The sequence below is a fragment of the Mesorhizobium sp. B2-3-10 genome, assembly GCF_006442275.1.
GTDB lineage: Bacteria > Pseudomonadota > Alphaproteobacteria > Rhizobiales > Rhizobiaceae > Mesorhizobium > Mesorhizobium australicum.
Genome location: NZ_VFVT01000001.1, coordinates 504836 through 559036, shown reverse-complemented (window position 1 = coordinate 559036; position 54201 = coordinate 504836). Strand labels below are relative to the sequence as shown.

At 64.3% G+C, this 54201-nt stretch carries 58 protein-coding genes (2 of these 58 only partly in view); 28 read left to right on the top strand and 30 right to left on the bottom strand.

Annotation, left to right across the window (positions count from 1 at the left end; all coding sequences use genetic code 11):
- Positions 1 to 533, top strand: partial view of a hypothetical protein gene (locus FJ943_RS02835; protein WP_140719685.1) — the 3' portion only. It extends 403 nt beyond the left edge of the window; only the last 533 of its 936 coding nucleotides appear in the window; its start codon lies off the left edge, out of view; it ends in the stop codon at positions 531 to 533.
- A 615-nt stretch (positions 534 to 1148) separates the two neighbouring features.
- Here FJ943_RS02835 and FJ943_RS02825 read toward each other — a convergent pair.
- A complete protein-coding gene (locus tag FJ943_RS02825; RefSeq protein ID WP_246671817.1) occupies positions 1149 to 4502 on the bottom strand; it encodes a tetratricopeptide repeat protein in 3354 nt (1117 codons plus the stop codon).
- Positions 4503 to 4745: 243 nt separating this feature from the next.
- Between FJ943_RS02825 and FJ943_RS02820 the strand changes: the two genes are divergently transcribed.
- The 3 genes from FJ943_RS02820 (at position 4746) to leuB (ending at position 6781) form a co-directional block, all read left to right on the top strand.
- The gene (locus tag FJ943_RS02820; RefSeq protein ID WP_140712221.1) at positions 4746 to 5129 is read left to right on the top strand and encodes a RidA family protein; all 384 of its coding nucleotides are present in this window, start codon (positions 4746 to 4748) and stop codon (positions 5127 to 5129) included.
- A 13-nt stretch (positions 5130 to 5142) separates the two neighbouring features.
- On the top strand, positions 5143 to 5493 hold the full coding sequence (locus tag FJ943_RS02815) for a VOC family protein (RefSeq protein WP_015314972.1): 351 nt from the start codon (positions 5143 to 5145) through the stop codon (positions 5491 to 5493).
- A 184-nt stretch (positions 5494 to 5677) separates the two neighbouring features.
- Positions 5678 to 6781, top strand: coding sequence for a 3-isopropylmalate dehydrogenase (gene leuB, locus FJ943_RS02810; protein WP_015314971.1), 1104 nt, complete (start codon positions 5678 to 5680; stop codon positions 6779 to 6781).
- Here leuB and FJ943_RS02805 read toward each other — a convergent pair whose 3' ends face one another.
- From FJ943_RS02805 to FJ943_RS02790, 4 genes are all read right to left on the bottom strand, one after another.
- Positions 6782 to 7231: a MarR family winged helix-turn-helix transcriptional regulator gene (locus tag FJ943_RS02805; RefSeq protein WP_015314970.1), complete on the bottom strand. Its 450-nt coding sequence runs from the start codon at positions 7229 to 7231 to the stop codon at positions 6782 to 6784. It lies immediately after the preceding gene.
- Positions 7224 to 7652: a polyketide cyclase gene (locus FJ943_RS02800; protein ID WP_140719683.1), complete on the bottom strand. Its 429-nt coding sequence runs from the start codon at positions 7650 to 7652 to the stop codon at positions 7224 to 7226. The genes FJ943_RS02805 and FJ943_RS02800 overlap by 8 nt, the downstream gene beginning before the upstream one ends.
- A gap of 135 nt (positions 7653 to 7787) precedes the next feature.
- The gene (locus FJ943_RS02795) at positions 7788 to 8519 is read right to left on the bottom strand and encodes a DUF805 domain-containing protein (RefSeq protein WP_140712219.1); all 732 of its coding nucleotides are present in this window, start codon (positions 8517 to 8519) and stop codon (positions 7788 to 7790) included.
- A gap of 215 nt (positions 8520 to 8734) precedes the next feature.
- Positions 8735 to 10603, bottom strand: a complete 1869-nt coding sequence (locus tag FJ943_RS02790; protein WP_140660419.1) for a DEAD/DEAH box helicase — start codon at positions 10601 to 10603, stop codon at positions 8735 to 8737.
- Between the two features lie 457 nt (positions 10604 to 11060).
- Between FJ943_RS02790 and FJ943_RS02785 the strand changes: the two genes are divergently transcribed.
- Both FJ943_RS02785 and FJ943_RS02780 read left to right on the top strand, forming a co-directional pair.
- Positions 11061 to 12095: an aspartate-semialdehyde dehydrogenase gene (locus FJ943_RS02785; protein WP_023774477.1), complete on the top strand. Its 1035-nt coding sequence runs from the start codon at positions 11061 to 11063 to the stop codon at positions 12093 to 12095.
- A 212-nt stretch (positions 12096 to 12307) separates the two neighbouring features.
- On the top strand, positions 12308 to 12760 hold the full coding sequence (locus tag FJ943_RS02780; RefSeq protein WP_140719681.1) for a GNAT family N-acetyltransferase: 453 nt from the start codon (positions 12308 to 12310) through the stop codon (positions 12758 to 12760).
- A 2-nt stretch (positions 12761 to 12762) separates the two neighbouring features.
- Here FJ943_RS02780 and FJ943_RS02775 read toward each other — a convergent pair whose 3' ends face one another.
- Positions 12763 to 13170 carry an ACT domain-containing protein gene (locus tag FJ943_RS02775; RefSeq protein WP_140719679.1) on the bottom strand — a complete coding sequence of 136 codons (408 nt, stop codon included), beginning with the start codon at positions 13168 to 13170 and terminating at the stop codon, positions 12763 to 12765.
- A 172-nt stretch (positions 13171 to 13342) separates the two neighbouring features.
- Between FJ943_RS02775 and FJ943_RS02770 the strand changes: the two genes are divergently transcribed.
- The 3 genes from FJ943_RS02770 to FJ943_RS02760 all read left to right on the top strand — a co-directional run bounded on the left by FJ943_RS02770 (position 13343) and on the right by FJ943_RS02760 (position 15205).
- The gene (locus FJ943_RS02770) at positions 13343 to 14248 is read left to right on the top strand and encodes a bestrophin family ion channel (RefSeq protein ID WP_140719677.1); all 906 of its coding nucleotides are present in this window, start codon (positions 13343 to 13345) and stop codon (positions 14246 to 14248) included.
- 103 nt (positions 14249 to 14351) lie between these two features.
- Positions 14352 to 14762 (top strand): DoxX family protein, encoded by a 411-nt coding sequence (locus tag FJ943_RS02765; RefSeq protein WP_140618262.1) that lies wholly within the window; start codon positions 14352 to 14354, stop codon positions 14760 to 14762.
- Between the two features lie 179 nt (positions 14763 to 14941).
- Positions 14942 to 15205: a YMGG-like glycine zipper-containing protein gene (locus tag FJ943_RS02760; RefSeq protein ID WP_015314961.1), complete on the top strand. Its 264-nt coding sequence runs from the start codon at positions 14942 to 14944 to the stop codon at positions 15203 to 15205.
- Positions 15206 to 15283: 78 nt separating this feature from the next.
- Here the strand turns inward: FJ943_RS02760 and rpsP are convergent, their stop codons facing one another.
- The 6 genes from rpsP to FJ943_RS02730 form a co-directional block, all read right to left on the bottom strand.
- Positions 15284 to 15682 (bottom strand): 30S ribosomal protein S16, encoded by a 399-nt coding sequence (gene rpsP, locus FJ943_RS02755; RefSeq protein WP_015314960.1) that lies wholly within the window; start codon positions 15680 to 15682, stop codon positions 15284 to 15286.
- 48 nt (positions 15683 to 15730) lie between these two features.
- Positions 15731 to 16057 carry a chorismate mutase gene (locus FJ943_RS02750; protein WP_015314959.1) on the bottom strand — a complete coding sequence of 109 codons (327 nt, stop codon included), beginning with the start codon at positions 16055 to 16057 and terminating at the stop codon, positions 15731 to 15733.
- Between the two features lie 7 nt (positions 16058 to 16064).
- Entirely contained in the window at positions 16065 to 17660 is a 1596-nt protein-coding gene (gene ffh, locus FJ943_RS02745) for a signal recognition particle protein (protein ID WP_015314958.1), read from the bottom strand.
- A 295-nt stretch (positions 17661 to 17955) separates the two neighbouring features.
- Positions 17956 to 18912, bottom strand: a complete 957-nt coding sequence (locus tag FJ943_RS02740; RefSeq protein ID WP_140719675.1) for a type II CAAX endopeptidase family protein — start codon at positions 18910 to 18912, stop codon at positions 17956 to 17958.
- 178 nt (positions 18913 to 19090) lie between these two features.
- A complete protein-coding gene (locus tag FJ943_RS02735; protein WP_015314956.1) occupies positions 19091 to 19690 on the bottom strand; it encodes a DUF1236 domain-containing protein in 600 nt (199 codons plus the stop codon).
- A gap of 62 nt (positions 19691 to 19752) precedes the next feature.
- Entirely contained in the window at positions 19753 to 20850 is a 1098-nt protein-coding gene (locus tag FJ943_RS02730; protein WP_140618257.1) for a putative zinc-binding metallopeptidase, read from the bottom strand.
- 331 nt (positions 20851 to 21181) lie between these two features.
- Here FJ943_RS02730 and FJ943_RS02725 point away from each other — a divergent pair, with 331 nt between their 5' ends.
- Positions 21182 to 21979, top strand: coding sequence for a lytic transglycosylase domain-containing protein (locus tag FJ943_RS02725; RefSeq protein WP_015314954.1), 798 nt, complete (start codon positions 21182 to 21184; stop codon positions 21977 to 21979).
- Between the two features lie 50 nt (positions 21980 to 22029).
- Here the strand turns inward: FJ943_RS02725 and FJ943_RS02720 are convergent, their stop codons facing one another.
- Both FJ943_RS02720 and FJ943_RS02715 read right to left on the bottom strand, forming a co-directional pair.
- Positions 22030 to 22551, bottom strand: coding sequence for a hypothetical protein (locus FJ943_RS02720; protein WP_140719673.1), 522 nt, complete (start codon positions 22549 to 22551; stop codon positions 22030 to 22032).
- A 5-nt stretch (positions 22552 to 22556) separates the two neighbouring features.
- Entirely contained in the window at positions 22557 to 23780 is a 1224-nt protein-coding gene (locus tag FJ943_RS02715) for an argininosuccinate synthase (RefSeq protein ID WP_140712203.1), read from the bottom strand.
- A gap of 326 nt (positions 23781 to 24106) precedes the next feature.
- Between FJ943_RS02715 and FJ943_RS02710 the strand changes: the two genes are divergently transcribed.
- Complete coding sequence (locus FJ943_RS02710) at positions 24107 to 24748, top strand: LysE family translocator (RefSeq protein ID WP_140719671.1); 642 nt, start codon at positions 24107 to 24109, stop codon at positions 24746 to 24748.
- Here FJ943_RS02710 and FJ943_RS02705 read toward each other — a convergent pair.
- Genes FJ943_RS02705 through rlmN form a run of 3 tightly spaced genes read right to left on the bottom strand, consistent with a single transcriptional unit; the run spans position 24720 to position 26871 of the window.
- Positions 24720 to 25193 carry a hypothetical protein gene (locus tag FJ943_RS02705; protein ID WP_015314950.1) on the bottom strand — a complete coding sequence of 158 codons (474 nt, stop codon included), beginning with the start codon at positions 25191 to 25193 and terminating at the stop codon, positions 24720 to 24722. The two genes, FJ943_RS02710 and FJ943_RS02705, sit on opposite strands and share 29 nt — an antisense overlap.
- Positions 25190 to 25603: a hypothetical protein gene (locus FJ943_RS02700; protein ID WP_224529748.1), complete on the bottom strand. Its 414-nt coding sequence runs from the start codon at positions 25601 to 25603 to the stop codon at positions 25190 to 25192. The genes FJ943_RS02705 and FJ943_RS02700 overlap by 4 nt, the downstream gene beginning before the upstream one ends.
- A 32-nt stretch (positions 25604 to 25635) precedes the next feature.
- Positions 25636 to 26871, bottom strand: coding sequence for a 23S rRNA (adenine(2503)-C(2))-methyltransferase RlmN (rlmN, locus tag FJ943_RS02695; protein WP_140719668.1), 1236 nt, complete (start codon positions 26869 to 26871; stop codon positions 25636 to 25638).
- Positions 26872 to 27149: 278 nt separating this feature from the next.
- Between rlmN and FJ943_RS02690 the strand changes: the two genes are divergently transcribed.
- Positions 27150 to 27449 carry a hypothetical protein gene (locus FJ943_RS02690; RefSeq protein ID WP_140719667.1) on the top strand — a complete coding sequence of 100 codons (300 nt, stop codon included), beginning with the start codon at positions 27150 to 27152 and terminating at the stop codon, positions 27447 to 27449.
- A gap of 80 nt (positions 27450 to 27529) precedes the next feature.
- Here the strand turns inward: FJ943_RS02690 and FJ943_RS02685 are convergent, their stop codons facing one another.
- Complete coding sequence (locus FJ943_RS02685) at positions 27530 to 28087, bottom strand: DUF305 domain-containing protein (protein ID WP_140719665.1); 558 nt, start codon at positions 28085 to 28087, stop codon at positions 27530 to 27532.
- A gap of 129 nt (positions 28088 to 28216) precedes the next feature.
- Here FJ943_RS02685 and FJ943_RS02680 point away from each other — a divergent pair, with 129 nt between their 5' ends.
- The gene (locus FJ943_RS02680; protein WP_140660410.1) at positions 28217 to 29572 is read left to right on the top strand and encodes a chloride channel protein; all 1356 of its coding nucleotides are present in this window, start codon (positions 28217 to 28219) and stop codon (positions 29570 to 29572) included.
- Positions 29573 to 29626: 54 nt separating this feature from the next.
- On the opposite strand, the gene FJ943_RS02675 is transcribed toward FJ943_RS02680, so the two are convergent.
- The 3 genes from FJ943_RS02675 to FJ943_RS02665 form a co-directional block, all read right to left on the bottom strand.
- Complete coding sequence (locus FJ943_RS02675; protein ID WP_015314944.1) at positions 29627 to 30130, bottom strand: invasion associated locus B family protein; 504 nt, start codon at positions 30128 to 30130, stop codon at positions 29627 to 29629.
- Positions 30131 to 30416: 286 nt separating this feature from the next.
- Positions 30417 to 30779, bottom strand: a complete 363-nt coding sequence (locus tag FJ943_RS02670; protein WP_015314943.1) for a YkvA family protein — start codon at positions 30777 to 30779, stop codon at positions 30417 to 30419.
- Positions 30780 to 30917: 138 nt separating this feature from the next.
- Positions 30918 to 31214 carry a 4a-hydroxytetrahydrobiopterin dehydratase gene (locus FJ943_RS02665; RefSeq protein WP_140719663.1) on the bottom strand — a complete coding sequence of 99 codons (297 nt, stop codon included), beginning with the start codon at positions 31212 to 31214 and terminating at the stop codon, positions 30918 to 30920.
- Between the two features lie 50 nt (positions 31215 to 31264).
- Between FJ943_RS02665 and FJ943_RS02660 the strand changes: the two genes are divergently transcribed.
- Positions 31265 to 31783: a low molecular weight protein-tyrosine-phosphatase gene (locus FJ943_RS02660; protein WP_140719661.1), complete on the top strand. Its 519-nt coding sequence runs from the start codon at positions 31265 to 31267 to the stop codon at positions 31781 to 31783.
- Here FJ943_RS02660 and thpR read toward each other — a convergent pair.
- Together thpR and FJ943_RS02650 are read right to left on the bottom strand one after the other, a co-directional pair.
- Positions 31687 to 32283: an RNA 2',3'-cyclic phosphodiesterase gene (thpR, locus tag FJ943_RS02655; protein WP_140618242.1), complete on the bottom strand. Its 597-nt coding sequence runs from the start codon at positions 32281 to 32283 to the stop codon at positions 31687 to 31689. The two genes, FJ943_RS02660 and thpR, sit on opposite strands and share 97 nt — an antisense overlap.
- Before the next feature lie 139 nt (positions 32284 to 32422).
- Positions 32423 to 33067: an arylesterase gene (locus FJ943_RS02650; protein ID WP_140719659.1), complete on the bottom strand. Its 645-nt coding sequence runs from the start codon at positions 33065 to 33067 to the stop codon at positions 32423 to 32425.
- Between the two features lie 85 nt (positions 33068 to 33152).
- Between FJ943_RS02650 and FJ943_RS02645 the strand changes: the two genes are divergently transcribed.
- The 4 genes from FJ943_RS02645 (at position 33153) to FJ943_RS02630 (ending at position 38082) form a co-directional block, all read left to right on the top strand.
- Positions 33153 to 33848, top strand: a complete 696-nt coding sequence (locus FJ943_RS02645; RefSeq protein WP_140719657.1) for an ABC transporter ATP-binding protein — start codon at positions 33153 to 33155, stop codon at positions 33846 to 33848.
- Complete coding sequence (locus FJ943_RS02640) at positions 33848 to 36397, top strand: ABC transporter permease (protein ID WP_140719655.1); 2550 nt, start codon at positions 33848 to 33850, stop codon at positions 36395 to 36397. The genes FJ943_RS02645 and FJ943_RS02640 overlap by 1 nt, the downstream gene beginning before the upstream one ends.
- 227 nt (positions 36398 to 36624) lie before the next feature.
- Positions 36625 to 37398 carry a Bax inhibitor-1/YccA family protein gene (locus FJ943_RS02635; RefSeq protein ID WP_140703759.1) on the top strand — a complete coding sequence of 258 codons (774 nt, stop codon included), beginning with the start codon at positions 36625 to 36627 and terminating at the stop codon, positions 37396 to 37398.
- A gap of 105 nt (positions 37399 to 37503) precedes the next feature.
- Positions 37504 to 38082, top strand: coding sequence for a GNAT family N-acetyltransferase (locus FJ943_RS02630; RefSeq protein ID WP_140719653.1), 579 nt, complete (start codon positions 37504 to 37506; stop codon positions 38080 to 38082).
- 73 nt (positions 38083 to 38155) lie between these two features.
- Here FJ943_RS02630 and FJ943_RS02625 read toward each other — a convergent pair whose 3' ends face one another.
- On the bottom strand, positions 38156 to 38536 hold the full coding sequence (locus tag FJ943_RS02625; protein WP_015314934.1) for a DUF2794 domain-containing protein: 381 nt from the start codon (positions 38534 to 38536) through the stop codon (positions 38156 to 38158).
- A gap of 527 nt (positions 38537 to 39063) precedes the next feature.
- Between FJ943_RS02625 and FJ943_RS02620 the strand changes: the two genes are divergently transcribed.
- From FJ943_RS02620 to FJ943_RS02595, 6 genes are read left to right on the top strand one after another with little or no spacing between them, the layout of a single operon-like run.
- On the top strand, positions 39064 to 39723 hold the full coding sequence (locus tag FJ943_RS02620) for an XRE family transcriptional regulator (RefSeq protein WP_140719651.1): 660 nt from the start codon (positions 39064 to 39066) through the stop codon (positions 39721 to 39723).
- A gap of 35 nt (positions 39724 to 39758) precedes the next feature.
- Positions 39759 to 40829, top strand: a complete 1071-nt coding sequence (locus FJ943_RS02615; RefSeq protein WP_181171355.1) for an extracellular solute-binding protein — start codon at positions 39759 to 39761, stop codon at positions 40827 to 40829.
- Between the two features lie 23 nt (positions 40830 to 40852).
- Positions 40853 to 41716, top strand: a complete 864-nt coding sequence (locus FJ943_RS02610; RefSeq protein ID WP_140719649.1) for an ABC transporter permease — start codon at positions 40853 to 40855, stop codon at positions 41714 to 41716.
- Positions 41716 to 42513, top strand: a complete 798-nt coding sequence (locus FJ943_RS02605) for an ABC transporter permease (protein ID WP_140719647.1) — start codon at positions 41716 to 41718, stop codon at positions 42511 to 42513. The genes FJ943_RS02610 and FJ943_RS02605 overlap by 1 nt, the downstream gene beginning before the upstream one ends.
- Positions 42510 to 43622: an ABC transporter ATP-binding protein gene (locus tag FJ943_RS02600; RefSeq protein WP_140618235.1), complete on the top strand. Its 1113-nt coding sequence runs from the start codon at positions 42510 to 42512 to the stop codon at positions 43620 to 43622. Before FJ943_RS02605 ends, FJ943_RS02600 begins: the two co-directional genes overlap by 4 nt.
- A gap of 21 nt (positions 43623 to 43643) precedes the next feature.
- Positions 43644 to 45029, top strand: coding sequence for an FAD-binding oxidoreductase (locus tag FJ943_RS02595; RefSeq protein WP_140719645.1), 1386 nt, complete (start codon positions 43644 to 43646; stop codon positions 45027 to 45029).
- Positions 45030 to 45087: 58 nt separating this feature from the next.
- Here FJ943_RS02595 and FJ943_RS02590 read toward each other — a convergent pair whose 3' ends face one another.
- Positions 45088 to 45897: a thioredoxin family protein gene (locus FJ943_RS02590; RefSeq protein WP_140719643.1), complete on the bottom strand. Its 810-nt coding sequence runs from the start codon at positions 45895 to 45897 to the stop codon at positions 45088 to 45090.
- A gap of 383 nt (positions 45898 to 46280) precedes the next feature.
- Positions 46281 to 48971, bottom strand: a complete 2691-nt coding sequence (gene acnA, locus FJ943_RS02585) for an aconitate hydratase AcnA (RefSeq protein WP_140719641.1) — start codon at positions 48969 to 48971, stop codon at positions 46281 to 46283.
- Between the two features lie 285 nt (positions 48972 to 49256).
- Here acnA and ccmA point away from each other — a divergent pair, with 285 nt between their 5' ends.
- The 4 genes from ccmA (at position 49257) to FJ943_RS02565 (ending at position 51450) form a co-directional block, all read left to right on the top strand.
- Positions 49257 to 49865 (top strand): heme ABC exporter ATP-binding protein CcmA, encoded by a 609-nt coding sequence (gene ccmA / locus FJ943_RS02580; RefSeq protein WP_140719639.1) that lies wholly within the window; start codon positions 49257 to 49259, stop codon positions 49863 to 49865.
- Between the two features lie 49 nt (positions 49866 to 49914).
- A complete protein-coding gene (gene ccmB / locus FJ943_RS02575; protein ID WP_023774435.1) occupies positions 49915 to 50580 on the top strand; it encodes a heme exporter protein CcmB in 666 nt (221 codons plus the stop codon).
- 130 nt (positions 50581 to 50710) lie between these two features.
- Positions 50711 to 50878 (top strand): heme exporter protein CcmD, encoded by a 168-nt coding sequence (gene ccmD / locus FJ943_RS02570; protein ID WP_015314923.1) that lies wholly within the window; start codon positions 50711 to 50713, stop codon positions 50876 to 50878.
- Positions 50875 to 51450, top strand: coding sequence for a DsbE family thiol:disulfide interchange protein (locus FJ943_RS02565; RefSeq protein ID WP_015314922.1), 576 nt, complete (start codon positions 50875 to 50877; stop codon positions 51448 to 51450). Before ccmD ends, FJ943_RS02565 begins: the two co-directional genes overlap by 4 nt.
- 78 nt (positions 51451 to 51528) lie before the next feature.
- Here the strand turns inward: FJ943_RS02565 and FJ943_RS02560 are convergent, their stop codons facing one another.
- The 4 genes from FJ943_RS02560 to FJ943_RS02545 all read right to left on the bottom strand — a co-directional run.
- Entirely contained in the window at positions 51529 to 51768 is a 240-nt protein-coding gene (locus FJ943_RS02560; protein ID WP_140618229.1) for a Trm112 family protein, read from the bottom strand.
- A gap of 103 nt (positions 51769 to 51871) precedes the next feature.
- On the bottom strand, positions 51872 to 52543 hold the full coding sequence (locus FJ943_RS02555) for an LON peptidase substrate-binding domain-containing protein (RefSeq protein ID WP_015314920.1): 672 nt from the start codon (positions 52541 to 52543) through the stop codon (positions 51872 to 51874).
- A 106-nt stretch (positions 52544 to 52649) separates the two neighbouring features.
- Positions 52650 to 53663 (bottom strand): thioredoxin, encoded by a 1014-nt coding sequence (gene trxA, locus FJ943_RS02550; protein WP_140719637.1) that lies wholly within the window; start codon positions 53661 to 53663, stop codon positions 52650 to 52652.
- Between the two features lie 84 nt (positions 53664 to 53747).
- A protein-coding gene (locus FJ943_RS02545) for a prolyl-tRNA synthetase associated domain-containing protein (RefSeq protein ID WP_140720352.1) crosses the window boundary here: on the bottom strand, positions 53748 to 54201 show its 3' portion. The gene runs 44 nt beyond the window's last position; only the last 454 of its 498 coding nucleotides appear in the window; the start codon falls outside the window, past its right edge; it ends in the stop codon at positions 53748 to 53750.

The following is a 54201-nucleotide window of genomic DNA, read 5'->3' as shown; positions in this document are numbered from 1 at the left end:
TCCAGAGCACCAAGGTCGAGCAGGACGAGTGCGGAGCGCCGCCCGCGGGAGTGTCCGACAACGCCATCTATTTCGTGCCCTATCTCCTGCCGGGGGACCAGAAGCCGGCCCTGCAGTGGTCGCCGACGGATGGGCTGACGATTTCGGGCAATCTCACCTACATGCCCGAACCCGGCACCGACTGGAAAGACATCGATCCGGAAAAGTACCAGAACATCATCGACGCCTTCCACAATGAGGCTGTCTACAAGGAAGCCGAAAAGCTGCTCGGCAAGGACATGCCCGATATGGCGACCAGCCTGCTGGTCGGCGGCGGCACGGAAAAGACCGCGTCCGGCGCCTTCTTCGCCAGCGGCTGCGTGCCGCATGATTGCGGCGGCAATGACGGCTTCATGGCCGTCGACCCGGCCAAGCACCAGCTCTATTTCGCCCGCCGCGGCGACAATGGCCAACCGAACGCCTGGCCGGCGCTGGGGACATGGCCGGCCGATGTGAAGGAAGCGCTGGACAAGGCGCTGGGGTCGGCGAACTAGCGCTGTCGCCAAGCGCGACGGTCTTCCGTCGCCATTTCCCGACGGAGGCTACGATGCAGAATCAGCGACAAGTGACAGCAGCCGGGCTGCTTCTCGGTGGCGGCTTGCTGACACCGACCCTCGCCCGGGCGGCTGCTCGGCTCAACCACTGGCGGGACGGTTCGCGGCGACATTGAGCGCGGGCGATATCGACGCCTTCTCCGAACTGTTCGCCGACACCTATGTGAATCATCAACAGAGCGCCGCGGCACCGCCGCCGGCCAATGTCAGTCCGAAACAGGCGACGGTCGCTTTCTTCAAGGCGCGGCTGACGGCAATGCCGGATCTCAAAGTCGTCACGGAAGTCGTGGTCGCCGACAAGGACCATGTGGCCGCGAGCTTCGTCTACAGCGGCACACAAGGTGTCTATTTCGGTGTCGCACCGACCGGCCGGACGCTGCACTTCACCTCCTGCGACATTTTTTCGGGTGGAAGACGGTCGCATCATCGGCATTGGGCATGGGTGATATCGCAGGCGTCCTGGCGCAACTGCGAGCCTGATTCATCACCGGCTCACCGTTGTGAGCCCGCCATCGGACCAGTCGGACGACCTCCATGCAACTCCGACGGACAAGCTTATTTCGCTTCGAGGCTGAGCGCTTTCTTGCGGTCGGCCTCGGCGCGTTTGTGGTTTCCCTTGGCTTCCCATGCTTGGCTTCGCGCTTGATAAGCGGCAGCGAAATTCGGCTTCATCCTTATTGCTTGGTTCAGATCGGCAATGGCGCCATCATAGTTCGATTGGCGAACGCCGATCGCTCCTCGGCCGAAGTAACCGAAAACGTTATTGCGATCGAGGCTGAGCACAGTCTCGAAATCGGCAAGTGCTGCTGCGTCTTCTCGCCGGGCCATTCGGAACATGCCTCGACCGGCATAGCTCCTGGCGTTCGTTGGATCAAGACGGACGGCTTTGTCGTAATCCGCCACCGCTCCGTCATAATCCCCTTGATATTTGAGGTTGCGGCCGCGATCGCCATAGGTCTCGCCAATGTCGGGGTTGATCGCGATCGCAAGGCTGAAATCGGCAATGGCCTGAGCATAATCGCCCTTTATCTCCCAAAGGAAGGCGCGGGCCACATATGCGTCCCGGAATGCAGGGAACAGGAGGATTGCCTTGCCATACTGCGCGATGGCGCCGTCATAGTCATTTTCGTTATCCAGCACCCCTCCCTGCTCGAAAGCCACTCTGGCTGCAGGTGGAATAGTGTAGCCACGATCGGTCAAAGCCTTTAGATTCTTCGGCTCAGGCCCAACGGCACCCGATGCAGCAGCGTCTTTTGCCTTCGCGGCCAGAGCCGTAATGCGCTCGGTCACATAGCTGACATTGTAAGGATCGAATTTTATCGCCTGATCGAAATCGGCAATGGCGCCCTCATAGTCATTCATGTCGACTCGTGCCATGCCGCGCCCGAAGTAACTGGCTGCATTTTTCGGGTCGATCTTAATCGCCACTGAGTAGGCCGCGATCGCCCGCTCGGCGTCGCCCCTGGCGCTCCAAGCCGACGCGGAACAGACAAATGCGTCGCTCGCTTCCGGGTCAATCTTGGCGGCCTGGCTACAATCCGCCAAGGCTCCGTCGACATCGCCCGACATGGTCTTGGCGATGCCCCGGAAAATCCACGCCGACTCTAAGTTTGGGAGGAGATCGATCACCCGATCATAGTCGGCGATCGCTCGACTGTAGTTGCGTTTTGCGGCCCAGGCCTTGCCGCGACCGAAATAGGCGAACGGGCTATTGGGGTCGAGGGCGATCGCCTTCTCATATTGCCCGATGGCTTGCTCGTATTTTCCGGCACCCGAGAAAGTGTCGCCGTTCTGCACTGCGCTCAGGACGCCCGGGCGAGCCGCCTGAGCCAGCTCCGTTATCTTTGACGCGGGCAGCTTTTCGGTTGGCTTTGCTTTACCCTGGCTGAGTTGCCGGGCCAGGATTTCAACCCCGGCCGCGACGGAGGGTTTCGGCTGTTCCACCCTCGGTGGAGTCAACTGCATGCTTTCGCCGCTTGCAACCTGCTCGTCGCAAGCTCCTGCCCATTTCGGATCGAGTTCGACCGCGTGACGGCAATCCGCCGATGCTCCGGCCTTGTCCCCGTTCGTCGCCCTCGCTCGCCCTCGCGCCAGATAGGCTTCAGCATTGTCGGGATCGAGGCGGATCGCAGTGGCAAGATCGATGAGCGCGCTGTCGGCGCTATATTCCGCGAGACGCGCCTTGGCGCGCTCGATCAGGACTTTCGCAGCTGCCGGGTTCCTGGTCCCTCCCGCAGCCGACTCGGCTGGTTCGGCCGACGCATGGTCGTTGCAGGAACCCGTTCGCCTGGGGTCGAGATCAACGGCGCGCCGGCAGTCCTTGGCGGCGACGGCGTCGTTCCCTCGCGATGCCTCGGCGATCGAGCGGTTGTAGAAGGCGTCGGCATTGTAGGGGTCGCGTTCGATTGCAAAGTTGAACGAGTCTATCGCGTCATTGAGATTTCCACGCGCCTGTTGCTCCAGGCCCCGCTTGAGCGTCGAGGCCACGATCTCGGAATGATCCACCTTCTTGGGGTATGGCTGAAACGGCTCATACGTTGGAGGCTCGGCAGGCTTCGCCGCTTGCATCGCGGCTGGGTTGGAGGTGTCGGCGGTCTCGGGACCCTGATTGTCCTCCGTGTCTGGTGCCTGCAGTACGGGTTGCCCCTTCGCCCTGCGCTTGTCGAGCTGGACGCGAAGCCTTTCGTTGCGGTAGCCCACGTTGGCCGGATCGAGCGCGATTGCCTTATCCAGATCGGCGAGTGCCTTGTTGGGATCGCTCGTCTCCCAGACAAGCGCCCTCTCAAAATACGGTTTTGGATCGTCGGCACTGATGGAAATCGCTTTGTCGAGGTCGGCAAAAGCCTCCTTTGAATTGCCGATTCGAGCCATAGTCATCCCGCGCACGCGATAAGCCTCGGCGTTGGCCGGGTTGCGGCGGACGGCTTCATTCAGATCGGTGAGCGCGCGGGTATAATTCTTCTTTAAGCCCCAGCTCTTGGCGCGATTGAAGTAGAAAGCGGAACTTGTTGGATTGAGCCGGATAGCCTCGTCGAATGCAGCGATGGCGCGGGTATGGTCGCCCTTTTCCTGCCACCCCACTCCAATCGCATTTTGAGCAGAAGCGGGGTTTGAGCCGGGGCCGCCGTCGCGCGGGTCGCCGAGAGCTTTCACGATCAGGTGGCTGCAAGCGCGTCCTTTGCTCACGTCGACGCCAGCTATGTACTTGCAGTCGGCTTCAGCGCGCTTGCGCTCGCCCTTCGCGATCCACGAGCGGACGCGGTCTTGATAAGGCGCGACCGGGTCGGTACGGACGCTCTCCGCTTTGTCATAGTCGGCTTGGGACCGCGCCGCGTCGCCCTTGTCTTCCCATTGGACACCGCGCACGCCATAGGCGATCTCGTTGGCGGGGTCGATGTCGATCGCCTTGTCGCACTCGGCAATAGCGCGATCATGCTCGCCTCCTTTGCCGAGTGCCCTGGCGCGATAGGCGTAGAGGTTGGCGTCGTTCGGCGTGAGCGCGATCGCGCCCGTATAGTCCGCCACGGCTCGGTCGAAGTCCCCCTTGCTCTCCCAGGCAATGGCGCGGTTGGTAAAAGCGCGCACGTAAGTCGGATCGAGCGCTATCTTCATGTCAGCGATGACATGGTCGATATCATTCTTTTGCGTATAGGCAAGGCCACGCCAGAAATAGGCATTCACGCGCAGATCGGGTATCTCGCTGCTGTCCTCGGCGATGGGCGTGCAGGCGGCGATCTGCTGGTCGGCGCCAACCTTGCCGTCGCTGAAACAGGTGGCGTAATCCATGCCCGCGCCAAGCGCCGTAGAGCCAAGCCCGGCCTGGGCCGCCATCGCTGTCAAGACTACCACCGGCACGCGCGAAAACCGTACCACGAAGGCGCGAGCGAGCGCGACGGTGCGGCTTGACATAATGATTCCTCCCCCCGGAGTGACCGCGTCTGCTCTCGCGGATACATATATAGTTCTCTTTTTGTTCCTGAATGCAAGCAGAAATTGTGGCGGCGGTTGACTTTGCCGATTTCCCTTTGTGGCGTCCGGGCACAAGCTGGCCCGTCGGGGCCATAGATTCTGCACCGCCGATCCATCCGCATTGGCCCATGGCAGGATCGGGTTTTCGCTCCAAAGTAGCTGCAACAATGCGAGGCTCCCCCCATGCGCAAGCTCATCTCAACCGGCTCGCCGTTCGAAAAGACCGCCGGCTATTCACGCGCCGTGGTGCAGGGCGACTGGTGCTTCGTGTCCGGGACGACCGGCTACGATTACGCCACCATGACGATGCCGGACAGTGTCGAGGCGCAGACGCGCAATTGCCTGGCGACGATCGGCAAGGCGTTGCAGGACGGCGGCTTCGAGATATCCGACGTGGTGCGCGCGCACTACTACATCACCGACCAGGCCTTCGTGGATGTCGTCTTCCCGATCCTTGGCGAGACATTCGGCGACATCAGGCCGGCGGCGACGATGATCGTCTGCCAGCTCAACAAGCCGGAAATGAAGATCGAGATCGAGGTGACGGCGCTGCGGCGTACCGTGTGAGGAGACTTCCGCCATGAAGGTCCGGCGTATCGTGGCCAATATCGAAACGCCGGACGTGGCCGCGGCGAACCGTTTCTACCATGACGTGCTTGGCCTCGACATCCTGATGGATCAGGGCTGGATCGTAACCTACGGTTCCGAGGACATGATGGAGCTGCAGGTCAGCTTCATGACGCAAGGCGGGTCCGGTACGCCGGTGCCGGATCTGTCGATCGAGGTGGACGATGTCGATGCGGCATTCGAAGCCATGAAGGGCGCCGGCTTCGCCGTCGAATACGGACCCGCCGATGAACCCTGGGGCGTGCGGCGCTTCTATGTGCGCGATCCGCTGGGCCGACTGGTCAACATTCTCTCGCACCGGTGAGCGCATCTTCCGTGGCCACTAACTTGGACATGCCGGCGGGACAGCGGCGACAGGTCCTTCGTCCTCCCCTTGCGCTGCAACCGCTTGGCGTTTAGCAAGGCCGCGTCGCACAGCGCCGCGAGCCTCTTTGGCGCGCGAAGGACGCCGTGCAAACCGAAACGCATTCTTTCTAGGACGGCTCACCATGGCAACGAAGCATCTTTTCCTGCTCCCCGGCGACGGCATCGGCCCCGAGGCGATGGCCGAGGTCAAGAAGCTGATCTCGGCCATGAACGCAAAGCTCGGCAGTGGCTTCGTCACCGACGAGGGCCTGGTTGGCGGCTGCGCCTTCGATGCGCACGGTGCGGCGATTTCCGATGCCGACATGGAAAAGGCGATGGCTGCGGACGCGGTGCTGTTCGGCGCCGTCGGCGGACCGAAATGGGATGCCGTGCCTTACGAGGTGCGCCCCGAAGCCGGCCTGCTGCGCCTGCGCAAGGACATGGAGCTGTTCGCCAATCTCAGGCCCGCCATCTGCTATCCGGCGCTGGCCGCATCGTCCTCGCTGAAGCAGGAAGTCGTCGAAGGCCTCGACATCCTCATCGTGCGTGAGCTGACCGGCGGCGTCTATTTCGGCGAGCCCAAGCAGATCATCGATCTCGGCAACGGCCAGAAGCGCGGCATCGACACCCAGGTCTACGACACGTTCGAGATCGAGCGCATTTCGGGCGTCGCTTTCGAGCTCGCGCGGACCCGCAAGAACCATGTCACCTCGATGGAAAAGCGCAACGTCATGAAGTCGGGCGTGCTGTGGAACGAGGTCGTCACCCAGACCCACAAGGCACGCTATTCCGACGTCAAGCTCGACCACATGCTGGCCGATGCCGGCGGCATGCAGCTGGTGCGCTGGCCAAAGCAGTTCGACGTCATCGTCACCGACAATCTGTTCGGCGACATGCTGTCCGACATCGCCGCCATGCTGACCGGCTCGATCGGCATGCTGCCGTCGGCCTCGCTCGGCGCGCCTGACGCCAAGACCAAGAAGCGCAAGGCGCTGTACGAGCCGGTGCACGGTTCGGCACCCGACATTGCCGGCAAGGGCATCGCCAACCCGATCGCCATGATCGCCTCCTTCGCCATGTGCCTGCGCTATTCCTTCGGCATGGTCGACGAAGCCGACAAGCTTGAAGGCGCTATCGCCGCCGTGCTCGACCAGGGCCTGCGCACCAAGGATATTTTCTCACCCGGCATGACCGAGGTCGGCACGGTCGAAATGGGCGACGCGATCATCGCCAAGTTCCTGGGATAATCAGCGGATCTCGCCGGCAAGCTGCCGCAGCAGACCGACGAGCCGCGCCTCGTCCACCGGCTCGAAAAACGCTGAGTCGGCGGCCTCGACGGCGACGATCGCTTGCTGGGCGGCCGCCGCCCCGGCGGCGGTGACGCGGATCACCTTGGCCCGGGAGTCCCGGGAATCGGCTTCGCGTGCGATCAAACCCTTGGCCTCCAGCCGGGCGACGACGTCAGAGGTCATCTTCACCTCCGTGCCGGCCTGGGCGGCGAGCTGCACCTGGTTGGGCGGTTCGCCATTGCGGCCAAGCCACATCGCCGAGGCGAGCAGCACGAACTGGACATGCGTCAGGTCGAGCGGCGCCAGCGCCGCCGTCATGACGCGCTGCCAGCGCATGGTGGTTCGCCAGAGCAGTAAGCCGGGGCTCTCCGACGGCCCGCCCTTGAAGCGCGTGTCGAGTTCAGCCATGGTTCGCCAACGCCTCCGCCTGCTCGAACAACTTGGCCATCGACACGTCGAAATCGCCACTGATCTGGGGCCCGAGTTCCGGGCCGACCTCGGCGGCCGAAGGACCTGAGATATCGAGCCGGTGCGTCACCTGCGTGCCGCCTTCGACAGGCACCAGAGTGTGCCGGAACAGCAGCTTGGTGTCGCCGAACGAAGTTTCATCGGCATAGGTCACGTTTTCGACGAGATCGACGATGGTCGATTCGAACGTGTCCTGACCGACCGGCGTCACCGAAACGCGGGTGCCCTTGGCGAATGGCCCATGCAGCACGAAGGTATCGGAGCCTTCATAAGTCAGGCGGCCTTCATGCAAGGCCTTGAGCGCGTTCCAGATGGCTTGCGCAGGAAGGGCGGAAGTCGCGGTGTATTCATTGGTCCACATCGTCTTGCTCCATTCACCTATTTAATCTGCACACAGACTATCTGTGCGCGGATTAAATAGCAAGCGGAATCTTCGTCTGTGACGAAGATCGGCTGAACCGTCGTTTTTGGAGTGACCTTTCTCGGGAACTGACCGCTAAACCCTGACTCCAGCAGGCACTGGTCCCCACTGGTTTTCACGCGCCTGGGTCGGGATCAGCGCGAAGACCAGGATGATCAGGCTGCCGATGCTGGGGATCAGGATCACCAGATAGAGCCAGCCCGACAGGCCGATATCGTGCAGCCGGCGCACGGTCATGCCGAGGCCGGGCAGGAGCGTCGCCAAGAGGAAGGTGCCGCAGAGGCCGACCGTCACCGCCGCCGAGACATCTGTGTCGAAATTGCCCATTTCGATATCGGTGAAGATGCCGATGCCGCCGACGATCAGCAGGCAGACCACCCAAAACAGGCAATAGCCCCAATATTCCTTGCGGCGGGCGCGGCCGGCGAAGTTGAAGTAGTTCTGCGTCAGTCCACGCCAGAAATAGCCCCAGAGATCACTGGGTTCGGCGGTTGCGCTCTCGCTGGATCGGCCGAAATGCTGCGCCTGCGGTGCGCGGGCTGTGGATGCGGTGCCGGCTTGGGCCGGTGCCGCATCTATGCCTGCGCCAACCGTCGAGTTCACGGCCGGGCCTGCGGTGGTTTGGCCAGCGATCGAAAAGACGTCGCGCGCCTGGCCGCCGCCCGGCTGGAACTCGACCGCCGTCCCGTTGGGCATGGCGGTTTGCCGGCGCAGGTTCTCGCGGGTGAAAGTGTAGCTGCTGCCGTCGGCTCCGGTGATGAAGCCGAAGCCCTGGTCCTCGTCATAGTGAAGCACTTCACCGCGCATCCGCCCGCCCCTTGTAGCCCGTTCCCTGCCAAGATGTGGCACAGGCCCAAGCCCATGGGCAAGCCGCCCATAGCTATGACAGCCAAGCGTTCCGATGCCTGCCGCGCGTCCCTGGCCGGGCACATCGCCAGACAGCACCGGCCGACACTGGCGTCGGCAAGCTGGGCGGCGATCATCCGGGCCGGCCTGAAGCAGAGCGCGGCCAGTCTGGATTCCTACGAAGGCCGCTTCTTCGTCTTCTTGTTTTTTGGCGGACCGGCGTTGTCGAATTTCGGCTTGCCCGGCTTCTTCGCCCACGGCTTTGCCTCATGCGTGGTGGCCGGACGATGGTCGACTGAAGCCGGTGCACGCTTCTCGAATTTGCGCTTCGGCGCGTTCGGGTCGAACGGCGCCTTGCCGCGATGCGGCTTCTTGTCCGGGCTCGGCGGCTGATAGCCGGCCCGCGACAGGTCCGGCGTGCCGTCCAGCCGCTTGACCACGATGTTGCCCTGCAATTTGCGGTCGGGACCGATCGCGGCGAGAAAGCGCTCCGCCCAGTCGGCGGCGATCTGCACGAACGTCTCTTCCGGCTGCATCTTGATGGCGCCGATCTCGCGCTTGGAAATGCTGCCGGCACGACACAGCATCGGGATCAGCCAGCGCGGCTCGGCATTCTGCCGGCGCCCCACCGACAGCGAGAACCAGACGCTGGCGCCGAAATCGTCGCGGCGGCTCGGTGCCTCGTCGCGAGGGCTGAATTTTTCGCCCGCCGCTCTTTCACGCGATGGCGTGAAAGGCGCGACGTCCATGAGATCCTCGGGCGCCGAGCGGCTGGCGCGGCATTGGCGCACGAAAGCGGCCGCCACCTGTTCGGCGCCATGCCGGCTAAGAAGCGCATCGATGAACTCGCGCTCGTCATCCTTGACCGGTTCGTCGAAAGCCGGGTCGGCAAGAATGCGCTCGTCGTCGCGCCGCATCACGTCGTCGGCCGAGGGCGGGCTCGCCCAGGTCGCCGTCAGCTTGGCGCTTTGCAGCAGCCGCTCGGTGCGCCTGCGGGCGCTGTTAGGCACGATCAGCGCGCTGACGCCCTTGCGCCCGGCACGTCCCGTGCGGCCGCTTCGGTGCAGCAGCGTTTCGGGATTGGTCGGCAGGTCGGCGTGGATCACCAGCTCGAGATTGGGCAGGTCGATGCCGCGCGCCGCGACGTCGGTGGCGATGCAGACTTTCGCGCGGCCGTCGCGCATCGCCTGCAGCGCGTGGCTGCGTTCGTTCTGGCTGAGTTCACCCGAGAGCGCCACGACGGAAAAATTGCGGTTGTTGAAGCGTGCGGTCAGATGGTTGACGGCGGCGCGCGTGTTGCAGAACACCAGCGCGTTCTTGGCCTCATAGAAGCGCAGCACGTTGATGATGGCGTTCTCGCGGTCGGCCTGGGCTACATTCAGCGCCCGATACTCGATGTCGAGATGCTGCTTTTCCTCGCCGGCGGCCGAGATGCGCACGGCATCGCGCTGATAGCCCTGTGCGAGCGTGGCGATGGAGCGCGGCACGGTGGCCGAGAACATCAGCGTCCGGCGCTCGGCCGGTGCGGCATCGAGGATGAATTCGAGGTCCTCGCGAAAGCCGAGGTCGAGCATCTCGTCGGCCTCGTCGAGAACCACGGCCTTCAGCGTCGACATGTCGAGCGAATGCCGCGTGATGTGGTCGCGCAGCCGGCCGGGCGTGCCGACGACGATGTGGGCGCCGCGCTCCAGCGCGCGCCGTTCGGTGCGCATGTCCATGCCGCCGACGCAGGACGCCACCGTGGCGCCGGTTGGCTCATAGAGCCATTCGAGCTCGCGCGTCACCTGCAGCGCCAGTTCGCGTGTCGGCGCCACCGCCAATGCCAGCGGCGCCGCTGCCGGGCCGAAACGTTCCGCGCCGTCGAGCAGCGTCGGCGCCATGGCAAGGCCGAAGGCGACGGTCTTGCCCGAGCCGGTCTGCGCCGACACCAGCGCGTCGGCCTGGCCGAGCTCCAGCACCGCCTTCTGCACCGGTGTCAGGTCGGAATAACCGCGTTTTTCCAGCGCTTGTGCCAGCGCGGGAACAATACCATCGAAATTGGACATCTCGTTCTTTCGGAATTCAGGGTTCTGCGCTCATCATGGAGCACATGCCGGGGGCTGGCGGCGCCAGCCAAACAATCTTGGCCGTTCGTACTTCCTGCCGCCCTTCTTGTACAGGGTGCCATGAAGGCTATGCGGCGTGCCGCCAATTGACTCCTGCCGCAAACCGCGTAAAAGCCCGCTTCGAACGGGATCGTTTTTCGATGCGCGGCCTTTTGATGGCTCTTCTTGCATTCGATGCCCCCAGCCTCAATGCGAATCATTGGGCCGGGCGCGTCGCTGCGTCGCCTCGTTCCGGCAAAACCCTATTCTTGGCCAGGAAAACCACCAAAAGCACCACCAAAACGGTGTGATTCCCTTGGCCTAACCACCCTCTCCCGGGTCCGGCCCGGGGGACGGAACCCGCACTTGGCCGGCGGGTTTTCTCCAAAAACCAAGCGGAGAGGGACAGGAGATTTTTATGAGTTTCAAGGTTGCGATAGTCGGCGCCACGGGCAATGTGGGCCGGGAAATGCTCAACATCCTGGAAGAGCGCGGCTTTCCAGTGAGCGAAGTCGTGGCGCTCGCCTCGCGGCGCAGCATGGGCACGGAAGTGTCGTTCGGCGACCGCACGCTGAAGGTCAGGCCGCTCGACCAGTATGATTTTTCCGACACTGACATCTGCATCATGTCGGCCGGCGGCAATGTCTCCAAGGAATGGTCGCCGAAGATCGGCAAGCAGGGCTGCGTCGTCATCGATAATTCGTCGGCCTTCCGTTACGACCAGGACGTGCCGCTGATCGTGCCCGAGGTTAACCCGGACGCGATCTCGCTGTTCACACGCAAGAACATCATCGCCAACCCGAATTGCTCGACGGCGCAGCTCGTCGTGGCGCTGAAGCCGCTGCATGATTTCGCCACCATCAAGCGCGTCGTCGTCGCCACCTACCAGTCGGTGTCCGGCGCCGGCAAGGAAGGCATGGACGAGCTGTTCACGCAGACGCGTGCGGTGTTCGTCGCCGACAGCGTCGACGTCAAGAAGTTCACCAAGCGCATCGCCTTCAATGTCATCCCGCATATCGATGTCTTCCTCGATGACGGTTTTACCAAGGAAGAATGGAAGATGGTCGCCGAGACCAAGAAGATGCTCGACCCCAAGATCAAGCTGACGGCGACCTGCGTGCGCGTGCCGGTGTTCATCGGCCATTCGGAAGCGGTCAACATCGAGTTCGAGAAGCCGATCACCGCCGATGAGGCGCGCGACATCCTGCGTGATGCGCCGGGCTGCCAGGTCTTGGACAAGCGCGAGGATGGCGGCTACATCACGCCGCTGGAATCGGCCGGCGAGGACGCCACCTTCATCTCGCGCATCCGCGAGGATTCGACCATCGACAACGGCCTGTCGATGTGGATCGTCTCCGACAATCTGCGCAAGGGCGCGGCGCTGAACGCCGTGCAGATCGCCGAGCTCCTGGTAGAGCGCGGCCTGATCCAGCCGAAGAAGAAGGCGGCATAATCTTCGCTCACGGGCCGTATCGCCGCTGCCGCGGCTGGCCCTCCGCGAGGGCGCCGGACGACCGGCGGCCCGCCGTCGCGGGCTCGGCCTCCGGCCGTTAGCCCTCTTCTCCCCGTCACTATACGGGGAGAAGGTCCCGGCAGGGGGATGAGGGGCGGCGCTGGCCTGTCCATTTTCCTCGACCGACCGGCGGCAGTCACAGGCTTGTAGTTATGACCGATAACATCAAAGTCGCTCCGCGCCCGGCCATCGGTTCCGACGCCGCTTCCATCGCCAAGGTCATGCGTGCGGCGCTTGCCTCGTTCGACTGGATGCCGGTCTTGCACACGCCGGAGCAGGACTTGTCTTTCATCCGAGATATCGTGTTGCCCAACCAGCAGGTGACGATCGCCGAGGCCGACAATGACATTATTGGCTTCATTTCGGTCAAAGGCGAATGGATCGAGCAGCTTTATCTTGATCCGGCCTGGACGGGCCAAGGAATTGGTAGCCGGCTAGTGGAAGAGGCTGCCGCCATCTTGCCGGTGGTCAAGTTATATTGCTTTCAGGCCAACAGCGGTGCCCGCCGCTTCTATGAACGCCACGGATTTCGCGCCGAAGCGTTCGGCGACGGTTCGACCAATGAGGAAGGATTGCCGGACATTCTTTACGTCCGAAGGCGCTGATTTCAGCCAGCGCTGTCCTTGGCGAGCTGATGCAGCACCGCCATCGCCTCCTCCGCCCGCCCAGCCGGCACGAACAGATGGTCGTGGTAAAAACCCGAGACCGGATTGACGCCCATGCCGGCGGCGGCGAGGCGCGCGGTGATGGCGGCGAGGAAGCCGACGGCTTCCAGCGATGAGTGGACGTTCAGCGTGATCATCCGGCAGCGGAACGAGGCGGTCAGCTCAGTGCTCCGGGCGGCTTCCTCCGTCACGATCAGCGTCGTGCCTTCGCGCTCCCGAAACGCCATGACCGGTTCGAGGCCTTCGGGCTGTGGAACGCCAGGCGCCAGCGTGGCGAAGACATAGATGCCATCGCGCAGTTCCGGCGTCATCGACGCCAACAGAGTGCTCAGATCGGTCTCGCCCGTCACTTTTTCTCGCCTGCATCGGGACGGCAGCAGCTTCTCAATATCCGCAAACAGCACACACCGGTAGTCGACACACGGACGACATGGCAATGTCGTCGGCGGCCGGGCTTGCATGACGGCCGCATCGCACAATACAGGAGCTGAGGGCCGACGCCGGTCCGTGAAAGGCTCCCGAATGATCGTTCGTCCGCGCCCCACCTTCCTGCAGCTGTTCTTCATCATGCGCGGTTCGGTGGTGCCACGCATCCTGCCGCAGATTTTCGGCTTCGCGATCTATTCGGTGGTCATCCTCGTCGTGGCGCGCCGGTTCCAGCTCGATCTCGGCGTCTTCAACATCACGCCTTTCGGACTGGTGGGCGTGACCTTGTCGATCTATCTGTCGTTTCGCAACAACGCCGCCTATGATCGCTGGTGGGAGGCGCGCAAACTGTGGGGCGCGCTGGTCTTCGAAATCCGCAATCTGGCCCGCGCCACGACAAGCCTCATTCCCGATCGGGCCGAGCAGCGCGCCCTGCTGATGGAAGCGCTGGCCTTCTGTCATTTTCTGCGCGGCCAGTTGCGCAAGATCGACAGCGTCAAGGAGGTCCATGCCTTCATCGAGGCTGAAGCCGGGACGGCCGCTAGTTTCGCCAATCCGGCGGACGAGATGGTCAGGCGCATGGGCCGCTGTGCCAATGCGCAGCGCCGGGCTGGCGACCTCGACACGATCGGTTTCCGCATTCTGGATGAGAGGCTGGCGTCAATCACCGCCATCCAGGCCGGCTGCGAGCGGATCGCCGGCACGCCCTTGCCCTTCGCCTACACGCTGCTGGTGCACCGCACGGCCTACATCGTGTGCCTGCTGCTGCCGATTGGCCTGATCTCGACCACCGGTTGGGCAACGCCATTGTTCACGGCGCTGATCGCCTACACCTTCTTCGGCCTCGACGCGCTTTCGGAAGAGCTTGAGGATCCGTTTGGCACCGAAGCCAACGACCTCGCGCTCGACGGCCTGTGCCGGGTCTGCGAAATCTCGGTGTTCGAGGCCTTGGGCGAGACGCCACCAAAGATGCTGTCGGCCGAAAAGTTCTATCTTTCGTAACGCCGCACCGTCAAAAATCCGAACATTTGTCGGATCGACGCCTCATGGAACGTCCTTGGGTCGACCCCACCGAAAAAGGGGCTGACCATCAGGAGGACACCCAATGAGCATTTCTCAAACCGCGCCCGTCTCGGCTGGCGCCCTGTGGACCGGCCGGGCGCTCAGCGGCCTCATCGTCCTGTTCATGATCTTCGACGGCGCCATCAAGCTGCCGCCGCTCGACGTGGTCACCCAGACGATGGTGCCGCTTGGGTGGCCAGCCGATCCCAACGTCGCGCGCATGCTGGGCGTCATCGGCCTGGTCTCGACCGCGCTCTACGCGCTGCCGCGCACCTCCGTGCTCGGCGCCCTCCTGCTCACCGCCTATATGGGCGGCGCCATCGCCACCAATGCGCGCATCGGCAATCCGCTGTTCTCGCACATGCTGTTCGGCGTCTATCTCGGCATCATCCTATGGGGCGGCCTCTATCTGCGCGACCCCAGGGTTCGTGCGCTGATCCCGTTCAGCCGATAGCTGTTCCGAGCCAAGAACAGCGTCCACTTCGCCTGCACGCCATCGGGTGGCAATACCGCCGATGCGGTCTGTTTGGGCGAGCAGCGTCGCGATCTTCGTTCTCCTCGGGATCAAATTAGCCGTCTGAGAGTTAAGCACTTGGCGGCGAGACGGCGATCCGCGTGTGAGAGGAACGACAAATGAAGAAAATACTGACCATTCTGGTGCTGACGACGGCACTGGGTGCATGTTCGCAAACGGAAAAAGGGGCTGCCGTGGGCGGCCTGGGCGGTGCTGCGGTTGGCGCGGCCGTGGCCGGAGATCCGGTGCAGGGCGCTGTTGTCGGCGGTGCGGTCGGCGCCGTGGCCGGCGCGCTGATCGGCCATGCCAGCGAAAGCGGCCAATGCCGGTACCGCGATCGCCATGGTCGGGTCTATGTCGATCGCTGCCCAAGCGGTTATTGATCGGCCGTAGTCCAAACATGAAGAGCAAAACGGCGGGCACAGGCCCGCCGTTTTGTTCCCGCAAGGAATAGGACGCGATTACTCGGCGGTAGCGGCTTCCGCTTCGGCCGGTGCGGCAGCGGCCGAAGCGGCGGCAGCGGCGTCTTCCTGGGCCTTCTTCAGCAGGGCGGCGCGTTCCTGCGCCTTCTTGCCGGGCTCGGCCTTCTTCGGGTTGGAGCGGGCTTCGCGCTTGGCAAGGCCGGCCTCATCGAGGAAGCGCAGCACGCGGTCGGTCGGCTGGGCGCCGTGCGACAGCCAATGCTTGACGCGGTCGGCGTCGACCTTGATGCGCTCGCCGTCCTTCGGCAGCAGCGGGTTCCACGAGCCGAGCGACTCGATGAACCGGCCGTCGCGGGGCGAACGGGCATCGGCGACGACGACGTGGTAGTAAGGACGCTTCTTCGAGCCCGCACGGGCCAGTCTGATCTTCAGTGCCATTTCTTTTCTCCTAAAAGCTCTGATTTCGTTTGATAAGTCAGGGTTTCTTCAACCCGTTTTCGTCACGCCGTTGGCAGCGGCGATCTGTTCGTGGTGCCGGATCACTTCGCGGACGACGAAGTTGAGGAATTTCTCCGCGAAATCCGGGTCGAGATGCGCGTCATGCGCCAGCTGGCGCAGGCGGGCGATCTGCTGCTGCTCGCGCGCCGGGTCGGCCGGCGGCAGGCCATGCTCGGCCTTGAGCACGCCAACCGCCTTGGTGCAGCGGAAGCGCTCGGCCAGCATGTGAATGAGGGCCGCGTCGATGTTGTCGATCGAGGCGCGGTAGCCGGCCAGGATGGTGCGGGCGTCGGCCATGTCCTTTTCTTCGTTCATAGCGTCCTCACTTTTTCTTGCCGAGACCGGGCAGGCCGCCACCGCCGCCAAGGCCGGGAAGCTTCATGCCGCCGGGCAGGCCGGGCAAGCCGCCGCCGGGAAGACCGCCGGGCAGGCCCTTCATGCCGCCGAGGCCGGCGGCCTGCGCCTGCTTCTGCAAGGCTTCGAGCTGCTTGGGGTCCATCTTCGATAGATCGGGCATGCCGCCCATGCCGCCGGGCATCATGCCGCCCCCCAAACCACCAAGGCCCATCTTGGAGGCAAGGCCACCCATCATGCCGCGCATCAGGCCGCCGCCTTTGCCCTTGCCGCCCATCGCCTTCATCATGTCGGCCATGCCGCGATGCATCTTCAGGAGCTTGTTGATCTCGGCGGCATCGGTGCCGGAGCCGGCGGCGATGCGCTTCTTGCGCGAGTGCTTGAGAATGTCGGGATTGGCGCGCTCGGCCTTGGTCATCGAGGAGATGATCGCGAGCTGGCGGCCGAACATCTTGTCGTCGAGGCCGGCGGCGGCCATCTGGTCCTTCATCTTGCCCATGCCGGGCATCATGCCCATGATGCCGCCCATGCCGCCCATCTTCGACATCTGCTGAAGCTGCTGGGCGAGGTCGTTCAGGTCGAACTTGCCCGACTGCATCTTCTTGGCCATCGCCGCCGCCTGCTCGGCATCGATGTTCTCGGCGGCTTTTTCGACGAGCGAGACGATGTCGCCCATGCCCAGGATGCGGTCGGCGATCCGCTTGGGGTGGAATTCCTCCAGCCCATCCATCTTTTCGCCGGTGCCGATCAGCTTGATCGGCTTGCCGGTGACGGCGCGCATCGACAGCGCGGCACCGCCACGGCCGTCGCCGTCCATGCGGGTCAGCACCAGGCCGGTGATACCGACGCGCTCGTCGAAGCTCTTCGCCAGGTTGACGGCGTCCTGGCCGGTCAGCGAATCGGCGACCAGCAGGATCTCGTGCGGGCTCGACACCTTCTTGATGTCGGCCATCTCGACCATCAGCGGCTCGTCGATATGGGTGCGGCCGGCGGTGTCGAGGATGACGACGTCATGGCCGCCGAGCTTGGCCGCCTGCACGGCGCGCTTGGCGATATCGACCGGGTTCTGGCCTGCGATAACAGGCAGCGTCGCCACCTTGACCTGCTCGCCGAGCTGGCGCAGCTGCTCCTGCGCGGCCGGACGCCGCGTGTCGAGCGAGGCCATCAGGACCTTCTTGTTCTGCCGCTCGGTCAGCCGCTTGGCGATCTTGGCCGACGTGGTGGTCTTGCCGGAGCCCTGCAGGCCGACCATCATGATGACGACCGGGGCCGGCGCGTTGAGGTCGATGGCGACACCCTCGGCGCCGAGCATGTCGACCAGCTCGTCATGGACGATCTTGACGACCATCTGTCCCGGCTTGATCGACTTCAGCACCGCGGCGCCGACGGCCTTCTCGCGCACCTTGTCGGTGAAGGACCGCACCACTTCCAACGCCACGTCGGCCTCGAGCAGCGCACGGCGCACCTCGCGCAGCGCTGCCGAGACATCCGCCTCCGACAGCGCGCCGCGGCCGGTCAGGCCGTTCAGGATGGAGCCAAGACGCTCCTGCAGCGATTCAAACATTCGTTTTCCTATTCCCTGGCACCCGGATGATGCCCGAGAGGTAATGCGTTCGCGCCCAGTCTCCAAGCAAAAGCCAGTCCAAGCAAAAGCCCAAAACCAAAAAGCACCCGGGGGCGCACAGCGCTGCCGGGTGTTGGCCTCCAGGATCTGTTTACAGCACTCGGCCTCAAAGAGGTTTCGGCATCCTGGTCGGCTTGCTCGGAGGGATACTCGTCGCGGAATTGGTGGGCTGTAGACAGGAATTTGGCGCGAGAGTCAAGGCAAGGCCGGTGTTGCGATGCTTTCCGGGCAGCGATCAGGCAGCACCCACAGCATTTGGAACCTCGGCCGTGACCTTCAGCGGCGAGCGCGGATGCAGCAGCAAGACAATCGTCAGCAGGCTGCAGGCAATGCCGATGAGCGCAATGAGGATGGCATCCGATATCATCCAGCCCGGCCCTTCGAGCGGCTTTGCGGTGAACAAGGCGAAGGAATTGTAGCTCTCCTGATGCGAGATCAGCAGGAAGCCGGTGAGGTTGTTGCCAAGATGAGCTCCAAGGGCGGCCCCGAGATTGCCGGTGGCGTAGACCACGAGCGTCAGAAGCAGCGCGAAGGCAGCGATCGAGACCAGCACGCTGGCGTTGATGGCGGCCGACGAACCGCCGCTCCAGTGCAGCGAGGTGAACAGCAGGCCGGGCAGCAGCGCCCAGACGCACGGGCTTCTGAACCGATTGGCCAGGCCACGCAGCAGATAGCCGCGAAACAGCACCTCCTCCGACGAAGTCTGCAGCAAGGTGAGCGCGGCGATCGGGATCGCGAACAGCAGCCATGACGACAGACTGATCGTGCCGCGCGCGATGCCGGGCTCCAGCAGATAGAGCAGGATTTCGGACAAGGCCGAGGTGATCAGCACCGCGATCAGCCCCTTGAGGAAGTCCGGTCGCGCTACGCGGCGGCCGGCGCCAAGCAGCGCCGACAGCGGCTCGCCATGCACCCAGCGCATGGCGATCCACAGGCCGATCCAGATCCCGGCGAAAGAGGCGAGCGCGCAGAGGATGCCGGCGGGCGAGGCGAGAAAACCTTCCATGCCGTATGGCGAAGTCGCCGCCCCCTGCCAGGCGAAGTAAACATGGGTGCCACCGAACAGCACGGCCGCGGTGGTGGCGCCCCAGAACAGGACGACGATCAGCGTTCCCAGCAGCAGGCGCGGCAAAGTCGTCCTGGCGTTCGGCGTGTTGCGATAGCGCTCGAAGGCAGTGTCGTCGATCGTCACGCTTGTCCTCGATCCCAATCCATCGCTGCTTGATCCAGCTGATGGCTTCGGGAACCGGAATCGATATCAGCAGGAATACGCGCACTCCGATTGCCCCGGAACGCAGGCGCGGGCCAGCCTGCCGCGGTCGCCAATCCAGGTTTCGCCGGCGGCCGCTTCGGCGACCGCCGGCATCGCGTCAACGCACGACGTACATGATGCGCCGTGTCTGCGGATCGATCAGCGCCCGCTGGCCGTTTACATAGACATAGCGGTAGTTGTAGTCAGGAATTTCGCGCAGCTCGACCGTATCGGGCAGGGTCGCGCCGGTGACCACCTCGCCGTCGAGATAGACGGGGTCGAGGCGATGGGTGTCGACATAGGTCCGTACCGCGGCCGGCGGCGCTGGAAAGTCGCCAACCACCGGATCGCTGGAAATGATCGCACCGGTATAGTCGGTCGAATAGTTGCCGATGTCGTCCGGCGGCGAGACCACGGCAACGGCGGAGCGACGCTGCGTCAGCACCACGCGGCTGCCGCCGAAATCGGCGGTGACGTAGTCGGAATAGACCCAGCCCTGGCCGCCAGCTTCGGCGATGGTGCACCATTTGCTGTTTTCGATGCAGCCGTTGAGCGTTGCCGACTGGCCTGCGGCGAGAACGCCAATGACAGGATATTGCGGGCCGGGACCGGCACGCACGTTGAGATCGGTGACTGCCGAGACAGCGGTATCGGCCAATGCCGCGCCCGACATTGCGGTCAGCATCCCGGCTATTGCGGGAAACAATAAGGATTTCATGGGTTCTCTCCGTTTCACAGTCCCTCGGCGGTGACAACGGGACAGCAGCGCATGCGTTCCGGCTAAAATGCGCGAGCCAACTCACGATTTGTTCCGGCCTCCATCGGCAAGCCGGTCAGAAGATCGTGTACGAACGCCAGTTTCCGCGCGGTCGCGTCCGAAATGACGAAGGGGTAGAGGTCGGGTAGGCCCATGCAGCGGTTGATCGAATTGGAGGCTTCCGACAGCACCAGCCAGCGGGCAAGGATCTTGTCGAAGGGCTCGGGCGTGTTGGCGGGCTCCGAGGGTGCTGCCTGCGGCTCGCCCCCGGTATCGCCCCGCGGCAGTTCGTTCGTCTCCACCGTCTCCAGCCGGCCGAGCGGGAAGTTCAGCGCATGGACCATCTCCAGCGTGTCGGTAATGTGCAGGTGGTGGGCCCAGGTCTCGGCCCAGTCCTCCCACGGATGCGAGGTGGCGTAGGCCGAGATGTGGTCTTGCTGCCAATCGGGCGCCGCGCCATTGGCGTAGTAGGCCTTCAGCGCCTGTTCGTAGTCGGCACGCTCGTCGCCGAACAAGGCGCGGAACGCTTCCAGCCTTTGCGGATCGTCGCGGATCAGGCGGTCCCAGTAATAGTGGCCGAGCTCGTGGCGGAAATGGCCGAGCAGCGTGCGGTAATTCTCACCCATCTGGACGCGACGTTTTTCGCGCTCGGCTGAATCGGCTTCGGCGACGTTCAGCGTGATCAGGCCGTTGTCGTGACCAGTGAGAATCCGTTCGCCGCCCGGGCCGCCGCCGATCGGATCGGCGAGGAAGTCGAAGGCCAGCCCGATCTCGTCCGTCGGGCTCTGCTTGGGCGCCACCGGCAGGCCGAAGGCGAGCAGCGAATAGATGGCGCGCTTCTTCGCCGCCTCGACGCGAATCCAGCGGCGGCGATTGCCGTCGACCGAGAGATCCGGGATCAGCTGGTTCAGCACGCAGGCACGGCAGAAGACCTGTCCCGGCTCGGCCATCCAGTTGCAGGCGCATTCGTCGGCATTGGTGCACTGGATCGCGCCGTCGACGCCGGACAAGACAAAGCGCGCGCCCTCGGGATCATAGAGCACGAGACTGCTGCAGTTCAGGCACTGGGCATTCTCGAAATAAAGACGGTGGCCGCAATGCGGGCAGTCGAAAAGTTTCATCTCGGTCTCAATTCGTCAGAAGGGATGCATGATTCATCTGAAAGGGATGCATGATTCATAGGAAGGGATCATGGCGGCCCGTGCCCAAACGCGAACCACCGGCCGGTGTTCCGCGGTCCATCGCGACTATTTTGCTTCGCCGGTCCAGGCGCGCCTGCCCCGGTCCATGGGCGGCATCAGCGTCTTTCATGCCTGACACTCGCCATAATAATCACTTGATCGTAGGCAAATTCCCCGGCATTCGCCAGCATCGCGCCACAGACGGTGACAAATGCGCGTTTCGCTGGCAAATTCGCAAACGGGACGTGAATCAGGCAACCAGGAGAACAACATGGCATTTCGTGCCAAGGGTAGGATTTTAGCGGCGGCGGTGGTGGCGGTGCTCGGGCTGGCAACCGGCGCGCAAGCGGCGGCCAGCTGCGGCAAGACCGGCGCCGGCTTCGACGCCTGGAAACAGGACTTCGCCGCCGAGGCCAAGTCCGAAGGTGTCGGGTCGAGGGGTCTGGCTGCTCTGGCCGGCGCGACCTACGCAACAAGGACGATCTCCGCCGACCGCGCCATCCACAAGGCCTTCAGCGGCTCGGTGGACGATTTCATGAAACGCCGCGGCGGGTCGGCGATCATCTCCAAGGGCCGTTCGCTGAAGAAGTCGAACGCGGCGCTGTTCAACCAGATCGAAGCCAACTACGGCGTGTCGCCGGGCGTGCTGCTCGCCATCTGGGGCATGGAAACCGGCTTCGGTGCTTCCATGGGCAACCAGAACACAGTCTCCGCCATTGTGACGCTTGCCTATGATTGCCGCCGGCCCGACTATTTTCACCCGCATGCCATCGCGGCCCTGAAGCTGGTTGATCGCGGAGCGTTGACCGCCTCGTCGGTCGGCGCCATGCATGGCGAGATCGGCCACACGCAGTTCCTGCCCGGAAATGTCTTGAAGTATGCGGTAGGCAGCGGAAACCTGCGCGACAAGGCGATCGCTTTGGCCTCCACCGCCAACTTCCTCAAGGGTCACGGCTGGCGGGCTGGCGCCAGCGCGCAGTCGAATATGGGCGCGATCGCCGGCTGGAATTCCGCAAGCGTCTATCAGCAGGCCATCGCCCGCATCGCCACCGCGATCGACGCCGATTGATCGATCCGCACGGCCATTGAACGAAAGACCCGGCCACCGCGCCGGGTTTTTCATTTCACGTCGAGCGCATAGGAGCAGCCGGCCAGCGTCCTGCCGGGGTGGGACTCGACGGTCGAGACGTTGAGCGTGATGCGCGTGGCAAGGCTCACGCCGCCGGCATCCTCGCTGCTTTCGGCCATGACCTTCTCGCCGAGGAACTTGTCCGGCGTCGAGACCGTCGCCGGGACGTCGAGCTGGCGGGCGAGGTCCGGCGCTGCGATGCCATCAAGCACGGCCATCGGCCCTGTCGCGGTAAAGACGATCGTCGCGGTCTCGCGCCCGAAGACATGGACCGGGACCGGCAATCGATACTGCCGCAGGAAGGGATTGCCGGAAGCGACCTCCTTCCAGCCAAGGGTCTGCGCCGCGTCTGGCTCACCGCCCAGCCAGAGGGCAAGACCATTATACGCCGGCAGATCGGCCCTGCATTCGATGAGGGCGGCGAGGTCCAGGGAGGTGGGCGCGAAGTCCCCAGCCATGACCGGCGCCGCCAGAAAGAGCAGCGGCACCGGGCATCGACCGAGACAGCGCATTCCGTCTAGCTGTTGCGGTTGCGCGCGGCCAATGTCCGCAGCCTCAGCGCATTGAGGCGGATGAAGCCGGCGGCGTCCTTCTGGTCATAGGCGCCACGGTCGTCCTCGAAGGTGACCAGCGCGTCGGAATAGAGCGTCTTCCCAGACTTGCGGCCGGTGACCATGACATTGCCCTTGTAGAGCTTCAGCCGCACCGTGCCTTCGACGTCTTCCTGGCTCTTGTCGATCATCGCCTGCAGCATCAGGCGCTCGGGCGAGAACCAGAAGCCGTTGTAGATGAGCTCCGCGTAGCGCGGCATGAACTCGTCCTTGAGGTGCGCGGCACCCCGGTCAAGCGTGATCGATTCGATGGCGCGATGGGCCGCGAGCAGGATGGTGCCGCCCGGCGTTTCATACACGCCTCGCGATTTCATGCCGACGAAGCGGTTTTCGACCAGGTCGAGCCGGCCTATGCCATTGTCGCGGCCGAGATCGTTGAGCGCCGCCAGCATGGTGGCCGGCGACAGCTTCTTGCCGTTCAGCGCGACCGGGTCGCCCTTCAGGAATTCGATCTCGATCTCGGTCACGGCATCAGGCGCGTCCATCGGCGACACGGTGCGCTGGTGCACGAACTCCGGCGCCTCGCTCCACGGATCTTCCAATACCTTGCCCTCGGACGAGGAGTGCAGGAGGTTGGCGTCGACCGAGAACGGCGCATCGCCCTTCTTGTCCTTCGGCACCGGGATCTGGTGCTGTTCGGCGAAGTTCATCAGGTCGGTGCGCGACTTGAACGACCAGTCGCGCCACGGCGCGATGACCTTGATGTCGGGGTTGAGCGCGTAGGCCGAAAGCTCGAAGCGAACCTGGTCGTTGCCTTTGCCGGTGGCGCCATGCGCGATGGCGTCGGCGCCGGTTTCCCTGGCGATCTCGACCAGGTGCTTGGAGATCAGCGGCCGCGCGATCGAGGTTCCCAGGAGATAGGTGCCTTCGTAGACGGTGTTGGCGCGGAACATCGGGAAGACGAAGTCGGCGACGAATTCCTCGCGTACGTCGACGATGCGGATGTCCTTGATGCCCATCATCTCGGCCTTCTTGCGCGCCGGTTCGAGCTCCTCGCCCTGGCCGAGGTCGGCGGTGAAGGTGATGACTTCGGCGCCGAGTTCGGTCTGCAGCCATTTAAGGATGATGGATGTGTCGAGGCCGCCGGAATAGGAGAGCACGACCTTCTTGACGTCTTTGAATTTGGACATTTCTGCTCCGTCGAAAGGTGGACGCCTGAGGCAAGGCGTCACGGATTGTCGGAGCGCCTTTTAGCAGGAACGGCAAAGCGAGCAAGCGCACGCGGCGCCAGGTTGCTGATCCAGCGCGGCAGTGCGACGCCGGGCTTGATCGGGAGGACCGATCCCGGGGCCATGCCGCCGGTTACCAGGCGCTCAAGACCGCCGCCTGTAAGCTGGCGAAATGTAAGCTGGCGAAACTGGCCGAACCGCTCCAACTCCACCGGAGGACGCGCTGGCCCCATCTGGCGCCGGCGACACGGGTCCTGTATAGCCGACGCGTTCCCCCGGGGCTTGCCATGTCCTTCATTCCCGACACCACCACGCTGATCCAGTTCGCCATCGCCACCGTGATCCTGGCGATCACGCCAGGCCCCGACATGACGCTGTTCGTGTCGCGCACGCTGAGCCAGGGCCGCGCCACCGGCTTCGCCTCGATGGCCGGCGCGCTGTGCGGCACGCTGATCCACACCACGCTGGTGGTGGTCGGCGTCTCGGCGCTGATCGTCGCCTCGCCGATGGCTTTTTTCGTGCTGAAGACCTTTGGCGCCGGCTATCTCGTCTTCCTCGCCTGGCAGGCGATCGCCAAGGGCTCGGCTTTCTCGCCGGAAAAGAAGACCGGTCCGCGGATTTCCTTGTTGCGCAGTTGGGCGGCGGGGCTCGGCGTCAATTTGCTCAACCCGAAGATCATCCTGTTCTTCATGACCTTCCTGCCGCAATTCGTCTCCGCGCACGATCCGAACGCGCCGGGGAAGCTGTTCTTCCTCGGCTCCATGTTCATCGTGCTGTCGATCCCGGTGACGGTGCCGATGGTGCTGGCGGCGGAAAAATTCTCGGCGGCAATGAAAGCCAGCCCCCGTGTGACGCGGGTGGTCGACTATCTCTTCGCCGGCGTGTTCTCGGCGTTCGCGCTCAAGATCCTGACGGCCCAGGCGAAGTAGAGACCTTCCACCAGCTTCCCGCCCAGCGCCCGGCGGCAAGCCAATAGAAGATCCCGCCGACCATGCCGCCACCGAGCACCGCCATGATGGCGCTGGCTTCGGTGACCGCGAAAGGGGAATCGCGGACATTGTCGACGAGGCCGAGGAAAACCCCCGCTACCACCGCGCCGGCGAGCGCGTAGAACAACCAGTCGCGCCGGCCGAGGATTTCGGCAATCAGGATGACGATCGCCGCCGGCATGAAGCCGAAATAGGCGACGAACAGGGCGACGAAGGGAATTGAAAAATAGAGCGATGCCGTTGCCGCCGGATGCGCTTGCGCCGGCGCGTAGCCGAGCGAGGCCAGGAACAGGATGTTGAGGAAAGCGCTCGCCGCCAGCGAGGCGACGGCATAACCGAACAGGATGATGGCGAAGCGCACGATATAGGCGACGAGACGGTTCATCTGGGGTCACGGCCCGTGAGACGACCCGAGCTGCGTCCGGCCAGAAGCCAGTAGACCCAGCCGGCGGCAATGCCGGCGGCGGCCAGAAAACCCAGGAAGCCCGGATTGAAAACGAAGCCTCCAGCGGAGCCCGGCACAAAAACACCGAAGGCGATCGACGTGACCGCGCCCGTGACGGCGAAGTAGAACCATCCTCGCAGCGCCAGCCGTTCGGCGACGAAGATCGCCGGACCGACGATCAGCAACGCGCAGATCGCCACGGTCAACACGGCGAGCGGGAAGGAGGCCAGCCAGTCGAATGTGAAAATGATCGACCAGTTGCCGTCCTCGATCCCTGCCAGAAGAACGATCAGCAGTACCGGCACCAGGATTGAGGTCAGCACGGCGGCGAGGTAGCCGACTGCGATCATGGCGAAGCGTGTGAGGCCGGCGGCGAGACGGCTCACACCTCGCCGTGCCCCGCGATCATCATGGCTTCCAGCGCCAGCCGGTCGACCTTGCGCATGCGTTCCGATTCCGACTTCAGCTGGCCGCAGGCGGCCAGGATGTCGCGGCCGCGCGGCGTGCGGATCGGCGAGGCATAGCCGGCATTGTTGATGTAGTCGGCGAACTTCTCGATCGTCTCCCAGTCCGAGCACTGGTAGTTGGTGCCCGGCCACGGGTTGAACGGGATCAGGTTTATCTTGGCCGGAATCCCCTTGAGCAGCTTGATCAGCCCCTTGGCGTCCTCGATGGAATCGTTGACGTCCTTCAGCATCACATATTCGAAGGTGATGCGCTTGGCGTTGGAGAGGCCGGGATAGGCGCGGCAGGCGGCGATCAGCTCCTTCAGCGGATACTTCTTGTTGATCGGCACCAGAAGGTCGCGCAGATCGTCATTCGTCGCATGCAGCGAGATCGCCAGCATGACGCCGATCTCCTCGCCGGTGCGGAAAATCTCGGGCACGACGCCGGAGGTCGACAGCGTGATGCGGCGCTTCGACAGGGACAGGCCGTCGCCGTCGGAGGCGATCAGCAGCGCCTTCTTCACCGCCTCGAAATTATAGAGCGGCTCGCCCATGCCCATCATGACGATGTTGGACACTTTCCGGCCCTCGGCCGGCACGATGGCGCCATCCGGCGTGTCGCGGTCGGGGAAGTCGCCGAGCCGGTCGCGCGCGGTGAGCAACTGCGCCAGGATTTCTTCCGCGGTCAGGTTGCGCACCAACTTCTGCGTGCCGGTGTGGCAGAACGAACAGGTCAGCGTGCAGCCGACCTGCGAGGAGATGCAGAGCGTGCCACGGCCTTCCTCGGGGATATAGACGGTCTCGATCTCGACCGGCCGGCCGGCGCCGCGGGGCGGAAAGCGGAACAGCCACTTTCGCGTGCCGTCGGCGGAAATCTGCTCCTCGACGATCTCGGGCCGGGCGACGGTGAAATGCTTGTCGAGTTCGGCGCGCAGATCCTTGGAGATGTTGAACATGCCGGCGAAGTCGGAAACGCCGCGCACATACATCCATTGCCAGAGCTGCTGGGCGCGCATCTTTGCCTGGCGCTCCGGCACGGTGCCGGATTCGACAAGAGCGGCGGCGAGTTCCGTCCGCGTGAGGCCGATCAGCGATGGCTTTTCGGTCCGCGCGGCACGGCCGCGCAAGGCGTCACGGGCGCCTTCGGCGGTAAGGTCGAGTGAAAGGGTCATGGTTGCACAGATATAAGCGGTTTGCGGCCGATTTCATCCATCGGCCCGATATGAAGCGCGGCGCATAGCACAGGTTGAGCGCGAAGTCATGCGGTGCACGCCAAACCGAAGTCCGCCGTCGGTGTCCCGATCGCCACCGTCCCCGTGAAGGACGATCGAGGCCGGCCGAAGGAATTTCGGCGGCGGCGATCACTTAGTCGTGTTGGCGTAACGATCCCCATCGCGCCTTCGAACCCTGAATGGGGCAACTGTGCCCCTATAGAATGGGAGTATGCAGAATGAAATCGATCAAGCTCGCCGCCATTGCCGGCCTCGCCGCGCTTTGCGCCTCGCAGGCGTTTGCCGAGGACGCGATGGGCACCATGAGCATGATGAAAGGCGGACAAGTGACGGCGATCATGCCCGACGGGCATATGGGCACCATGACGCCGGACGCGAAGATGGGCGCCGACATGATGAAGATGGCCAAGCCGATCAAGCACTGCATGATGATGATGACCGACGCCAAGGGCAAAGCCTACATGATCGACACCTCGACCAAGAAGGCCCAGGCCGAATGTGAAAAAATGGCTATGTGACGATCCCGCAAGGATGTTCCCGCCGGCTTGGAGGCCGGCGGGACGAGCAACTTCCATATTATCCGCGCGTCTCCCCGCGCCTACCTGTCGATGGAGAGCGTATCGATCCCGGTGCTCTGGTCGGTTTCCGGTGGCGGCGGCGCGGCCCCGCGGGCTCGGTAGGACGGCAGGTCAGGAGCGCCGGCCGCTACGGGATTCGGTTCGAGTCGCGCGATCAGACGCTTCATTTGCGTGATCTCGCGCACTTGGGCGTCGATGATGCCGTCCGCGAGCTTTCGCACCTCCGGGTCGCGGATATGGGCGCGTTCGCTGGTCATGATCGCGATCGAGTGGTGCGGGATCATGGCCTTCATGTAAGAGACGTCGCTCACGGTTTCCTGGCTTCTGACCAGCCACAAGGCACCAGCGAATACGAGCATGCCGCCGATGACGATGCCGACATTCGCGGCCACGCTCCCGTACATCCCCCACATGAAGCCGATCATGACGATGGCCATGGCGGCGCCCATCACGATGGCCATCCACACCCGGGTCTGGCTGAAGAAAACATGATCCAGCGCATAGGTGTTCAGGTACATGAGCCCGTACATGAGGACCGTGGAAACCAGGATCATCGCGGCGAATCTGACATAGCTCATGACTGCGGGCTCCTTGTTCAAAGGGACACAACCGCGACGGTGGGCTTTTTGATCCCGTCCGATCGGCAGACTCACACTTGATCGGCGTCATGCCTGTGTTAGGGCTGGGTTTTCCCCCCGAGGGCAGACATGGCCGGCCAATCGCGAAAACACCCCATGCTGCGGCGTTCGCGCGCCATGTGGGCCTCGCGCCGCGTCTGGCAGCCACGTCTGGTGTTCTGGGCCGGTGCGATCTCCATCGGCCTGATCAGCGTGCTCTTTGCCGTGCTGGCCGACAAGGCGCAGGCGCTTTTTCATGTCGTGATCGGCAATGACGGCGGCTGGCGTTTCTATCTGCCGCTGGCCATCACGCCGCTCGGCTTTGTGCTGTGCGCCTGGCTGGCGCACGCCTTCTTCCCGGGCTCGCAAGGCAGCGGCATTCCGCAGGCGATCGCCGCCCGCCACCTGCGCGACGACGACGACCGCAGCCATATCCTGTCGCTCAGGCTGGTGGCGGGCAAGATCGCGCTCACCCTTGTCGGCCTGTTCTGCGGCGCTTCGATCGGCCGCGAGGGACCGACCGTACAGGTCGGCGCGTCGCTGATGCTGCAGGCGGCGCGTTGGGGCGGCATGGCGCAGGCGCGCGGCCTGATCCTGGCCGGCTCGGCGGCGGGCATCGCGGCGGCGTTCAACACCCCGCTCGCCGGCATCGTCTTCGCCATCGAGGAGATGGGCCGCACTTATGAGGCGCGCACCAACGGACTGGTGCTGACAGCGGTCATCCTGGCCGGCCTCGCCTCGCTCGGCGTGCTCGGCAACTACACCTATTTCGGCGTGTCCAAGGAGACGATCTCGTTTGCCGTCGACTGGCCGCTGGTGATCGCCTGCGGCGTCATCGGCGGCGGCTTTGGCGCCTTGTTCTCGTTGCTGGCCCTCAAGGCGACACGGCGTATCCGACGCTGGAACGCGCTGCAGCCGCTGTGGCGCGCGCTGCTGGTGGCCGCGATCTGCGGACTGGCGGTCGCGGTGATCGGTATCGCCTCCGGCGGGCTGACCTTCGGCACCGGCTACGCGCAGGCGCGCAGCGCGGTCGAAGGCACGCCGCTGCCCTGGTTCTTCTTTGCCGAGAAATTCGCGGCCGGCCTGCTGTCGATGATCTCAGGCATTCCCGGCGGCATCTTCGCGCCCTCGCTGGCGGTCGGCGCCGGCATCGGCAGCTCGCTCGGCCTGATGTTCGGGAGCAGCGCGGGCGTCGCGGCCCTGCTCGGCATGGCGGGCTATTTCGCCGGCGTCGTGCAAGCGCCGATGACGGCTTTCGTCATCATCCTCGAAATGACCGGCAATCACGACAATGTCATCGGCCTGATGCTGGCTTCGATGCTGGGCTACGGCACGGCGCGGCTGATCTCGCACGAGCCGCTTTATCACGCCCTGTCGCGGGTGTTCATCGCCGAGGCGATCCGGCGGCGGCGGGCGGAGGCCGCACCGGAATCAGGGCTGGGCTGAAAAAGCAAAGGCCGGGCGTTACGGCCCGGCCTTCGGTTCAAAAACGAAGATAGCCTATTTGCACTTGGCGATCGAGGACAGCGCCGCCGAAATGCCCTTAAGCGAGAAGACATAGTTCGTGGGATTGCCGCGGCCCGACTTCGCCGACACCTTCATGTCGGTTCCGGTCTTCATCGCGGCGATCAGCACTGGCTCTTCCGCCGCGTTCTCGACCCAGGCCGATTTGCCGCGCGTGAACATCGAGAAGCTCTTCTTGTCGATGGTGACGGTGGCCTTGGAACCTTCCTGGAAATTGTAGCCGGCGATGAACTGAGGCTCATAGGACACTTGCTGGCCGGGCCGCTGGCTGACGAAGAAGAACATGTCGCCATGGTCGAGCGTCGGCGGCTGCTTGTCGGTCGGCACGGTCAGCACGTAGCAGACCTTGCCGCCCGAAGCCTGGTAGCTGTAGGTGCCCCAGGCATTGTGCTGGCCGATCTTGGTCGCCTGCTGCGCCAGCGCCGGCGCCGCCGAGGCCGCCAGGACCAGGCTCGAAACTAGTGCAATCAATCCGCGCATCGTTTTTCCCGTATTCCAAATGGTGCGGAGGCGGGCCGCGTGGCGTCCTGCCGTCGCTTCATTTTGATTTAATCTGGGTTACCAAACGGTGAATTTCCCAAGAGAAAAGGACCTTCACCCCAGGAAACCGCCGCCATTTCCGCGCCGCCGCCTTGTCAGCGACCGGCTCGGTGTCCCTTTGGCGACTTGGAGGCCACGAAAACGGCAAGAGTTTGACTTCTAACCCGCCGCTGAACGCCCCTGTCCAGCGGTCGAGCCGTCGCGGCGGGATTCGGCCGGCGGGACTTCAGCTCTTATCGGCGATGGCGTCCTTGGCGGCTTGCCGGTGCGCGGGCGTGATATGGGCGCTGACGGCGGTGATCGCGGCGGTCAGCACGGCGATGTCGTCGGTGAAGCCGAGACCAAAGATGAAGTCGGGGATGAGGTCGACCGGCAGGACGAAATAGCCGAGCGCGGCCACCAATATGCCCTTGGCGCGCAGCGGCGTCTTCTTGTCCATGGCGCAGTAATAGGCAGCGACGACATCTTCCATGAACGGAATCTGCCGAGCGGCCTTCCTGGCCGTGCGCCAGAACTTTTCGCGCACTTCGCCTTCGCCGGCCAGCTTGTCGCCAAAGCCGAAGAAATCAAAACCGGATTCTTGCGCCATCAATCTCTCCTTGCGGGCCTCATGCGCGTCTCAGCGCACGTCCGCCGATCAAAATGTGGTGAAAGCTTAACCCGGCTGCAAGATGCGGGCGCCGATTTGCCGGGTCCGCGCCGGGCCTGGACGTTGGACAGCCCGTGTTCAGCCGCCGAAATAGCGGTTCATCTTCTTCGCCAATTCGATGTCGAGCGCCGTCACGCCGCCGGCGTCATGCGTGTTCAGGTTAACGCTGACGGTCTTGTAGACATTCGACCAATCGGGATGGTGGTCCATCTTCTCGGCGGTCAGCGCCACCCTGGTCATGAAGGCGAAGGCTTCGGAGAAATTGGCGAAGGTGAAGGTGCGGCCGATCGAGGCGCCGTCGTCCGCCAGTGCCCAACCATCAAGCCCTGTGAGCGCTGCTTCGGCGGCCTCCCTGCCCAGTTTCTCTCTCGTCATGTCCGCTTCCCGTGCTATTGGGCTGAAGTCGTCACCATAGCGCCGGATCCATGATCGCGAAGCCCATAAATTCCATTCTTTTCGTCTGCCTCGGCAACATCTGCCGGTCGCCGCTGGCCGAAGGCATCCTTGGCGCCGTGCTGGCTGAGCGCGGATATGGCGGCGATATCGTGCTCGATTCGGCCGCGACCAGCGGCTGGGAGGTCGGCTCCGCTCCCGACCCGCGCTCGATCGCCATCGCGTCTCACCACGGCATCGACATCTCGCGGCAGCGGGCGCGCAAGATCATGCCGGAGGATTTTCACCGCTTCGACCTGATCTTCGGCATGGACCGGTCCAACGTCGCCGACCTGAAGGCGCTGGCGCCGGCGGCGGTGCGCGACCGTATCCACCTGTTCCTGGAATTCGCCAAGGGAAGGCCGCGCGATGTACCGGACCCCTACTATGAGGACCAGCAAGCGTTTGCCGAGGTCTATCGCATGATCCGCGAGGCGTCGGAGGTGCTGGCGACACGGCTGGCGGCACGCGTATCGACGCCGGACAGCGGCCATGCCTCCTCGACAATATAGGGGCCGCCACCCACCGAATCGCGCGACGACATCAGCACGAAACGGCCGATGCGGAACGGCAGCGTCGAGAAATTGCCGCGCGCCGACAGATATTGGGCGACGTCGAGCGGGCTCGAATTGCGCAGCCGCGCCAGCGTCACATGCGGCATGAACCTGCGCGGATCGGCGGGAATGCCGAGCCGCTGGCAGATGCGCTCGATTTCGGCCTGAAGAGCCGCCATATCGGGCGAGGGCGAAGCGCCGGCCCACACCGCATGCGGCTTCTTCTGGCCGAAAGCGCCGACACCGGACAAGGTCAGCGAGAAGGAAGGGCGATGCACCCGGTCGAGAGCGTTGGCGATCTCGTCGGCGACATGGCCCTGGACGTCGCCGATGAAGCGTAGCGTCAGATGGTAGTTTTCGACGTCGATCCAGCGGGCCCCGGGCAGGCCGCCCCGGAGCAGGGACAGCGAAAGGGCGGCATCACGCGGAATTTCGAGGGCGGTGAAAAGACGCGGCATGAAGAGCCTCCCTTCCTCGAATCGAAACTGTCATCCCTAGCGAATCATCGATAATCAAATGGAGCAAGTGGTTTGTTGGTCGCGGATGCAATCTACATGCAATCTAAAGCTTCCGCGGCGGAACCGGTTCCATCCGACTTCACGATCCGCCTGGCGCCGCCGCCATGGCCTTCTCGACGGTAGGCAGGATGCGTTCGACCATCAGGTCGACGCCGCGAGCACTCGGATGCAGGCCGTCCTCGAGCTGCAGGCCGGGCTGGCCAGCGACGCCGTCGAGGAAGAACGGATAGAGCGGAACATCGTATTTGCCGGCCAGGTCAGCAAAGATGGCGTCGAAGGCGCTCTGGTAGTCGGCGCCGAGATTGGGCGCCGCCCGCATGCCGGCCAGCAGCACGGCAATCTTGCGCTCTTTGAGCTTGCCTAGCATCTCGTCCAGGTTCCGTTTGGTGATGTCGGGCGCGACGCCGCGCAGCATGTCGTTGGCGCCGAGTTCGAGGATCACCAGCTGCGTGCCGTCAGGCACCGACCAGTCGAGCCGCGCCAGGCCGCCGCTGGAGGTGTCGCCGGAGACGCCGGCATTGGCGACGACGACGTCATGGCCCTTGGCGCGAAGTGCTGCCTGCAATTTGTCGGTAAAGCCCTCGCCCGGGCCAAGGCCGTACCCCGCCATCAGGCTGTCACCGAAGCCGACGATCTTGAAAGGCGCGGCGCGCGCCGACGAGATGCCGCCGCAGATGGCGAGGAAAACGACCAGGCCTGCGGCAAAGCGGCGTTTGAAAGACATGCGGCAGGCCCCATATGACAGAGAATTCTTCCGGCGATGGCTTCCGACAGGCAGAGCCTCCCTTTCCATATAGGACGCTTTCATTTTGACAGAAGCCGTCATCGCGCTGAAAGACATATCCCTGACACTCGGCGAAGGCGCTTCGTCGGTTCATGTATTGAAGGGCGTCAGCCTCGACGTCGCGCGCGGCGAGGCGACGGGTATCGTCGGCCCGTCGGGGTCCGGCAAGTCGACATTGCTGATGGTGCTGGCCGGGCTGGAGCGGGTCGATTCCGGTACGGTGCGCATTGCCGGCGAACTGCTCAACGGTAAAAGCGAGGACCAGATCGCTTCGTTTCGCGGCCGAAACATTGGCATCGTGTTCCAGTCCTTCCACCTCATCCCCAATATGACGGCGCTCGAAAATGTCGCCGTGCCGCTGGAACTGGCCGGCCACGCCGATCCCTTCTCGGTGGCGGAGCGGGAACTGGCGGCCGTCGGCCTCAGCGACCGCGTCACCCATTATCCTGGCGAGCTCTCCGGCGGCGAGCAGCAGCGCGTGGCGATCGCCCGGGCGCTGGCACCATCGCCGCGCATCCTGATCGCCGACGAGCCGACCGGCAACCTCGATCAGGCGACGGGGCGGCAGGTCGCCGATCTGCTGTTCGCCAAGGCCGCCGAACGCGGCATGACGCTGGTGCTGGTGACCCATGATCCGGCGCTCGCGGCGCGCTGCTCGCGCCAGGTTTCGATGCGCTCCGGCCGGATCGAGGCCCCGCCGCCGGTCAGGGTCACCGCCTGATGCCGCTGGCGCGGACCTTGAAGCTTGCCATCCGCTTTTCGCTGCGCGAGATGCGCGGCGGCCTGTCCGGCTTCCTCATCTTCCTCGCCTGCATCGCGCTCGGCGTGGCGGCTATCGGCGGCGTCAATTCGGTGGCCCGCTCCATCACCGCCGGTGTCGCCGATCAGGGCCAGACGCTGCTCGGCGGCGATCTTCGCTTCCAGATCAACCAGCGCGACGCCAGCCAGGCAGAACTTGGCTTTCTCGACGGGCTGGGCGTGGTTTCGCATACCGCCGGCATGCGCTCGATGGCGCGCCTGGCTGACGGATCCGACCAGGCGCTGGTCGAGGCCAAGGCTGTCGACGAGGCCTATCCGCTCTATGGCGCGCTGGAAACCGAACCGGTGCTGACGAAGCAGGAACTGTTCGGCAGGCAGTTCGGCGTTTTCGGCGCCGCGGCACCCGATCTCTTGTTCGAACGGCTGCATCTCAAGATCGGCGACCGGCTGAAGCTCGGCACCGCCACGTTCGAACTGCGCGCCAGGCTGGTGGCCGAGCCCGACGCGGTCTCCGACGGGTTCGGCTTCGCGCCAAGGCTGATGATCTCGACCGAGGGCCTGGCCGCCACCGGGCTGATCCAACCGGGCAGCCTGGTCGAGAACGCCTACAAGGTCCGGCTGCCCGCCGGTGCCGACGAGGCGCGGCTCAAGGCCATCCAGGACCGGGCGGCCAAGGATTTTCCGCAGGCCGGCTGGTCGATCCGCACGCGCAGCAACGCCGCACCGGCGCTATCCTCCAACATCGAACGCTTCTCCCAGTTCCTGACGCTGGTCGGGCTCACCGCGCTGGTGGTCGGCGGCGTCGGCGTCGCCAATGCGGTGCGCGCCTATCTCGACGGCAAGCGCGGCGTCATCGCCACCTTCAAGAGCCTGGGGGCGTCCGGCGGCTTCGTCTTTGCCGTCTACCTCTTGCAGATCCTGATCATCGCGGCACTTGGCATCGTGCTCGGCCTGGTGCTCGGGGCGCTGATGCCGTTCGCGGCGAGTGCCGCGCTTCAGTCGGTCATTCCGGTGCCGGCGCAGGGCGGCTTCTATCCCGGCGCGCTCGCCATGGCGGCCCTGTTCGGCCTGCTGGTGACGCTGGCCTTCGCGCTGTTGCCGCTCGGTCGCGCCCGTGACGTGCCGGCAACCGCGCTGTTCCGGGAGATGGGACTGGAAGGCCGGGGCCTGCCGCGCCCCGTCTATGTCGTTTGCGCGCTCGGCATCGCGCTTTTCCTGGCAGCGCTGGCGATCCTGTTTTCGGGCGACCAGCGCATCGCCTCGATCTTCGTCGGCGCCACCGTTTTTGCTTTCCTGGTGCTGCGTCTCGTCGGCGGACTGGTGCAATGGGCAGCCCGGAAAAGCCCGCGCGTGCGCTTTGTCGCGCTCAGGCTCGCCATCGGCAACATCCACCGGCCGGGGGCGCTGACGCCCTCGGTGGTGCTGTCGCTGGGGCTTGGGCTGACGCTCTTGGTGACACTGGCGCTGATTGACGGGAATCTCAGGCGCCAGATCTCCGGCAGCCTGCCGGAGCGGGCGCCGAACTTCTTCTTCGTCGACATCCAGGGCAGCGAAGTCGATGCGTTCTCCTCGCTGATGGCGAAGGAGGTGCCGCGGGGAACGCTGACCAAGGTGCCGATGCTGCGCGGCCGGGTCATGGCTCTCAACGGCGTCGATGTCGACAAGGTCAAGGTGCCTGCCGAGGGCGCCTGGGTGCTGAAGGGAGATCGCGGCCTGACCTATGACACCAGGCAACCGGAAAACGCGACGCTGACAGAGGGCAAATGGTGGCCCGACAACTATGCCGGCGAGCCGCTGGTTTCGTTTTCCGACAAGGAAGGCAAGGAAATCGGGCTGAAGCTCGGCGACACCATCACCGTCAATGTGCTCGGCCGCAATGTCACCGCCCGCATCGCTAATTTCCGCCAGGTCGAGTGGGAGACGATGGGCATCAATTTCGTCATGGTGTTCTCGCCCAACACATTCGCCGGCGCCCCGCATGGCTGGATAGCCACGCTCACCGAAAAGAACGCCTCGGCGGCCGACGACGCGCGCGTCCTCAACGCCGTCACCCGCGCCTTTCCCGCCGTGACGACGGTGCGGGTCAAGGACGCACTCGACATCGTCAACCGGCTGGTCGGCCAGCTCGGCACGGCGATCCGGGCGGCGGCCGGCGTGGCGCTGATCGCCTCGGTTCTGGTGCTTGCCGGCGCGCTTGCCGCCGGCAACCGGGCGCGCATCCACGACGCTGTGGTGCTGAAGACGTTGGGCGCCACCCGGCGAACGCTGATCACGGCATTCTCTCTGGAATACATGCTGATCGGACTGGCCACCGCCATCTTCGCGCTCGCCGCCGGCAGCGCCGCCGCCTGGTTCGTGGTCGCACGCATCATGACGCTGCCATCGCATTTCATGCCCGAGGTGGCGGTGGCGACGATTGCCTTTTCGCTGGTGATCACGGTCGGCATCGGCCTTGCCGGCACCTGGCGGGTGCTCGGCCACAAGGCGGCACCCGTGCTGCGAAACCTCTGATTCGCCGGCGGGCGCCGCCTGCCCGGGTTAAATCTTGGTAAGAATACCGTCCGAAACGGCCGGCGAAGCGGCATTTTGGCCTGTCACGAACCGTTACACCCGGTTACGGTCTTGTTCTTGACGCGAATAACCATCATATTCCGCGCAGGCATGCTGGAGCCCCCCAGCGGCGCCTGGGTCCGCAAGAGGCCCGACACCGGACGGGGCAGAAGCAACGAGGATTTCCAATGGCTGATCCCATTCGCAACTATCAGACGTCGGCGGTGCCCGGCGTCCGCGCCGACATCGACCAGGGTCTGCGCGCCTACATGATCAAGGTCTACAATCTGATGGGGCTTGGCCTGCTCATCACCGGCCTTGCCGCCATCGGCACGATCATGCTGGCCACCACCACCGATCCGGCTTCGGCCGTCGCGACGCTGCCGAGCGGCGAGATGCTGACCTCCTTCGGCTACGCGATCTTCGGTTCGCCGCTGCGCTGGGTTGTCATGCTGGCGCCGCTGGCCGCCGTGTTCTTCCTGTCGTTCAGGATCCAGTCGATGAGCGTCGCCGCCGCGCAGACCACCTTCTGGGTCTATGCTGGTCTGGTCGGCCTGTCGCTGTCGTCGATCTTCCTGGTCTACACCACGGCCAGCATCTCGCAGACCTTCTTCGCCACCGCCGCGGCCTTCGGCGCGCTGTCGCTGTTCGGCTACACCACCAAGCGCGACCTGTCGGCGATGGGCTCGTTCCTGATCATGGGCGTGTTCGGCATCATCATCGCGTCGGTGATCAACATCTTCCTGCAGTCGTCGGCACTGACCTTCGCCGTCTCGGCGATCGGCGTACTGGTCTTCGCCGGCCTCACCGCCTACGACACGCAGAAGATCAAGGAGATGTATTTCGAGGGCGACGCTTCCGATGTCGCGGGCCGCAAGGCCATCATGGGCGCGCTGTCGCTCTACCTCGATTTCATCAACCTCTTCATGTTCCTGCTCCAGTTCATGGGCGACCGCCGCTAAGCGGTATTGGACCATCGACTCGTGGAAGGGCGGCCCAACGGCCGCCCTTTTCTTTTAAGCGGGCCTCTGCTGTTATCGAAAGCACAAAAGAGGCTTGCATAAAGAATGAGCAACATCGCGATCAGGCCGGCGACCCCGGCCGACCTCGACGCCATAACCGAAATCTACGCCGATGCGGTCGCCAACGGCACGGCGAGCTATGAACTGGAGCCGCCTAGCCGCACCGAGATGGGGACGCGATTCGCCGCACTCGCGGCCGGCGGCTTTCCCTATCTGGTGGCGGAAAAGGCAGGCGCCGTGCTTGGCTATGCCTATGCCGGCGCCTTCCGGCCGCGCCCGGCCTATCGCTTCATCGTCGAGGATTCGGTCTATGTCGCGCCTGACGCCAAGGGCCAGGGTGTCGGCCTGAAGCTGATGCAAAGCCTGGTCGCGGCGGTCGAGGCGGCGGGCTTTCGCCAGATCGTCGCGGTGATCGGCGATGGCCGCGCCGACAGCGCCTCGGTCAGGTTGCACGAGAAGCTCGGCTTCCGTCATTCCGGCCGCCTCGAAGGCTCCGGCTACAAGCACGGGCGCTGGTTGGACACGGTATTCATGCAGCTGTCGCTCAACGCCGGGGCATCGCTGCCACCTGATCCGGATTCGCTGCCGGAGCGGAAGTTCCGGCAGGGGGAACTGAAGAATTGAGGAATTTGACACGCGGCGCCTGACGTAAGCGCCCCTTGTCCTTCGTTCCTCAATTCTTCAGTTCGCATTTACCCTATACCAGCTTCAGCTTGCTGTCGAAGACGCCGAGCACGCGGCCAAGCTCCTGGCCGCGTTTGAGGATGCGCCCGCCCGCCGCGATGACGGCGAAGGCGCCTTGCTTGCGCGCCAGTTTCGGATCCTTGACGATCTGGAACAGCGGCACTTCGCTGGCACGGCGGAAGACGGAAAAGACAGCGCGGTCGGTGAGGTGATCGATGGCGTAGTCGCGCCATTCATTGGCCGCGACCATGCGTCCGTAAAGCCTGAGGATCTGGTCCAGTTCGCGCCGGTCGAAGCGGACCGGCTGGTCGAGGCGTGCGCTGCGCGCCTCGTGCAGCGGGATCAATATTGCGGATGCGTCTCCATCCCCCATCCCGCCGCCGTCATCGATCATGCCTGCCTCGATCCTTCAAAATGAATCTTTGCCAACCAAAGTTGGCCCCTTCGCATCGCAATTGCAAGAGCCGGAGAAGCGAAGGCAGCGGCGCGCCGTTTCCGTTGCGTCCAGTCACGTTTGTGAAACGCGTGTTGGAATTGGTGATGCTTCGCCACATTTCCGCCTTTTTTTATCCGCGCTCCTGCCCCAATGTCCGACGAATTTACCGGCGTTGCCTGAGACGGTTCGGTCCGGCACCGGCTCGTAAACCCCAAGCCCCCCGCCCACGGGTCTGCGTCGGATCGAACCAACCTCGGCCTTTCCTCGGAAAAGCCAGGTGCGACGATCCCAAAACCTAAATGACCGACGTCAGAAGCAAGCTGACGTCGGTTTTTTCGTTTTTGGGCCTTGCACCCGGGACTGCGCGCGCCGGTATCGGCGTAGGGCCGAAAGCGGCCAACCCCGCGTCGCCATTCAATTCTGCCGACCGTGCTTGCCATTTTCCGTTTCACTTAATAGGGTGTTAAGTGGAAACGGAGACGACAATGCCACACGCATCGGACTCCCCAGTAAAACAGTTGAATGGCGGGGCGGCCGTGCCGGAGGCCGGCGGCGTCGGCCCCCGTATCAAGGCACTGCGCACGGCGCGGCGCGTCTCGCTGCGCCAGCTTGCCGACATGACGGGCACCACGGCGAGCTTCATCAGCCAGCTCGAGCGCAATCTGTGCGGCGCCAACACCGGCACGCTGCTCAAGATCGCCGCCGCTCTCGATCTCGGCATCAACGATCTGTTCGAGGACAATGCCCGTCCCCTGCACAAGGTGCTGAGGCGCGAGGAGCGGCCGGTCGTTCCGGTCGGCCTCCAAGGCCGCAAGATGCTCCTGTCGCGGCGGCCGATCCGTCAATTCGAAGTCTATGCCGGTCATTTCGAGGTTGGCGGCTCGACCGGCGACGAGACCTATGTGCATGGCGGCGAGCATGAAATGTTCATGGTGCTCAAGGGCACCGTCGAACTGACGCTTGCCGACGAGCGCCATCTGATGCGCGAGGGCGACAGCGTCGAATACGCAACCTCGGTGCCGCACCGGACCGTCAATGTCGGCGACACGCCGGCCGAGGTGCTCTGGATCATCGCGCCGCCGACGGCCGGCGCGCTCGAACTCGATCGATACAGGCCCGGAAACCGCTCGCATCCGGGTGAATGAAAACAATGCGAGTTCTGCAAATGGGAGAGATGATCATGAAACTGAGATTTGGACATGCGGCGGCCGTCGCCGTGCTTATGGCGGCGACCGCCGCGCTCGCGCAATCCAAGCCGGTGGCGGGAGAGGTCGCCGAAGGCTCGCTGAAGGGCAAGACGCTGACCCTCGTTTCCTATGGCGGCATCTACCAGGACGGCCAGGCGGCGGCACTCAAGGAGTTCGTCGACAAGTCCGGCGTCAAGCTGCTCAATGACGGCCCGACGGAGATCGCCAAACTGCAGGCGCAGGTCGAGTCCGGCAATGTGACCTGGGACGTCGTCGATACCGACGACCTGCCGCCCTATGTCTATTGCGGCAAGCTGTTCCAGAAGCTCGATCTGACGAAGCTCGACGTCTCGAAAATCCCGGAAGGCCAGGTCGGCGAATGCTCGGTGCCGGCGATGAACTACGGTGTCGTGCTGATGTACAACAAGGAAAAGTACGGGGATAATCCGCCCAAGAGCTGGGCCGACTTCTTCGATACCCAAAAATTCCCCGGCGTGCGTGGCATCGACGGCTCCGGCAGCCCGACCGGCGGCCTGCTGGAACAGGCTTTCAAGGTTGCCGGCGGCGATCCGAAGGCGATGACGGTGGCCGATATCGACAAGGCCATCGATGTGGTCCGCAAGCTCGGCCCCGACACGATCTTCTGGAAGACGGGTGCCGAATCGCAGCAGCTCGCCGAATCCGGCGAGGCCGACATGCTGATGATGTGGACGGGCCGCGCCATGACGGCGGTCAAGAACGGTGCCAAGTACGCGCCCGCCTGGCAGGATTGGCTGGTGGTGATGGACCAGATGACGATTCCGGTCGGCGTCAAGGATACGGATGCGTCCTACGCGCTGCTCAATGCCTATCTCGGCAAGCATGCCCAGGAGATATTGGCGGAGAAGACCTCCTACACGCCGATCAACAACGACGCGCAGCCCAAGGTCGACGCTTCTGTTGCCGCCTACCTGACCAATACGCCTGAACGCCAGAAGCAGGGCTACAAGCAGAACTTCAAGTTCTGGGTCCCGAACTTTGCGGTGGCGCAGGAGAAGTGGTCGGCGCTGATGGCCGGCAACTGACCGGCTGACGGGAAGCAAGGGCCGTGAGCGCGTCCGAGCCAACCATTCCGGCCGCCGAAAGGCGCTGGGCATGGCGGCCGTTCGCGCTCGCGTTGCCGGCCCTGGTCCTGCTTTTCGCGGTGATCGGCTATCCGCTGCTGACCATCGTGCTGCGCAGCCTGTCGGAACGGGAATGGGGAGCGCAGAACTATGTCTGGTTCTTCAGTGCGCCGATCAACCTTGTCGTGCTCCAGCGGACCTTCGTCATTTCGGCGTGGGTGACGCTGGTGTGCGTGGTTTGCGCTTATCCCTACGCCTATCTGATGACCACGGTCGGGCCCCCCGTTCGGCTGGTGCTGCTCTTGTGTGTGCTGATCCCGTTTTGGGTGAGCGGCGTGGTGCGCACCTTGTCCTGGGTTATCCTGCTCCAGGATTCAGGCGTCATCAACTCGGTCCTGCGGTCGCTCGGGCTCGGTGGCGTCAGGCTGATCCGCACCCAGACGGGCGTGGTCATCGGCATGGCGCAGGTGCTTTTGCCGTTCATGATCCTGCCGCTCTATTCGGTCATGAAAGGCATCGATCTCAGGCTGATGCGCGCGGCGCAAAGCCTTGGCGCGCGGCCGTCCCGCGCCTTCTTTACCATCTACCTGCCGCTGTCGCTGCCGGGCGTCTATGCCGGGGCGATCATCGTCTTCATCCTGGCGCTCGGCTTCTACATCACGCCGGCTTTGCTCGGCGGTCCGCGTTCGACCATGCTGTCCACCCTGGTGCAGACACAGGTGCTCAGCCTGCTGCAATGGGGCCGTGGCGGCGCCATGGGCGTGGTGCTGCTGGTCACGACCTTCGTGCTGCTGGCGCTCGCCGCGCCCGTCATGCGGTCCCGGTACCGGGAAGCGGAGCGGCGCTGATGGAGATGAAGCCGCTCACCCGCGTCATCCTCGGCCTTGTCTGCCTGCTGGTGGCCATATGGCTGGTGGCCCCGACGCTGGTCGTGGTGCCGATGTCGTTCAACGAGAACAAGTCGCTGGCGTTTCCGCCGCAGGGCTTTTCCTGGCAATGGTACCAGAATTTCGCCACCAACCCGGACTGGTCGAACAGCTTCCTCAATTCGCTGAAGGTCGCCTCGGTCGTTGCCGTGCTGGCAACGGTGCTCGGCACGCTTGCCGCCTTCGGCCTCGACCGCATGAAGGCGCGGCCGGCAAACCTGCTGCGCATGCTGATGTTGACACCGATGGTGGTGCCGGGCGTGGTGCTGGCCATCGGCATCTACGCGGTCTATCTCGATACGCGGCTTGTCGGCACGCTGCTCGGCTTCGTGCTAGCTCACACCATCCTTGCACTGCCCTTCGTGCTGATTGCCGTCTCGGCCAATCTCGAAGTTTTCGACAGGCGGCTCGAGACAGCCGCGGCGAGCCTCGGCGCCAGCGCGCTCACCACCTTCCGCACGGTGACGCTGCCGCTGATTGCACCCGGCGTGCTGTCGGGCCTGCTGTTCGCCTTCGCCACCTCCTTCGATGAGATCGTCGTGTCGCTGTTCATCACCAATCCCTACCTCAAGACATTGCCGGTGCAGATCTTCGCTTCCATCACGCGCGACGCCGACCCGACGGTCGCGGCCGTCGGCACGATCCTGTTGTTTGCCACCACGATCCTGATCGGCGGCGGCATGCTTCTTCTTGGCCGCGAGCGGAAAGGACGCCAATGACCCCGGGGCAAGACAGCAGGGGCGCGGCGATCGATCTCAGGTCGATCAGCAAGGCCTATGGCAGCTTCAAGGCGCTGGACGGCGTGTCGCTGCACATCGAGGCCGGCGAGTTCATGACGCTGCTTGGACCAAGCGGCTCCGGCAAGACGACGACGCTCAACGTCGTCGCCGGCTTCACCGAGGCCAGTTCCGGCGCGCTGGAAGTGGGCGGCAAGAGCGTCGTCGGCGTGCCGGCGCACAAGCGCAACATCGGCGTCGTCTTCCAGCATTACGCGCTGTTTCCCCATATGACGGTGAGCCGCAACGTCGCCTATCCGCTCGCCTTGCGCGGCGTGGCGGGAGCCGAGCGCGAACGCCGCGTGCGCCAGGCGCTCGACATGGTCAAGATGGCGGATTTCGGCCATCGCTTCCCCAGCGAGCTTTCGGGCGGCCAGCAGCAGCGCGTGGCGCTGGCCCGCGCCATCGTCTTCGATCCGCCGCTGCTGTTGATGGACGAGCCGCTCGGCGCACTCGACAAGAAACTGCGCGAATGGCTGCAGCTCGAGATCAAGCGCATCCACCGCGAACTCGGCACCACTTTCGTCTATGTAACGCACGATCAGGAAGAGGCGCTGGTGCTGTCGGATCGCATCGCCGTGTTCAACCGGGGCCGCATCGAACAGATCGGTACCGGGCGCGAGCTGTATGATGAACCGGCGACGCTGTTCGTTGGCAAGTTTATCGGCGATTCCACCGTGCTGCGCGGGGCCGCCGCCACCTCGGGCCAGGAGACGGCGATCGAAATATCAGGCCAGACGGTGACAACCGCCAAGCGTCTCGCCAATGGCGGCAGGCCGGTCATGCTGCTGCGCCCCGAAAAGCTGGCGCTCGCCCGCCCTGGTGCTGGCGGCGACGGCCGCAACCGGCTCACGGGCCGTATCGGCGAAGCCATCTATCTCGGCTCCGGCTCAAAATACGAGGTCGACCTGGCCGACGGCTCGAAAGCCATCGTGCGCTCGACGCTGGAAGCAGACAGTTTCGCCATCGGAGACGAGGTCGAGGTGCTGTTCGCCGGCGCCGACGTGAAGCTGCTCGCCGACGACGACAAGGCTGACCTGACGCTCACCTGATTTCGGAACGGATTTCAAAAAATGCAAGCCAAGCACAATGGCGACGTGTCGTTCTGGTATGCCGATATCGGCGGCGTGCCGGCCTACCGGCCGTCCTTGCCCGGCGACATCGAGGCAGATGTCTGCATCGTCGGCGCCGGCTACACCGGCCTGTGGACCGCCTATTATCTGAAGAAGGCGCAGCCTGCGCTGCGCATCGCCATCGTCGAAAAAGAGTTCGCGGGCTTCGGCGCGTCGGGCCGCAATGGCGGCTGGCTCTCGGGCGGCTTCAGCTGGTCGCGCGAGAAATACGCAAAGACCTCCTCGCGCGGCGCGGTGATCGACATGCAGCGCGCCATGTTCGGCACGGTCGATGAGGTGATCGCGGTGACGGAAGCCGAAGGCATCGACGCCGATATCCGGCGCGTCGACAACATCACCGTCGCCACCAACGCGGCACAATTGCAGCGTGCCAGGGCCGAATACGAGGAGCTGCTGCGCTGGGAGATGCCGCCGGAGCGGCTGGCCTTCCTCGACGCGCCGGAGGCGCGCCAGCGCATCGCCATCGACAAGGTGCTGGGCGCCTTCGTCGTGCGCAACGTCGCGCGTGTCCAGCCGGCGAAGCTGGTGCAAGGCCTGGCGGCGGCTGTCGAGCGGCTTGGCGTGCCGATCTACGAGCAGACGCAGGTGCTGGCGATCGAGAAGGGCAAGATCACCACCAGCAGAGGCATCGTGCGGGCAGGGAAGATCATCCGCGCCACCGAAGGCTTCACGGCTGGCATTCCCGGCTACGAGCGTCTCTGGCTGCCGCTGAACAGCGCCATCGTGGTGACCGAGAAGCTGCCGCAAGAACTGTGGGACCAGATCGGCTGGAACGGTTACGAAGTGCTGGGCGATGCCGCCCACACCTATTGCTACGCGCAGCGCACGCGCGAAGGCCGCATCGCCATGGGCGGCCGTGGCGTGCCCTACCGCTTCGGTTCGCGCACCGATGCGCGCGGCCGGACCCAGCAGGCGACCATCGACCAGTTGCATGAGGTGCTGACCAGGCTGTTGCCGCAGACCAAAGGCTTGCGTCTCGACCATGCCTGGTGCGGGACGCTTGGCGTACCGCGCGACTGGTGCACCACTTCAGGCTTCGACCGGGAAAGCGGCATCGGCTGGGCCGGCGGCTATGTCGGGCTCGGGGTTTCCAGTTCCAACCTGTCAGGCCGCACCTTGCGCGATCTCGTGCTCGGCCACGACACCGAGCTGACCCGGCTGCCCTGGGTCAACCGCACGGTCAAGAAATGGGAACCGGAACCACTGCGCTGGCTCGGCGTGCACACAATGTACCAGCTCTATCGCATCGCCGACCGGCGTGAAGCAAACGGCCTTGGGCGGACCTCACGCCTTGCGGCCTTCGCCGATCGCCTGACCGGACACTGAAAGCATTCGAGCAGGATATGTAGCGATTTCCGTCTGGAATTGCGCCGAACCCGTGACGTTACAGCTTACGATCGAGGGAGGTCTCGGATCCGGGTTTGTGGATGAAAGCCGCACCCAGGATGGGGCCTGGCAGGCCATCCTTGCCGACCGACTGCAAAAGCACGGCGCAGCCGCCTTTCTTGGTGATCTCGCTCAGCGGAAATTCGTAGCGCTGCGCCTTGCCATGCCACATGCCGGCGGTCTGGATCCCGGTGACCGCGTTCCAATAGGTCATCTTGCGGCCGGAGTTCTCGCCCTGGCCGATCTTTACCGTCTGCGGCGCGTCGAAATAGACGATGACGACATGGGCGTCGTTCGGGCCGGTGCCGGCGTCACCCGCGTCGATGATCACACGGTCGCCGGTGCGGCTGACCTTGATGGGCACACGCATGCCTTCGCCGGCACGGGCCATGCGGGCAAGCGCGCCGTCGACCTCACCGCGATTGGCGCCGTTGACATGCATGCGGCCGTTCAGGACGGCCTGCGGCGTATAGACCGAACGGCTGCTGAAATAGCGCATATAGTCATATTGCCGCTCGGTGTTTTCCTTGTGGCTCAGCGTGTCCTTCCAGCCGAGATAGTCCCAGTAATCGACGTGATAAGCGAGCGCGACAAGGTCTTGCCTTGTGGCGAGTTCGGCGAAGAACGCGTCCGCCGGCGGGCAGGAACTGCAGCCCTGGCTGGTGAACAGTTCGACCACGCCGAGCGGCCTGTCGGATTTTTCGGCCTGGGCCCTTTCGGGCTCGCTGGCATGCCCAGCGCCGGCAAAAGCCGAGAAGGCCAGCGCGAAGGCTGCCAGCCACAATGATCGTCGCGAGGCCATGACCATTCCAATTCCCGCCGGTGATGCCGGCTTTGTTCTGCTTTGCCGAAATATGTGGCAGAACGGGAAGTCAACGGGAAGTCACGTTGCGGTGAAATTTTACCGCTGCAATCGTGAGGTAAGGCCGCAATAGGAGCAGCCGCTGCATTTCAAGGCGTGGTTCGATTGAGCGGCGGCATCATCGCCATGCGGCAGGTTCTCCTCACCGCCATCGATCTCTATTGCGAACACACCGGCCCTGGACTTTGGTACGGGCCGTTCAATGCTTCGACGACCTTGCCTTCATCGCGGCAGGACTGTGCGGCATGCTGGTCTGCTGTGCCGCGGCAGGGGAGTAGCGAGTAGTGAGCAGGGGCGTCCCCTGCATCCCACTCGCTACTCACTGTTTTCTAGGCCGCCAGATCGCGCAGCACGTACTGCAAGATGCCGCCGTTCTTGAAGTAGTCGAGCTCATCCAGCGTATCGATGCGGCAGATGATCGGCACGTTCTTCACCGTGCCGTCGCCATAGGTGATCTTGGCGGTCATCGTCTGGCGCGGCTTGATCGCGCTCAATCCGTCGATCTCGACCAGCTCGTCGCCCTTGAGGTTGAGGGAAGCCCATGAGGTGCCTTCCTCGAAGACGAAGGGGATGACGCCCATGCCGACCAGGTTCGAACGATGGATGCGCTCGAAGGACTGGGCGATGACGGCACGGACACCGAGCAGGTTGGTGCCCTTTGCCGCCCAGTCGCGCGACGAGCCGTTGCCGTATTCGACGCCGGCGAAGATGACCAGCGGCACGCCTTCCTTCTTGTACTGCATCGCCGCGTCGTAGATCGATTCCTCTTCCTTGCTGGGATAATGGATGGTGTAGCCGCCCTCGCGGCCGTTCTCGCCCAGCATGTGGTTGCGGATGCGGATGTTGGCGAAGGTGCCACGCATCATCACCTCATGGTTGCCGCGCCGGGTACCGTACTGGTTGAAGTCGGCGACGCCGACGCCATGGTCGGTCAGGTATTTGCCGGCCGGCGAGGCGGCCTTGATCGAACCCGCCGGCGAGATGTGGTCGGTGGTGATCTTGTCGCCGAACAGGCCGAGCACGCGGGCGCCCTTGATGTCGCCGATCTTGCCGAAACCCGTGGTCATGCCGGCGAAGTAGGGCGGGTTCTGCACATAGGTCGAATTGTTGTCCCAGGCATAGGTCTGGCCTTCCGGCGCCTTGACGTTCTGCCAGTACTCGTCGCCCTTGAAGACGTCGGCATATTTGCGGGCGAACAGCTCGCGGGTGACGTTCTTCTCGATGAACTCCTGGATCTCGGCCGAGCTCGGCCAGATATCCTTGAGATAGACCGGATTGCCGTTCCTGTCGTCGCCGAGCGGCTCCGTGGTCAGGTCCTTGGTCACGGTGCCGGCCAGCGCATGCGCCACGACCAGCGGCGGCGACGCCAGGTAGTTCGCCTGCACGTCGGGCGAGACGCGGCCTTCGAAGTTGCGGTTGCCGGAGAGCACCGCGGCGGCAATCAGGCCCTTGTCGTTGATGGTTTTTGAGATCGGCGCCGGCAACGGGCCGGAATTGCCGATGCAGGTGGTGCAGCCGAAGCCGACCAGGTTGAAGCCGATCTGGTCGAGCTCCTTCTGCAGGCCCGACTTTTCCAGATATTCCGCCACCACCTGGCTGCCGGGGGCCAGCGAGGTTTTTACCCACGGCTTCTGCTTCAGGCCAAGGCGGTTGGCGTTGCGGGCAAGCAAGCCCGCGCCGATCAGCACTGATGGGTTCGAGGTGTTGGTGCAGGAGGTGATGGCGGCGATGACGACGTCGCCATGGCCGAGGTCATGATCGGTGCCTTCGACGGCATAGCGTTTGGAGATTTCCGCCGCCTTCTTGTATTCGGCGTCCATCGCCTTGGCGAAGCCGGCGGGAATGCCTTCCAGCGCGACACGGCCCTCGGGGCGCTTGGGGCCGGCCATCGACGGCACGACACTGTCCAGCTCCAGTTCGAGCAGGTCGGTGAAGACCGGGTCGGCGGAGCCGGCCTCGCGCCACATGCCTTGCGCCTTGGAATAGGCCTCGACCAGGGCGATGCGGTCCTCGCTGCGGCCCGACATTGTGAGATAGCGGATGGTTTCGGAATCGACCGGGAAGAAACCGCAGGTGGCGCCGTATTCGGGCGCCATGTTGCCGATCGTGGCGCGGTCGGCCAGCGTCATGTTGGACAGGCCGGGGCCGAAGAACTCGACGAACTTGCCGACGACGCCCTTCTTGCGCAGCATCTGGGTGACGGTCAGCACGAGGTCGGTGGCGGTGACGCCCTCCTTGAGCTTGCCGGTGAGGCGGAAGCCGATGACTTCCGGCAGCAGCATGGAAACCGGCTGGCCGAGCATGGCCGCCTCGGCCTCGATGCCGCCGACGCCCCAGCCGAGCACGCCAAGGCCGTTGATCATGGTGGTGTGCGAATCTGTGCCTACGCAGGTGTCGGGATAGGCGGTGGTTTCGCCGTCCTCGGTGTTGGTCCACACCACCTGGCCGAGATATTCGAGATTGACCTGATGGCAGATGCCGGTGCCGGGCGGCACGACGCGGAAATTGCGGAACGCCTGCTGGCCCCATTTCAGGAACTTGTAGCGCTCTTCGTTGCGCTCATATTCGAGCTCGACATTGCGGGCGAAGGCCATCGGCGTGCCGAACTCGTCGACGATGACGGAATGGTCGATGACAAGGTCGACCGGCACCAGCGGGTTGATCTTCTGCGGATCGCCGCCGAGCGACGCCATGGCGTCGCGCATGGCGGCGAGGTCGACCACGGCCGGGACGCCGGTGAAATCCTGCATCAGCACGCGGGCCGGGCGATAGGCGATTTCGACGCCGGCGGTGCCCTTGTCGGTCAGCCAGCCGGCCACCGCCTGGATGCTCTCCTTGGTGACGGAGCGGCCGTCCTCGTTGCGCAGCAGGTTTTCCAGCAGCACCTTCATCGAATAGGGCAGCTGGGCAATGCCGGTGAGGCCGTTCTTCTCGGCCTCGACGAGGTCGAAATAGACATACTCGGCGTCGCCCGCTTTCAGCGTGCGGCGGCAATTGAAACTGTCGAGGGATTTTGACACGTGCGATCCGTCCTTGTCTGTTCAGCCTGAAAGGGAACGGACGCCGATGGCATGCAATCACGCGCAAAGGTGCGGGTACGGCCATTTCCGCTGTCCGTTCCCAAGCAACCCGAGCCGTTCAAGGCGGCGCGTGCGCTGGTTCGGCGCTAATTCTGTTCCCGCGCCGACCGCTGGCACGGATGCCCCGCATATAGAGAATTTTCTGGAATAGTTCTAGACAGTTGCAGAGCAAATTTGTGCGATGCGGCAGCGCTCGCGAAACATTGATTTCAGGGCAGGCGAGGGATGCGGCTTATCGCCGAAAATCTGGGCGGCGAACGCGGCGGCGAGCCGGTTTTCTCCGGCATCGGCTTTGTCCTCGATCAGGGCCAGGCCCTGGTCGTCACCGGGCCGAACGGCTCGGGCAAATCGACCTTGCTCAGGATGGTCGCCGGGCTGCTGCCGAAAACCGAGGGCCGGCTGCTGCTCGAAGGCGGCGGCGACGAGTTCCCCTCGATCGGCTCGGCCTGCCACTATCTCGGCCACCAGAACGCGATGAAGACGGCGCTGAGCGTGACCGAGAATTTGCGCTTCTGGCGGGAGTTCCATGGCGAAGGCCGGCTCGATGTGGACGAGGCGCTGGAAACGGTCGGGCTCGGCGGCATCGGCCATTTGCCGTTCGGCTATCTCTCGACCGGGCAAAGGCGCCGCGCGACGATCGCGAAACTCTTGGTCAGCCATCGGCCGCTGTGGCTGCTCGACGAGCCGACGGCAGGGCTGGACAAGGCTTCGGAGGGAAGATTCGCGGGGCTGATGCGCGGGCATTGCGAGGAAGGCGGGATGATCGTGGCGGCGACGCATCTGCCGCTGGGATTGGAAGGGGCGAAAGAGTTGGCGATGGGGGAGGCCTTTTGATGACTGCACCCTACGGCGCCCCCCTTCTTCAACAGGGGACCACATCGTAATGTGGTCCCTCTTCCTGCGCGACATCCGCCTCTCGATCCGCGCCGGCGGCGGCGCGCTGACCGGCGTCATCTTCTTCCTCGCCGTCATCGCCACCATCCCTTTCGGCGTTGGGCCGGATCTCAAGCTGTTGGCCCGCATCGGTCCGGCGATCCTGTGGATCGGCGCGCTGCTTGCCTGCCTGCTCGGCCTCGACCGGCTGTTCCAGGCCGATCGCGAGGACGGTTCGCTCGATCTCCTGGTGCTCGGCAACGACCGGCATATGCTGGCGCTGACGGTGCTGGTGAAGTGCGTCGCGCATTGGGCGGGCAGCGTCCTGCCGCTGGTGGTCGCGGCCCCCCTGCTCGGCCTGTTCATGAACATGGAACCGTTGGCCATAGGCGCCACGGCGCTGACGCTGCTGGTCGGCACGCCGGCAATCACCTTCATCGGTGCCGTGGGCGCCGCGGTGGCGGTGGCGCTGCCGCGTGGCGGCCTCTTGATCTCGGTGCTGGTGCTGCCGCTGACCATACCGGTGCTGATCTTCGGCGTTTCGGCGAGCTATGGCGCGACGGCCAATCCCGATCCATTCCTGCAGCCCTTCCTCATTCTTGCCGCGCTGACGCTGTTTCTTGGTGTGCTGGGGCCGACCGCAGCGGCGCTGGCGCTGCGCCACGGCACCGATTGAGGCGCCAGAGGTCTGAAGGCTGCGGCGTGGCGGCCGATTGCGAAGCCGCCGGCGCGCGGCTAAGGGAAGACATGATCGAACGAGGCGGAAAGACCCGGCTGGAACGAGACGCGGCGATGGAGCGGCGCGCATGAGCGCGCATGCGCTCTACGTCGCGGCGGCCTACACGATCACCGCCGTGGCACTGGCCGGGCTGATCGGCTGGATCCTCATCGACCAGCGGGCGCGCAAGCGCGAACTCGCCGAACTCGAGGCGGCCGGCGTGCGCCGCCGTTCCGACAAGGCAGCCAAGTCATGAGCACAGGGACGGAAACGCCGGCCCGTCGCCGCCTGTTCGTATTTTTGCCGCTGCTGGTCTTCCTCGGACTGGCCGGACTGTTCCTGTCGCAGCTGTTGTCGGGACGCGATGTCTCGGAAGTGCCGTCGGCGCTCATCGGCCTGCCGGCGCCACAAACCAACTTGCCGCCCCTGGAGGGCAGCAATCTGCCCGGGCTCGATTCGAAAGCCTTCGCCGGCAAGGTCACGCTGGTCAACGTGTTTGCGTCCTGGTGCGCACCATGTCGGGAAGAGCACCCAGTGCTGCTGGCGCTGGCGCAGGACAAAAGGTTCGCGATGGCGGCGCTGAATTACAAGGACCGGCCGGAAAACGCCCGCCGCTTCCTCGGCGACCTTGGCAATCCGTTCCAGGCAATCGGCGTCGACGAAGCCGGCCGCACGGCGATCGACTGGGGTGTCTATGGCGTGCCGGAAACCTTCGTCATCGGCAAGGATGGCAAGATAGCCTACAAGCATGTCGGCCCGCTGACGCCAGAGTCCGCCAGGGAGCTTCTGCTGCCGCAGATCGACAAGGCACTGGCCAGGCCGAGCTGAGGCGACGTCGCGAAGACCTGATGTCCCTTGGTTTGTACACGTATATGGTTGAAGCGGAGCGGATGGCTCCGCGCCACCTCAATTCGGCCCACCTGGCCGTGGCGGCGACAGCACATCCTCGGCCGAGAGCACCCGCGCTTCCGAGGGCAGCATGATGGGGATGCCGTCGCGCACCGGGTAAGCGAGCTTGGCGACCCGCGAGACCAGCTCGCCGCGCTCGGGGTCCCAGGCCAGCGGCCCCTTGGTCAGCGGGCAGGCCAGGAGTTCCAGCAGCTTCGGGTCAACATTCGTCTTCTTTCCGTCGCGCCCGTCCGCCATTGGGTCCTCTTCCGGTTTCACGCCCAGCCTGTCAGCCAGGATGCAGGATCTGTCGAGATCGGTCGGGCCGTCATTTGCGGGCCGGCTGGATATCGACGCATTCCTACTGCAGGCTCGAGCCAAAATCCTCATTCTCGCGCGCCAGCGTCATCTCGGTGATGGCGATCAGCGTTTCGGCCCTGGTTTTCAGGTCCGCGGCCTCGAGCAATGCCTGCTTCTCGGCCGGTCCGTAGGGCGCCATCATCGACAGCGCGTTGACCAGCATGGCGTTTTCGGCGCGGCTGACGCTTTCCCAGTCGGCTTCCAGGTCATTGGCCTGCAGATAGGCGCGAAAGGCTCTGAGCAGCGCCGGCCGGTCGATTTCATCAGCCGCCTGCTCTTCGTCGAGATCGGCGAGGAAGGGCGCCGGCTTCGCCTGGCGGAACGGCGTCTTGACCGTCAGCTCGTGGGCGACGCGGAACCGGCACACGCCTTGCAGCGAGATCAGGTAGCGGCCGTCGCCGGTCTCGGAAAAGGCGATGATGCGACCGATGCAGCCGACGTTGCAAAGCTCCGGCTCGCCATCCTCGCGCAATGCGCCATTGAGGCCGGGCTGGATGACGCCGACGAGCCGCGAGCCGGCGACGGCCTCGTCCACCATCTGCAGGTAGCGCGGCTCGAAGATGTTGAGCGGCATGCGGCCGCCCGGCAGCAGCAGCGCGCCTTCGAGCGGAAAGAGCGGGATCGTCGATGGCAGATCCTTGGCGAGCCGGTAATGCGCGTTTCCCGCTTGCACCTCGTTCCTCCGATCGCTTCCCTTGCGAAGCGTCAATCCTGCCTTGTCCTATCTGGCGCACAGGCCTGGCGCCACAAGCCCTTGCGACAAAACAACCGTAACCGGCTCAGGAAAACAGCAATGCCGACAATTTGCGGCGCGCGGCAAGCGTCGCCTCGTCGGTCATGCCCCAGGCCTCGAACAGCTTCAGCAACTGCGTCCTGGCGCCATCCTCGTTCCAGCTCCGGTCGGCCTTGATGATGGCCAGCAGATTGTCGGCGGCCGCCGTGCGATCGCCCATGGCGTTCTGGATCATGGCCAGGTCGAAACGGGCCTGATGGTCCTTGGGGTTTTCCGCGAGCCGCCGCTCGAACTCGGCCGGATTGCCCAGCGCCGCCGCCTGCGCGGCCAGCGCGATCTTGGCGCGCAGGGCAGCCAGCGGCGGTGCGTCCTTCTTGGCCTCCGGCGCCGTTGCCAGGAGCGCTTCGGCACCCTCGGTATCGCCGGCCTCGAACAGCAGGTCGCCCAGCCCGCCAATCGCCTCGACCGTTTCCGGCGCCTGCGCCAGGATGCTATCGTAGATGTCGGCCGCGGTCTGCATGTCGCCGGCGTCGCGCGCCTCCGCCGCCGCGGCCAGGGCCTCGGCCACCGGCGGCGCGCCATTGCCCTTGCCGCCGACCTTGGTGATGAATTCGTTGATCTGGCTCTCGGGAATGGCGCCCATGAAGCCGTCGACCGGCTGGCCGTCCTTGAAGGCGATGACCGCCGGTATCGACTGGATGCCGAGCTGGCCGGCGATCGAGGGATGGTCGTCGATGTTCATCTTGACCAGCTTGACCCTGCCACCGGCGGCCTTGACCGCCTTTTCCAGCTGCGGAGTGAGCTGCTTGCAAGGTCCGCACCACGGCGCCCAGAAATCGACCAGCACCGGCTGGCGGCGCGATTCCTGGATGACGTCGGTTGCAAAGGCCGCGGTCGTCGTGTCCTTGATGACATCGCCTGTGGTGGTGGGGCCGGCGGCTGGGGGCGCGGACGTCTCGCCGAATCCGGCTTTGGGCTCGGTTCCGCCATACTGCACCGTGGTGGCATACTGGCCGCCCTTGTTTCCGAATGATCCGCCAAACGGATTGTTGTCGCTCATCTCGTCACCCTTTCGGTCGCGCGGCCGGCCCGTGGCCCGGCGCCCTGTCTCAATTGGAAATCGGCTTTGCCACCCATGTGGCGATCATGCCGAGACTTTCAAGATAGCAGCATCATGCCCGGTTGCCTCGACGAATCTGATGAGATCGGCGGCCGCGATCGATGTCGTCGCCTCGTTGGTCAGGGGATGCGCATTGATGACGGAATGGTCCATCAGATCCTTGTCGAGCACCAGTTTGACCCGGTTTTCCCTGTCGTTGACGATGCCGAACACCGTGACCGCCCCCGGCGTGACCCCCAGAAGCTCCATCAGCATTTCCGGCTTGCCGAACGAAACCCGGCTGGCGGCGCCGATCAGCTGATGTATCTGCTTGAGATCGACGACCGCATCCTCGCCGACGGTGACCAGGAAGAAATTGTCCTTCTTGTCCTTCAGGAACAGGTTCTTGGTGTGTCCGCCGGCGATCTCCCCGCGCAGCGCCTGCGAATCGGCAACCGTATAGAGCGGCGGGTGGCGTATCGTCGAAACCGCGATGCCA

Excerpts from the sequence above, each read along its gene's own strand:
- FJ943_RS02825 (WP_246671817.1), bottom strand. The coding sequence starts at position 4,502 with ATGTCAAGCCGCACCGTCGCGCTCGCTCGCGCCTTCGTGGTACGGTTT.
- FJ943_RS02820 (WP_140712221.1), top strand. The coding sequence starts at position 4,746 with ATGCGCAAGCTCATCTCAACCGGCTCGCCGTTCGAAAAGACCGCCGGC.
- FJ943_RS02815 (WP_015314972.1), top strand. The coding sequence starts at position 5,143 with ATGAAGGTCCGGCGTATCGTGGCCAATATCGAAACGCCGGACGTGGCC.
- leuB (WP_015314971.1), top strand. The coding sequence starts at position 5,678 with ATGGCAACGAAGCATCTTTTCCTGCTCCCCGGCGACGGCATCGGCCCC.
- FJ943_RS02805 (WP_015314970.1), bottom strand. The coding sequence starts at position 7,231 with ATGGCTGAACTCGACACGCGCTTCAAGGGCGGGCCGTCGGAGAGCCCC.
- FJ943_RS02800 (WP_140719683.1), bottom strand. The coding sequence starts at position 7,652 with ATGTGGACCAATGAATACACCGCGACTTCCGCCCTTCCTGCGCAAGCC.
- FJ943_RS02795 (WP_140712219.1), bottom strand. The coding sequence starts at position 8,519 with ATGCGCGGTGAAGTGCTTCACTATGACGAGGACCAGGGCTTCGGCTTC.
- FJ943_RS02790 (WP_140660419.1), bottom strand. The coding sequence starts at position 10,603 with ATGTCCAATTTCGATGGTATTGTTCCCGCGCTGGCACAAGCGCTGGAA.
- FJ943_RS02785 (WP_023774477.1), top strand. The coding sequence starts at position 11,061 with ATGAGTTTCAAGGTTGCGATAGTCGGCGCCACGGGCAATGTGGGCCGG.
- FJ943_RS02780 (WP_140719681.1), top strand. The coding sequence starts at position 12,308 with ATGACCGATAACATCAAAGTCGCTCCGCGCCCGGCCATCGGTTCCGAC.
- FJ943_RS02770 (WP_140719677.1), top strand. The coding sequence starts at position 13,343 with ATGATCGTTCGTCCGCGCCCCACCTTCCTGCAGCTGTTCTTCATCATG.
- FJ943_RS02765 (WP_140618262.1), top strand. The coding sequence starts at position 14,352 with ATGAGCATTTCTCAAACCGCGCCCGTCTCGGCTGGCGCCCTGTGGACC.
- FJ943_RS02760 (WP_015314961.1), top strand. The coding sequence starts at position 14,942 with ATGAAGAAAATACTGACCATTCTGGTGCTGACGACGGCACTGGGTGCA.
- rpsP (WP_015314960.1), bottom strand. The coding sequence starts at position 15,682 with ATGGCACTGAAGATCAGACTGGCCCGTGCGGGCTCGAAGAAGCGTCCT.
- FJ943_RS02750 (WP_015314959.1), bottom strand. The coding sequence starts at position 16,057 with ATGAACGAAGAAAAGGACATGGCCGACGCCCGCACCATCCTGGCCGGC.
- ffh (WP_015314958.1), bottom strand. The coding sequence starts at position 17,660 with ATGTTTGAATCGCTGCAGGAGCGTCTTGGCTCCATCCTGAACGGCCTG.
- FJ943_RS02735 (WP_015314956.1), bottom strand. The coding sequence starts at position 19,690 with ATGAAATCCTTATTGTTTCCCGCAATAGCCGGGATGCTGACCGCAATG.
- FJ943_RS02730 (WP_140618257.1), bottom strand. The coding sequence starts at position 20,850 with ATGAAACTTTTCGACTGCCCGCATTGCGGCCACCGTCTTTATTTCGAG.
- FJ943_RS02725 (WP_015314954.1), top strand. The coding sequence starts at position 21,182 with ATGGCATTTCGTGCCAAGGGTAGGATTTTAGCGGCGGCGGTGGTGGCG.
- FJ943_RS02720 (WP_140719673.1), bottom strand. The coding sequence starts at position 22,551 with ATGCGCTGTCTCGGTCGATGCCCGGTGCCGCTGCTCTTTCTGGCGGCG.
- FJ943_RS02715 (WP_140712203.1), bottom strand. The coding sequence starts at position 23,780 with ATGTCCAAATTCAAAGACGTCAAGAAGGTCGTGCTCTCCTATTCCGGC.
- FJ943_RS02710 (WP_140719671.1), top strand. The coding sequence starts at position 24,107 with ATGTCCTTCATTCCCGACACCACCACGCTGATCCAGTTCGCCATCGCC.
- FJ943_RS02705 (WP_015314950.1), bottom strand. The coding sequence starts at position 25,193 with ATGAACCGTCTCGTCGCCTATATCGTGCGCTTCGCCATCATCCTGTTC.
- FJ943_RS02700 (WP_224529748.1), bottom strand. The coding sequence starts at position 25,603 with ATGATCGCAGTCGGCTACCTCGCCGCCGTGCTGACCTCAATCCTGGTG.
- rlmN (WP_140719668.1), bottom strand. The coding sequence starts at position 26,871 with ATGACCCTTTCACTCGACCTTACCGCCGAAGGCGCCCGTGACGCCTTG.
- FJ943_RS02690 (WP_140719667.1), top strand. The coding sequence starts at position 27,150 with ATGAAATCGATCAAGCTCGCCGCCATTGCCGGCCTCGCCGCGCTTTGC.
- FJ943_RS02685 (WP_140719665.1), bottom strand. The coding sequence starts at position 28,087 with ATGAGCTATGTCAGATTCGCCGCGATGATCCTGGTTTCCACGGTCCTC.
- FJ943_RS02680 (WP_140660410.1), top strand. The coding sequence starts at position 28,217 with ATGGCCGGCCAATCGCGAAAACACCCCATGCTGCGGCGTTCGCGCGCC.
- FJ943_RS02675 (WP_015314944.1), bottom strand. The coding sequence starts at position 30,130 with ATGCGCGGATTGATTGCACTAGTTTCGAGCCTGGTCCTGGCGGCCTCG.
- FJ943_RS02670 (WP_015314943.1), bottom strand. The coding sequence starts at position 30,779 with ATGGCGCAAGAATCCGGTTTTGATTTCTTCGGCTTTGGCGACAAGCTG.
- FJ943_RS02665 (WP_140719663.1), bottom strand. The coding sequence starts at position 31,214 with ATGACGAGAGAGAAACTGGGCAGGGAGGCCGCCGAAGCAGCGCTCACA.
- FJ943_RS02660 (WP_140719661.1), top strand. The coding sequence starts at position 31,265 with ATGATCGCGAAGCCCATAAATTCCATTCTTTTCGTCTGCCTCGGCAAC.
- thpR (WP_140618242.1), bottom strand. The coding sequence starts at position 32,283 with ATGCCGCGTCTTTTCACCGCCCTCGAAATTCCGCGTGATGCCGCCCTT.
- FJ943_RS02650 (WP_140719659.1), bottom strand. The coding sequence starts at position 33,067 with ATGTCTTTCAAACGCCGCTTTGCCGCAGGCCTGGTCGTTTTCCTCGCC.
- FJ943_RS02640 (WP_140719655.1), top strand. The coding sequence starts at position 33,848 with ATGCCGCTGGCGCGGACCTTGAAGCTTGCCATCCGCTTTTCGCTGCGC.
- FJ943_RS02635 (WP_140703759.1), top strand. The coding sequence starts at position 36,625 with ATGGCTGATCCCATTCGCAACTATCAGACGTCGGCGGTGCCCGGCGTC.
- FJ943_RS02630 (WP_140719653.1), top strand. The coding sequence starts at position 37,504 with ATGAGCAACATCGCGATCAGGCCGGCGACCCCGGCCGACCTCGACGCC.
- FJ943_RS02625 (WP_015314934.1), bottom strand. The coding sequence starts at position 38,536 with ATGATCGATGACGGCGGCGGGATGGGGGATGGAGACGCATCCGCAATA.
- FJ943_RS02620 (WP_140719651.1), top strand. The coding sequence starts at position 39,064 with ATGCCACACGCATCGGACTCCCCAGTAAAACAGTTGAATGGCGGGGCG.
- FJ943_RS02615 (WP_181171355.1), top strand. The coding sequence starts at position 39,759 with ATGAAACTGAGATTTGGACATGCGGCGGCCGTCGCCGTGCTTATGGCG.
- FJ943_RS02605 (WP_140719647.1), top strand. The coding sequence starts at position 41,716 with ATGGAGATGAAGCCGCTCACCCGCGTCATCCTCGGCCTTGTCTGCCTG.
- FJ943_RS02600 (WP_140618235.1), top strand. The coding sequence starts at position 42,510 with ATGACCCCGGGGCAAGACAGCAGGGGCGCGGCGATCGATCTCAGGTCG.
- FJ943_RS02595 (WP_140719645.1), top strand. The coding sequence starts at position 43,644 with ATGCAAGCCAAGCACAATGGCGACGTGTCGTTCTGGTATGCCGATATC.
- FJ943_RS02590 (WP_140719643.1), bottom strand. The coding sequence starts at position 45,897 with ATGGTCATGGCCTCGCGACGATCATTGTGGCTGGCAGCCTTCGCGCTG.
- ccmA (WP_140719639.1), top strand. The coding sequence starts at position 49,257 with ATGCGGCTTATCGCCGAAAATCTGGGCGGCGAACGCGGCGGCGAGCCG.
- ccmB (WP_023774435.1), top strand. The coding sequence starts at position 49,915 with ATGTGGTCCCTCTTCCTGCGCGACATCCGCCTCTCGATCCGCGCCGGC.
- ccmD (WP_015314923.1), top strand. The coding sequence starts at position 50,711 with ATGAGCGCGCATGCGCTCTACGTCGCGGCGGCCTACACGATCACCGCC.
- FJ943_RS02565 (WP_015314922.1), top strand. The coding sequence starts at position 50,875 with ATGAGCACAGGGACGGAAACGCCGGCCCGTCGCCGCCTGTTCGTATTT.
- FJ943_RS02560 (WP_140618229.1), bottom strand. The coding sequence starts at position 51,768 with ATGGCGGACGGGCGCGACGGAAAGAAGACGAATGTTGACCCGAAGCTG.
- trxA (WP_140719637.1), bottom strand. The coding sequence starts at position 53,663 with ATGAGCGACAACAATCCGTTTGGCGGATCATTCGGAAACAAGGGCGGC.